Source organism: Oceanihabitans sediminis, assembly GCF_003337215.1.
GTDB classification, from domain to species: domain Bacteria; phylum Bacteroidota; class Bacteroidia; order Flavobacteriales; family Flavobacteriaceae; genus Oceanihabitans; species Oceanihabitans sediminis.
In genome coordinates this window covers 519,042-576,712 of sequence record NZ_QPIG01000001.1, presented here as the reverse complement: position 1 = coordinate 576,712, position 57,671 = coordinate 519,042, and the positions used below count along the sequence as shown (strand labels likewise).

General features: G+C 32.7%; 55 protein-coding genes and 2 tRNA genes (2 of these 57 cut by a window edge). 27 read left to right on the top strand and 30 right to left on the bottom strand.

Going from position 1 to position 57,671, the window contains the following annotated elements; all coding sequences use genetic code 11:
- On the bottom strand, window positions 1-678 hold the 5' portion of the coding sequence (recA, locus tag DU428_RS02585) for a recombinase RecA (RefSeq protein ID WP_072347947.1). 330 nt of this gene lie to the left of the window's left edge; 678 of the gene's 1,008 nt are visible here — the first part of the coding sequence; the start codon lies at window positions 676-678; its stop codon lies off the left edge, out of view.
- A 269-nt stretch (window positions 679-947) separates the two neighbouring features.
- On the opposite strand from recA, the gene trhO reads away from it, so the two are divergent.
- The 15 genes from trhO to DU428_RS02510 all read left to right on the top strand — a co-directional run bounded on the left by trhO (window position 948) and on the right by DU428_RS02510 (window position 18,228).
- A complete protein-coding gene (gene trhO / locus DU428_RS02580) occupies window positions 948-2,018 on the top strand; it encodes an oxygen-dependent tRNA uridine(34) hydroxylase TrhO (protein WP_072347948.1) in 1,071 nt (356 codons plus the stop codon).
- Window positions 2,019-3,023, top strand: coding sequence for a radical SAM protein (locus DU428_RS02575; protein ID WP_072347949.1), 1,005 nt, complete (start codon window positions 2,019-2,021; stop codon window positions 3,021-3,023).
- Between the two features lie 334 nt (window positions 3,024-3,357).
- Window positions 3,358-4,551, top strand: coding sequence for a PSP1 domain-containing protein (locus DU428_RS02570; protein ID WP_072347950.1), 1,194 nt, complete (start codon window positions 3,358-3,360; stop codon window positions 4,549-4,551).
- On the top strand, window positions 4,541-5,029 hold the full coding sequence (locus DU428_RS02565; RefSeq protein ID WP_072347951.1) for a gliding motility lipoprotein GldH: 489 nt from the start codon (window positions 4,541-4,543) through the stop codon (window positions 5,027-5,029). Before DU428_RS02570 ends, DU428_RS02565 begins: the two co-directional genes overlap by 11 nt.
- Before the next feature lie 26 nt (window positions 5,030-5,055).
- Window positions 5,056-7,404: a penicillin-binding protein 1A gene (locus DU428_RS02560; RefSeq protein WP_072347952.1), complete on the top strand. Its 2,349-nt coding sequence runs from the start codon at window positions 5,056-5,058 to the stop codon at window positions 7,402-7,404.
- Between the two features lie 564 nt (window positions 7,405-7,968).
- On the top strand, window positions 7,969-8,421 hold the full coding sequence (locus DU428_RS02555; protein ID WP_113965732.1) for a hypothetical protein: 453 nt from the start codon (window positions 7,969-7,971) through the stop codon (window positions 8,419-8,421).
- A gap of 132 nt (window positions 8,422-8,553) precedes the next feature.
- Window positions 8,554-9,171, top strand: coding sequence for a DUF6705 family protein (locus tag DU428_RS02550; protein WP_123796483.1), 618 nt, complete (start codon window positions 8,554-8,556; stop codon window positions 9,169-9,171).
- Between the two features lie 790 nt (window positions 9,172-9,961).
- Window positions 9,962-10,534 carry a hypothetical protein gene (locus tag DU428_RS02545; protein WP_072347958.1) on the top strand — a complete coding sequence of 191 codons (573 nt, stop codon included), beginning with the start codon at window positions 9,962-9,964 and terminating at the stop codon, window positions 10,532-10,534.
- Window positions 10,535-10,546: 12 nt separating this feature from the next.
- Complete coding sequence (locus tag DU428_RS02540) at window positions 10,547-10,837, top strand: DUF805 domain-containing protein (RefSeq protein ID WP_072347960.1); 291 nt, start codon at window positions 10,547-10,549, stop codon at window positions 10,835-10,837.
- A gap of 424 nt (window positions 10,838-11,261) precedes the next feature.
- A complete protein-coding gene (locus DU428_RS02535) occupies window positions 11,262-11,897 on the top strand; it encodes a glycoside hydrolase family 19 protein (protein WP_072347962.1) in 636 nt (211 codons plus the stop codon).
- An 846-nt stretch (window positions 11,898-12,743) separates the two neighbouring features.
- Window positions 12,744-13,094 (top strand): hypothetical protein, encoded by a 351-nt coding sequence (locus tag DU428_RS02530; RefSeq protein ID WP_113965730.1) that lies wholly within the window; start codon window positions 12,744-12,746, stop codon window positions 13,092-13,094.
- A gap of 54 nt (window positions 13,095-13,148) precedes the next feature.
- Entirely contained in the window at window positions 13,149-13,904 is a 756-nt protein-coding gene (locus DU428_RS02525; RefSeq protein WP_072347966.1) for a GLPGLI family protein, read from the top strand.
- A 57-nt stretch (window positions 13,905-13,961) separates the two neighbouring features.
- Complete coding sequence (locus DU428_RS02520; RefSeq protein WP_113965729.1) at window positions 13,962-16,643, top strand: carboxypeptidase-like regulatory domain-containing protein; 2,682 nt, start codon at window positions 13,962-13,964, stop codon at window positions 16,641-16,643.
- 114 nt (window positions 16,644-16,757) lie between these two features.
- Entirely contained in the window at window positions 16,758-17,459 is a 702-nt protein-coding gene (locus DU428_RS02515) for a CoA transferase subunit A (RefSeq protein ID WP_113965728.1), read from the top strand.
- Between the two features lie 115 nt (window positions 17,460-17,574).
- A complete protein-coding gene (locus DU428_RS02510; protein ID WP_072348874.1) occupies window positions 17,575-18,228 on the top strand; it encodes a CoA transferase subunit B in 654 nt (217 codons plus the stop codon).
- 290 nt (window positions 18,229-18,518) lie between these two features.
- Here DU428_RS02510 and DU428_RS02505 read toward each other — a convergent pair whose 3' ends face one another.
- The 13 genes from DU428_RS02505 to hemA form a co-directional block, all read right to left on the bottom strand.
- Entirely contained in the window at window positions 18,519-20,210 is a 1,692-nt protein-coding gene (locus tag DU428_RS02505; RefSeq protein ID WP_113965727.1) for an ABC transporter ATP-binding protein, read from the bottom strand.
- A gap of 79 nt (window positions 20,211-20,289) precedes the next feature.
- Window positions 20,290-21,003, bottom strand: a complete 714-nt coding sequence (locus DU428_RS02500) for a 3'-5' exonuclease (protein ID WP_072347972.1) — start codon at window positions 21,001-21,003, stop codon at window positions 20,290-20,292.
- Window positions 21,004-21,034: 31 nt separating this feature from the next.
- Window positions 21,035-22,195 (bottom strand): serine hydrolase domain-containing protein, encoded by a 1,161-nt coding sequence (locus DU428_RS02495; RefSeq protein ID WP_072347974.1) that lies wholly within the window; start codon window positions 22,193-22,195, stop codon window positions 21,035-21,037.
- Between the two features lie 79 nt (window positions 22,196-22,274).
- The gene (locus DU428_RS02490; RefSeq protein ID WP_072347976.1) at window positions 22,275-22,805 is read right to left on the bottom strand and encodes a methylated-DNA--[protein]-cysteine S-methyltransferase; all 531 of its coding nucleotides are present in this window, start codon (window positions 22,803-22,805) and stop codon (window positions 22,275-22,277) included.
- Window positions 22,805-23,890 carry a CNNM domain-containing protein gene (locus DU428_RS02485; protein WP_072347978.1) on the bottom strand — a complete coding sequence of 362 codons (1,086 nt, stop codon included), beginning with the start codon at window positions 23,888-23,890 and terminating at the stop codon, window positions 22,805-22,807. Before DU428_RS02485 ends, DU428_RS02490 begins: the two co-directional genes overlap by 1 nt.
- Window positions 23,891-23,910: 20 nt before the next feature.
- Complete coding sequence (hemB, locus tag DU428_RS02480; RefSeq protein WP_113965896.1) at window positions 23,911-24,900, bottom strand: porphobilinogen synthase; 990 nt, start codon at window positions 24,898-24,900, stop codon at window positions 23,911-23,913.
- A gap of 5 nt (window positions 24,901-24,905) precedes the next feature.
- Entirely contained in the window at window positions 24,906-25,295 is a 390-nt protein-coding gene (locus tag DU428_RS02475; RefSeq protein ID WP_072347980.1) for a YchJ family protein, read from the bottom strand.
- Window position 25,296: 1 nt separating this feature from the next.
- Window positions 25,297-26,199: an oxygen-dependent coproporphyrinogen oxidase gene (gene hemF, locus DU428_RS02470; RefSeq protein WP_072347982.1), complete on the bottom strand. Its 903-nt coding sequence runs from the start codon at window positions 26,197-26,199 to the stop codon at window positions 25,297-25,299.
- A 25-nt stretch (window positions 26,200-26,224) separates the two neighbouring features.
- The gene (locus tag DU428_RS02465) at window positions 26,225-26,764 is read right to left on the bottom strand and encodes a GNAT family N-acetyltransferase (RefSeq protein WP_072347984.1); all 540 of its coding nucleotides are present in this window, start codon (window positions 26,762-26,764) and stop codon (window positions 26,225-26,227) included.
- 10 nt (window positions 26,765-26,774) lie between these two features.
- A complete protein-coding gene (locus DU428_RS02460) occupies window positions 26,775-27,530 on the bottom strand; it encodes an EI24 domain-containing protein (RefSeq protein WP_072348878.1) in 756 nt (251 codons plus the stop codon).
- 178 nt (window positions 27,531-27,708) lie between these two features.
- Complete coding sequence (gene hemE / locus DU428_RS02455) at window positions 27,709-28,734, bottom strand: uroporphyrinogen decarboxylase (protein WP_072347986.1); 1,026 nt, start codon at window positions 28,732-28,734, stop codon at window positions 27,709-27,711.
- 78 nt (window positions 28,735-28,812) lie between these two features.
- Window positions 28,813-30,402, bottom strand: a complete 1,590-nt coding sequence (gene hemC / locus DU428_RS02450) for a hydroxymethylbilane synthase (RefSeq protein ID WP_072347988.1) — start codon at window positions 30,400-30,402, stop codon at window positions 28,813-28,815.
- Window positions 30,395-31,657 carry a glutamyl-tRNA reductase gene (gene hemA / locus DU428_RS02445; RefSeq protein ID WP_113965726.1) on the bottom strand — a complete coding sequence of 421 codons (1,263 nt, stop codon included), beginning with the start codon at window positions 31,655-31,657 and terminating at the stop codon, window positions 30,395-30,397. The genes hemC and hemA overlap by 8 nt, the downstream gene beginning before the upstream one ends.
- A 208-nt stretch (window positions 31,658-31,865) precedes the next feature.
- Here hemA and DU428_RS02440 point away from each other — a divergent pair, with 208 nt between their 5' ends.
- From DU428_RS02440 to DU428_RS02420, 5 genes are all read left to right on the top strand, one after another.
- Window positions 31,866-32,750, top strand: coding sequence for an AraC family transcriptional regulator (locus DU428_RS02440; protein WP_072347992.1), 885 nt, complete (start codon window positions 31,866-31,868; stop codon window positions 32,748-32,750).
- Between the two features lie 14 nt (window positions 32,751-32,764).
- Entirely contained in the window at window positions 32,765-33,796 is a 1,032-nt protein-coding gene (gene hemH, locus DU428_RS02435) for a ferrochelatase (RefSeq protein WP_072347994.1), read from the top strand.
- Window positions 33,797-33,802: 6 nt separating this feature from the next.
- Window positions 33,803-34,351, top strand: coding sequence for a CopD family protein (locus DU428_RS02430; protein ID WP_072347996.1), 549 nt, complete (start codon window positions 33,803-33,805; stop codon window positions 34,349-34,351).
- 158 nt (window positions 34,352-34,509) lie between these two features.
- A complete protein-coding gene (locus tag DU428_RS02425; RefSeq protein ID WP_072347998.1) occupies window positions 34,510-35,961 on the top strand; it encodes a sensor histidine kinase in 1,452 nt (483 codons plus the stop codon).
- 47 nt (window positions 35,962-36,008) lie between these two features.
- Window positions 36,009-36,791, top strand: a complete 783-nt coding sequence (locus tag DU428_RS02420) for an enoyl-CoA hydratase/isomerase family protein (protein ID WP_072348000.1) — start codon at window positions 36,009-36,011, stop codon at window positions 36,789-36,791.
- A gap of 82 nt (window positions 36,792-36,873) precedes the next feature.
- Here DU428_RS02420 and DU428_RS02415 read toward each other — a convergent pair whose 3' ends face one another.
- The 5 genes from DU428_RS02415 to DU428_RS02395 form a co-directional block, all read right to left on the bottom strand.
- On the bottom strand, window positions 36,874-39,024 hold the full coding sequence (locus DU428_RS02415) for a S46 family peptidase (protein WP_072348880.1): 2,151 nt from the start codon (window positions 39,022-39,024) through the stop codon (window positions 36,874-36,876).
- Window positions 39,025-39,103: 79 nt separating this feature from the next.
- The gene (locus DU428_RS02410) at window positions 39,104-39,760 is read right to left on the bottom strand and encodes an HD domain-containing protein (protein WP_072348001.1); all 657 of its coding nucleotides are present in this window, start codon (window positions 39,758-39,760) and stop codon (window positions 39,104-39,106) included.
- Between the two features lie 6 nt (window positions 39,761-39,766).
- Window positions 39,767-40,753 carry an acyl-ACP desaturase gene (locus tag DU428_RS02405; protein ID WP_072348003.1) on the bottom strand — a complete coding sequence of 329 codons (987 nt, stop codon included), beginning with the start codon at window positions 40,751-40,753 and terminating at the stop codon, window positions 39,767-39,769.
- 6 nt (window positions 40,754-40,759) lie between these two features.
- Complete coding sequence (locus DU428_RS02400) at window positions 40,760-41,497, bottom strand: lysophospholipid acyltransferase family protein (RefSeq protein WP_072348005.1); 738 nt, start codon at window positions 41,495-41,497, stop codon at window positions 40,760-40,762.
- Window positions 41,498-41,587: 90 nt separating this feature from the next.
- Window positions 41,588-41,998 carry a BrxA/BrxB family bacilliredoxin gene (locus tag DU428_RS02395; protein WP_072348007.1) on the bottom strand — a complete coding sequence of 137 codons (411 nt, stop codon included), beginning with the start codon at window positions 41,996-41,998 and terminating at the stop codon, window positions 41,588-41,590.
- A gap of 277 nt (window positions 41,999-42,275) precedes the next feature.
- On the opposite strand from DU428_RS02395, the gene DU428_RS02390 reads away from it, so the two are divergent.
- Window positions 42,276-43,046, top strand: a complete 771-nt coding sequence (locus tag DU428_RS02390; protein ID WP_113965725.1) for a TerB family tellurite resistance protein — start codon at window positions 42,276-42,278, stop codon at window positions 43,044-43,046.
- On the opposite strand, the gene DU428_RS02385 is transcribed toward DU428_RS02390, so the two are convergent.
- Genes DU428_RS02385 through DU428_RS02360 form a run of 6 tightly spaced genes read right to left on the bottom strand, consistent with a single transcriptional unit; the run spans window position 43,043 to window position 48,417 of the window.
- Window positions 43,043-44,203, bottom strand: coding sequence for a metal ABC transporter permease (locus DU428_RS02385; protein WP_113965724.1), 1,161 nt, complete (start codon window positions 44,201-44,203; stop codon window positions 43,043-43,045). The two genes, DU428_RS02390 and DU428_RS02385, sit on opposite strands and share 4 nt — an antisense overlap.
- Window positions 44,196-45,323 (bottom strand): metal ABC transporter permease, encoded by a 1,128-nt coding sequence (locus DU428_RS02380; RefSeq protein WP_113965723.1) that lies wholly within the window; start codon window positions 45,321-45,323, stop codon window positions 44,196-44,198. The genes DU428_RS02385 and DU428_RS02380 overlap by 8 nt, the downstream gene beginning before the upstream one ends.
- Window positions 45,323-46,057 carry a metal ABC transporter ATP-binding protein gene (locus DU428_RS02375; RefSeq protein ID WP_113965722.1) on the bottom strand — a complete coding sequence of 245 codons (735 nt, stop codon included), beginning with the start codon at window positions 46,055-46,057 and terminating at the stop codon, window positions 45,323-45,325. The genes DU428_RS02380 and DU428_RS02375 overlap by 1 nt, the downstream gene beginning before the upstream one ends.
- On the bottom strand, window positions 46,057-46,968 hold the full coding sequence (locus DU428_RS02370) for a metal ABC transporter solute-binding protein, Zn/Mn family (protein ID WP_113965721.1): 912 nt from the start codon (window positions 46,966-46,968) through the stop codon (window positions 46,057-46,059). The genes DU428_RS02375 and DU428_RS02370 overlap by 1 nt, the downstream gene beginning before the upstream one ends.
- Window positions 46,965-47,771, bottom strand: coding sequence for a transporter (locus tag DU428_RS02365; RefSeq protein WP_113965720.1), 807 nt, complete (start codon window positions 47,769-47,771; stop codon window positions 46,965-46,967). Before DU428_RS02365 ends, DU428_RS02370 begins: the two co-directional genes overlap by 4 nt.
- A complete protein-coding gene (locus DU428_RS02360; protein ID WP_113965719.1) occupies window positions 47,758-48,417 on the bottom strand; it encodes a metal-dependent transcriptional regulator in 660 nt (219 codons plus the stop codon). The genes DU428_RS02365 and DU428_RS02360 overlap by 14 nt, the downstream gene beginning before the upstream one ends.
- A gap of 131 nt (window positions 48,418-48,548) precedes the next feature.
- On the opposite strand from DU428_RS02360, the gene DU428_RS02355 reads away from it, so the two are divergent.
- A complete protein-coding gene (locus DU428_RS02355; protein WP_072348021.1) occupies window positions 48,549-48,974 on the top strand; it encodes a hypothetical protein in 426 nt (141 codons plus the stop codon).
- 183 nt (window positions 48,975-49,157) lie between these two features.
- On the opposite strand, the gene feoB is transcribed toward DU428_RS02355, so the two are convergent.
- The 3 genes from feoB to DU428_RS02335 form a co-directional block, all read right to left on the bottom strand.
- Window positions 49,158-51,257 carry a ferrous iron transport protein B gene (gene feoB / locus DU428_RS02345; RefSeq protein ID WP_072348023.1) on the bottom strand — a complete coding sequence of 700 codons (2,100 nt, stop codon included), beginning with the start codon at window positions 51,255-51,257 and terminating at the stop codon, window positions 49,158-49,160.
- On the bottom strand, window positions 51,250-51,486 hold the full coding sequence (locus DU428_RS02340) for a FeoA family protein (protein ID WP_113965717.1): 237 nt from the start codon (window positions 51,484-51,486) through the stop codon (window positions 51,250-51,252). The genes feoB and DU428_RS02340 overlap by 8 nt, the downstream gene beginning before the upstream one ends.
- A gap of 74 nt (window positions 51,487-51,560) precedes the next feature.
- A complete protein-coding gene (locus DU428_RS02335) occupies window positions 51,561-52,232 on the bottom strand; it encodes an SCO family protein (RefSeq protein WP_113965716.1) in 672 nt (223 codons plus the stop codon).
- 108 nt (window positions 52,233-52,340) lie between these two features.
- Between DU428_RS02335 and DU428_RS02330 the strand changes: the two genes are divergently transcribed.
- From DU428_RS02330 to DU428_RS02310, 5 genes are all read left to right on the top strand, one after another.
- Window positions 52,341-54,281, top strand: a complete 1,941-nt coding sequence (locus tag DU428_RS02330) for a M1 family aminopeptidase (RefSeq protein ID WP_113965715.1) — start codon at window positions 52,341-52,343, stop codon at window positions 54,279-54,281.
- 73 nt (window positions 54,282-54,354) lie between these two features.
- On the top strand, window positions 54,355-55,695 hold the full coding sequence (gene rseP / locus DU428_RS02325; protein WP_072348031.1) for an RIP metalloprotease RseP: 1,341 nt from the start codon (window positions 54,355-54,357) through the stop codon (window positions 55,693-55,695).
- Window positions 55,696-55,771: 76 nt separating this feature from the next.
- Window positions 55,772-55,845 (top strand) — tRNA-Asn (locus DU428_RS02320).
- A gap of 230 nt (window positions 55,846-56,075) precedes the next feature.
- Window positions 56,076-56,210: an Arm DNA-binding domain-containing protein gene (locus DU428_RS02315; RefSeq protein WP_317047492.1), complete on the top strand. Its 135-nt coding sequence runs from the start codon at window positions 56,076-56,078 to the stop codon at window positions 56,208-56,210.
- A gap of 210 nt (window positions 56,211-56,420) precedes the next feature.
- A tRNA-Lys gene (locus tag DU428_RS02310) sits at window positions 56,421-56,493 on the top strand.
- 90 nt (window positions 56,494-56,583) lie between these two features.
- Here the strand turns inward: DU428_RS02310 and DU428_RS02305 are convergent.
- On the bottom strand, window positions 56,584-57,456 hold the full coding sequence (locus DU428_RS02305; RefSeq protein ID WP_113965714.1) for a hypothetical protein: 873 nt from the start codon (window positions 57,454-57,456) through the stop codon (window positions 56,584-56,586).
- Window positions 57,457-57,510: 54 nt separating this feature from the next.
- A protein-coding gene (locus tag DU428_RS02300) for a DUF6557 family protein (protein ID WP_113965713.1) crosses the window boundary here: on the bottom strand, window positions 57,511-57,671 show its 3' end. It continues 247 nt past the right edge of the window; the window shows 161 of its 408 coding nt (coding positions 248-408); the start codon falls outside the window, past its right edge — the gene reads right to left on this strand; it ends in the stop codon at window positions 57,511-57,513.

Below are 57,671 nucleotides of genomic sequence, written 5' to 3'. Positions count from 1 at the left end.
ATCTAATCGTACAGAAGCATAGAATTTTAATGCGTTACCTCCAGTAGTTGTTTCTGGGTTTCCAAACATAACACCAATCTTATCTCTTAATTGGTTAATAAAGATAACGGTACAGTTTGTTTTGCTAATAGAAGCAGTTAATTTTCTTAGTGCTTGCGACATTAAACGTGCATGAAGTCCCATTTTAGAGTCTCCCATTTCACCTTCAATCTCACTCTTTGGAGTTAATGCAGCAACCGAATCGACTACAACAATATCAATTGCACCAGAACGAATTAAATTATCTGCAATTTCAAGTGCTTGCTCCCCATTGTCTGGTTGTGATATAATTAAGTTATCTATATCTACGCCAAGTTTTTCAGCATAAAATCTATCAAAAGCATGCTCTGCATCAATAAATGCTGCAATACCTCCAGATTTTTGTGCTTCGGCAATAGCATGTAAAGTTAAAGTTGTTTTACCAGAAGATTCTGGACCATAAATTTCTATAACTCTTCCTCTTGGGTAACCACCAACACCTAATGCAATGTCTAAACCTAAAGATCCAGAAGAAATAGCTTCTACATCTACAATGGCCTGGTCACTCATTTTCATTACTGTTCCTTTTCCGTAAGCCTTATCTAATTTGTCTAAAGTTAGTTTAAGGGCTTTTAATTTTGCATCTTTTTCGCTACTCATCTGTGTATATAAATTTAATTGGTGTAAGAGGTGCTAAAATAACACTTCTTTTGTCATATTACAATACAATAACAACTTTTAAAAAATTTAAAAGCAGTCTTTTTGTAGCTAATCTGTTACTAGTTATTTAAATGAAAATAAAGTCCTAATTTTTTTTCCAATCAGGCATTTCTTGTCAATCATTTTTAAAAATGTACCTTTGCAGCTTAAAACATGGAGGTTTTTACCAAAATGTTCAAATATTTTTTTAACCTTAAAACTAGTATAGCATGCAACTGTACAACACCTTAAGCGCAAAAGAAAGAGCTGCGTTAATCGAAGAAGCAGGAAAAGACCGATTAACACTTTCTTTTTATCAGTACGCTAAAATTGAAAATCCTCAAGAATTTAGAGATCATTTATTTTTAACTTGGAATGCATTAGACGTTCTAGGAAGAATTTATGTAGCTCATGAAGGTATTAACGGACAATTATCTCTTCCGGCAGATCAATTTGAAGCCTTCAAAAACCATTTAGACACTATAGATTTTTTAAAAGGAATTCGTTTGAATATTGCTATTGAGCAAGACAATATGTCCTTTTTAAAACTGAAAGTAAAAGTGCGACCAAAAATTGTTGCAGACGGTTTAAACGACGAAACTTTTGATGTAAGAAACAAAGGAATTCACGTAGGAGCAGAGCAGTTTAATGAGCTTATTGAAGATGAAAATACGGTTTTGGTAGATATGAGAAATCACTACGAAAGCGAAATAGGTCATTTTAAAAATGCAGTTACTCCAGATGTAGATACTTTTAGAGAGTCTTTAGACATTATTGAAGCCGATTTAAGAGAGTATAAAGAGGATAAAAAACTTGTAATGTATTGTACAGGTGGAATACGTTGTGAAAAAGCTTCAGCTTATTTTAAGCACAAAGGTTTTAAAAATGTATACCAATTAGAAGGCGGAATTATCGAGTATACACGTCAGGTAAACGACAAAGGTTTAGACAATAAATTCATTGGAAAAAACTTTGTATTTGACGAAAGAAGAGCAGAAAAAATTAGTGATGATGTCATTGCACAATGTCACCAATGTGGTAGCCCGTTTGATATTCATACAAACTGTGCAAATGATGCTTGTCATTTATTATTCATTCAGTGTGATGCTTGTAAAGAAGAAATGAATAACTGTTGTTCTACAAATTGTAAAGAAATTCATGCTTTACCATACGAAGAGCAAAAAGCATTACGTAAAGGGCAAAAAAACAGTAACGATATATTTAAAAAAGGAAGAGCAGATCACTTACCATACAAAAAAGATTTGCGAAACATTTTTGAAACACTAGCTCAAAAAAAGTAAATGAATATTTACAAGCTATTACAGTTAAATAGAAAAATCAAAAGTCACAGAATTAAATTTTTTGGTCTTTGGTTGCTTCATAAGTTTAATAAACGATATTTAGCAGTAAATCTAGATCCTGTAATGGCTTGTAATTTACGTTGTAAGATGTGTTATTTTACAGATGCGGATTATGTAAAAACACTAAAAGGGCAATTTAAACCAGAAGAGTTAGAACAGGTAGCTAAAACTATTTTTAAACGAGCTTTAAAACTACAAATTGGCTGTGGTACAGAACCTACTTTATATAAAAACTTACCAGAAATAGTAAAATTAGGCAAGCAGTACGGGGTTCCTTATATCTCTTTAACTACCAATGCAAATTTATTAAACGAAGAGAGTATAGAGGCGCTTTTAAAGGCTGGACTTAATGAATTTACCATTTCTTTGCACGGGGTAACCAAAGAAAGCTATGAAGGCTTTATGAATAAAGCTAGTTATAAGAAATTCCATAATGCATTTAATGCTTTTCAAAAGCTAAAGAGTAAGTATAAGTTTGAGGTTCGAATTAATTACACTTTTAATAAGGATAATTTTTATGAATTATCAGAGCTCTTCAAGCATTTTAATGGAGAGAGTTTCGACCTCCTTCAAATTAGACCTATCAGAAAAATAGGAAACACAGAATACAATGATTTTGATTTGGAGTCTTTACGCGAAGATTACCCGAAAGTTATACAAGAAATAAGAGCAAATTGTAAGGCTAATAATATTACGCTATTGGCTTCTATTGAAATTCCAAAAAAATCAGATATCAATAGTTCTAGTTTGATTTTCGACTACACCTTCTGCTATGTTTCTCCTAATAATTTATGGAAAAACGGATTTGATTGGAAAAACGAAACATTCAATCAATATTCAAAAAGAATAGGGTGGAGTAAGCAATTGTTCTCTAATATTTTTAAATCTGAAAAGGAGTTAAAATCTCTTTCCAATAGATTAAATTACGAAGTAGAGTTTAATTAAAATCTTTATACTTTTAAAACGTTAAATATCCACATTTCTTCAGATTTGTTCGTCTTTACTAATGGCATTAAAATTAATAATTCTAAGGTGTTGTTTTTGATTAAATAGCTGGTTGTTAATTGTTTGTATGTATAATGTGTGCGTGTATTTTTAAAAATATAGTTTTATAAAATCACCGCCTTATTAACTTAATAAATAATATTATCTTTACACTTCAAAGTTTTGCTTTGAATTGTGGTTTCAGCTAAGGTGTAACGCCTTAAAAATGAAACTATTTTTATTAATCTTCTTCTGGAAAAAAATATGTTTTTTCAGAATCAATATATACTACTTTATGGCTTGTGGAACTTGTTCAACAGGAAAAGATGGCCAACCAAAAGGCTGCAAAAATAACGGAACATGTGGAACAGATAGTTGTAATAAACTTACTGTTTTTGATTGGTTAGCAAATATGTCACTCCCAAATGGCGAAAAACCATTTGATTGGGTGGAGGTTCGTTTTAAAAACGGACGAAAAGAATACTATAAAAACACTGAAAACTTAACTTTAGCAATAGGCGATGTGGTTGCAACACAGGCGCAATCTGGCCATGATATTGGTATGGTTACTCTTACCGGAGAATTGGTTAGAGTACAAATGAAACGTAAAAAAGTTTCAGATAAGAAAGAAGGTGCTTTAAAAATTTACCGAAAAGCCTCACAAAAAGATATAGATATTTGGTCGGATGCTCGTGATAGAGAAGAGGCAATGAAGGTTAAAGCTAGACAGTTTGCAATAGACTTAAAATTGCAAATGAAAATTTCGGATATTGAATTTCAAGGAGATGCAAGTAAGGCAACATTCTATTATACAGCAGAAGAGCGCGTAGATTTTAGAGAACTTATTAAGCTTTTTGCAAGAGAGTTTAGAACTAGAATTGAAATGAAGCAAGTAGGTTTTAGACAAGAAGCTGCAAGACTTGGTGGAATAGGATCTTGTGGCCGTGAGCTTTGTTGCTCTACTTGGTTAACAGATTTTCGTTCGGTAAGCACCTCTGCTGCTCGTTATCAACAACTTTCCCTAAACCCGCAAAAACTTGCCGGGCAATGTGGTAAACTAAAATGTTGTTTAAATTACGAGTTAGATAGCTACTTAGATGCATTAAAATCTATCCCAAAACCAGAAATAAAACTATACACCGAAAAAGGTACTGCAGTTTGTCAAAAAACCGATATTTTTAAAGGGCATTTATGGTATGCTTATGAAGGGGAATGGATGAACTGGCATAAGATCACTAAAGATCAAGCAAATGAAATTATTGCTTTAAACAAGAAAAAGCAAAAAATTGCTAGTCTTGAAGAATATGCTTCAGAACTTATAGAAGATACTAAATCGGCTTTTGAAAACGTTGTTGGTCAAGATAGTTTAACGCGTTTTGATAATCCAAAAGGAAATAACAAACGTAAATCCAATAAGAACAGAAACAATAGAAACAAGAAAAATAACAAGAGAAGAAAACCTCAAAACAAAAATAATAATGCGAAATAGTATTTCTCTATTACTTTTAGGTCTTACTTTTTTCTTTGTTTCCTGCGATTCTACTGGAGTTTTTGATGTATATCAAAGTCTTCCAGATACTTGGAGTAAAGACCATGTGGTTGCCTTTAAAGTAGCAGCTCCAGACACAACAAACAAGTATAATATGTTTGTAAACTTGCGAAATAACCAAGACTACAAATACAACAACTTGTTTATTATAGTTGAAATAAATTTTCCTCACGGAAAAACAATAAAAGATACTTTAGAGTACAAGATGGCAAAGCCTAATGGCGAATTTTTAGGCACTGGCTTTTCTAGTATTAAAGAGAATAAATTGTGGTATAAAGAAGATTTTATTTTCACAGAAATGGGTGAATACCAAATAAATATTGAGCAAGCTATGCGTGAAAATGGCAAAGTACACGGCGTTAAAGATTTAGAAGGTATTACAGATGTTGGTTTACGAATTGAAAAACAAATGAATTAATCTTTAGCTACTTAAGGCACTTATTTATGGCAAAAAAACAAGAAAAAACACAAGACTTTAGTAAATATATTCGTTTATTTTGGATCCTTTTTCTAGGAGGCTTTATGGTAGTAATCTTCTTATTTCTACTAGCTTCATGGGGTGTTTTTGGTCCACTTCCAGATCATACCGTTTTAGAAAATCCTAAAACCAATTTAGCTACTGAAATTATTTCTTCAGACGGAAAAACATTAGGAAAATTCTATTTTAACGATAACAGAACACCTGTAAGCTATGACGAATTACCACAGCATCTCGTAGATGCGTTAGTTGCTACAGAAGATGCTAGGTACTACGATCACTCAGGAGTAGATGCAAGAGGAACCTTAAGAGCCATTTTTAAATTAGGAAAAGGCGGAGGTGCAAGTACTATTTCACAACAATTAGCCAAACAATTATTTCATGGTGAGGGTTCTAAAAATATTGTAGAAAGAATTTCTCAGAAAGCAAAAGAGTGGATTATTGCTACTAAACTAGAAAGACAATATACCAAAGAAGAAATTATAGCACAATACTTCAATATCTACGATTTTGGAAATAATGCAGATGGAATTCGTTCTGCTTCCCGTATTTATTTCGGAAAAGAACCAATCGAATTAGATGTAAAAGAATCTGCTATGTTGGTAGGAATGTTTAAAAACTCTTCCTTATATAATCCAAGGCCAGAGCGTAACCCTGTTGGTGTAAAAAACAGACGTAATGTGGTTTTAGCGCAAATGGAGAAATATGGATATATAGATGAAAAACTTAAAGATTCTCTACAGAAATTAGATTTAGGTTTACGCTATTCACCAGAGTCACACCGTGAAGGTACAGCAACCTATTTTAGAGAATATCTTCGTGCTTTTATGAAAGATTGGACAAACGATGAAGCAAATAGAAAGCCAGATGGTTCAAAATATAATATTAATAGTGACGGGTTAAAAGTGTATACTACTATCGATTCTAGAATGCAATTACATGCAGAAGAAGCGGTAGCAAGACATATGCCTAGACTGCAAGCTGAGTTTTTTCATCAAAACACACCAGATAGAAATCCAACAGCACCATTTCTAGATTTAGATAAAAATCAAATAGATGCCTTAATGAAGCGTTCTATGAGGCAAAGTGAACGATGGAGGCATATGAAATACGATCTTAGAAAGAGTGAAAAGGAGATTATCGCTTCGTTTGAAAAGCCTACAAAAATGAGTGTTTTCGCTTGGAAAGACGGTAAGCCAAGTGAAATTGATACCATCATGAAGCCATTAGATTCTATGCGTTATTATAAGCATTTCTTACACCCAGGAATGATGAGTATGGATCCAGAAACTGGTCATGTAAAAGCATGGGTTGGTGGTATGAACTATAGACACTTTCAGTTTGATCACGTAAAACAAAGTAAGCGTCAAGTAGGTTCTACTTTTAAACCATTTGTTTATGCAACAGCAATAGATCAGTTGCACCTTTCTCCTTGTGACGAATTACCAAACACCCAAATAACTATTGAAGCTAATAAGTTTGGAAATCCAGAACCATGGACACCTAAAAACTCTGATAACAAATACGGTGGAACGCGAACATTAAAAAATGCTTTAGCAAACTCTATTAATACCATTACAGCAAGGTTAATGGATAAGGTTGGCCCACAACCAGTAGTAGATTTAGTGAAAAAATTAGGGGTAGAATCCGAAATATTAGCAGTGCCATCTATTGGTTTAGGTACTTCAGATATTAGTGTATACGAAATGGTGGGAGCCTATGCTACCTTTGCAAATCAAGGAGTATACACCAAACCAGTAATGGTAACTCATATTGAAGATAAAAACGGAACCATTTTATACCAATTTACGCCAGAATCTAGAGATGTGTTAAGTGAAGAAGTAGCCTATGTAACGGTTAATTTAATGCAAGGAGTTACACAATCTGGATCGGGAAGTAGACTAAGAGGAAAAGGTCGAGATAAATGGCGAGCAGATTACAGAGAAATAATTACTGGCTACCCTTATGAGTTTACCAATCCAATTGCAGGAAAAACAGGAACCACACAGAACCAAAGTGATGGTTGGTTTATGGGTATGGTGCCTAATTTAGTAACCGGTGTATGGGTTGGAGCAGAAGATAGAGCAACACACTTTGCCTCTATTACTTATGGCCAAGGAGCAGCTATGGCATTACCAATTTGGGGTATGTATATGAAGAGCTGTTATGAAGATGAGACTCTTAACATTTCTAAAGGAGATTTTAAAAAGCCCGAAAATCTTACTATAGAAGTGAATTGTGAAAACTATAATCCTAATCAAGGAGGAGATTCTGAAAATTCTGATGAAGATATACCAGAAGAATTAGACTTCTAAGAATTTGTGATACAAGAATAATATAATTGGAAACGTAATGTTCGTTTTCATGTAAGACCTTGGTCTCAACAGCTCAAAAGTTAACAGAAATTGGTTTTTTATAAAGGAAAAACCGAAAGTTTCAAGAAAAATATAGTTGAAAGCCATTCTGAAAAAGAATGGCTTTTTTTATCATAAGTATTTTAATATCAAAACATAAAGTATCAAGTTGTAGGAAAAGTTTTCTAGAAAAACACATTGAAATTGTTTTTTTTTTTTTAGGTTTGACTTGTTTGAGGTAAAAATTTAAATCTTAGCCGATTAAAAATTTGCTAAAGACACCAAGATTAATCTATAACTAGTACTAGTTTTTTTTCTATTTCTGCTTCGGCAGCAATTTATTCTTAAGAGATTTATTAGAGTACTAAAATTTATATACAGGGGGAAATTCAAATAGGGTTAAAAATAGATGGCTACCCATTTAGAGTTCGTAGAGAAATAACAGTCCTTATTGCATATAATTACTCTACTGGTGTGCTAAACGAAAATATTAGTTACTGGTATTATACACATTAAGTTTATATTATGAAGACAAGTAACATATTTTTATTATGCATATTTTTTGTTTTTGCATGTAAATCACACGCTCCATTTACAAATCTAAAAGAAAAACAGGAATCAATAGCTTTAATAAAAAATAAAATAAATTTAACTAATGAGGAATTTTATTTATTAAAAAAAGAGGATTCTATTTTATTTGAAATCTCTAAATCTATTAAAAAAAATATCAGAATTTCGCTTATAAAAAGACGGATAGATTCCTTTAACCTTAATTCTTATACAAAGGATGAATTTTTACAAATGCTAAAAGTTGATAGAATAGGAAATGGTTGGGAAATTGAGCTTGATAGAGATGGAAAACTAAGGAATTATCATAAAATAGAAAACTATAAAGAAGCTGAAGGGTTTTTAAAAAAAGTTGATAGTGCTTTTTCCAAAGATAATAAAGTGAAAATGGACACATTAAGAAACAAATAAATACTGCCTATAACCAAATATATAAATAACTGCAGTTAAGAACTATAGTGTTTCATAGGTAAGAAATAAATTTAAATCCGTGTTTGTATGTGTTACGGTAGAAAGAGAACCGTGCAACTAAACAAAATCATTATGAAACAATTCTTTTTTATCACTATAACATTAATTACTTTTTTTTCTTGTAAAGCGCAAACATTTCCACTATATGATACTCCTAACGATTTTGATGTAGATAATGCCTACTATAAGGATATAGATGGTGATTTAACAAAATTAATAGGAACTTGGCAATATACTAATGGTAATGAATCACTCAAACTTATAATTAAAAAGAAAGAACAAGATACTGTAAATGCTAGAAATATTTTATACAAAGAAGATGTCTTATACGGAGAATATTTGTACATAGATTCCAATGGAACAGAAATTGTTAATACATTAAGTCTTATTGATACATTTTCTAACATTTATCAGCATTCGCTTTATGGTAATTATATCATATCTAAAAATCATTTACCAAGTTGCAATGAATGTACTGAAAGTGAACGTCGTGTGAAAATTTCTATAGAAGATCATTTGCGCAATTATTTCGATTATGAAATGGAAATAAGACATATTCCTGCTCAATCTGGTAATTCTGAACAAATAAAAATTAAAATAAAATTATCTGATATGTCTATAGTGCTTGAGGGTCAACCAGATGATGATAGAATACCAACTCACCAAGAAATAATTTTAACCAAACAATAAAAAACCAACCACAACCAAGCACATATAAAAGCAATTAAGAGCTAAATTTAAACTTTAGCTCTTTTTTGCTATAAGAATAAAAACCTAGTTTTTCACCCAATAAAAAGGCAACAAGCTTAAATAAAAATAAGCAAAACCATTCTTCTCTAAATGGTATTTTGCTTAAAACCCCTTTTTTTACGGGAAAACCGTAATGGGTTTTGTAAGAAATTGGCTCTTTTCGATGAAATGCAAAAAAACAAGATTAAAAGTAGAGTGATTTGTTTTTTTTTTTTTTTTTTTTAGGTTTGACTTGTTTGAGGCAAAAATTTAAATCTTAGCCCATTAAAAATTTGCTAAAGACACCAAGATTAATCTATAACTAGTACTAGTTTTTTCAACATTTCTGCTTCGGCAGCAATTTACTCTTAAGAGATTTATTAGTGTACTAAAAAATAATAACGGCTTGTTATTTTAATACACATCGGCTATACATTTTTCGGCTAAAAAATTCGGCTAAATTTTTACTAACCAACCAGTACAAAACTACATACTGGTTTAAAATTTTAGAATTTATGAAAAAACAGCTATATATAAATCATTTAAAACACTTAGCCTTACTCTTAGTGTTTTCTATAGTTATGGGTAATTAAATTTAATAGAACAGTTAAGAAAATAACAAACGTGAGACTAACCATCTTGCAACCAGAAAGTAATCTGAAGTAAAATATGATTTAAAATTACAACTATTTAAATACAAATAACAACCAATTAGCCTTAGAAAAAGAAAAGGCACTCAAAAATTAAAAAAATGACAAAATTTAGATTAAGTATTCTAGTTACAGCTACATTATTACTTATAAGTATAATTACCACTTCTTGTTCAAATGAAAATATTAGTGATGAAAAAATTACAAATGAAATTAAAACAACTGGCACTATGTTTTTTGAGCAAAATTCTAATAATTTTTCTACTGCAAAAAACAATAATCATACGAATAAATATCAAGAACTTAATATTGAGTTCTCTTTTATTTCTGACGATCCACTTCCTGACTTTAATAATGACGAAGAATTAACTAATTATTTTCAAAATAATATAGACCAACTCAACGGCTCATTTATCTACTCTATTAATAACGAGATTTTATATGAATCAATTGTTATTAATGGGATCGAAAATGCACTTCCGAATACTAATGATAATTATACGCAACAATTATATAGAGGATGTGATTACGAAAGTATTAGACAATGTACCAGAGATTCTATTGACAATATGGGCACAATAAGTAAATTAGTTTGTATTGCAGCTGGATTTGCTTGCGTGGCTGAAGAGTTCGCAAACTGTGCTTATACAAATTGTGGAGGTCCACAGTTATAAATTTAACGTTTTATGAAATATTACATTAATGCCTTTAAAAAGGCTACAGACATTCAAAGTAAGGCTTCAATTAAAGAGTTTTGGTATTTTATGTTAATTAACATAATAATCTCAATTTTCATTGGTGTTTTGAAGGCTGCATTTGGGTTAAATCATATTGGAACTATATACAATATAATTATAATAATTCCATTTACCACTTTAGGGTTTAGAAGGCTAAACGAAGTTGGTCTTTCAAAATGGCTATTTTTAATTCCATTTGTGAACTTAATTCTAGCTGGGTTACCCAAAGAAAAAAAATAAAAGCCCATAACAATATATATATAAAACACCTAAAAAGAGCTATACTCAAGTTTCGCTCTTTTCTGCTATTTTTGTCTTTAAACCGAAAATCAGTTCATATAAATCTGCTATATTTCATATACAAATACATTATTAGTGCATGCCAAAAGGAAGAACTAAACCAGCTAGAAGCAATAACCACAACGGAAATGTCTTATAAAGTTATTTCACTTAACGAAATAGAAAAATTAAAACCTGTCATAATACTAACCAAGACGACCCATGCCAAACCTCTGGTACAAATATTCTAGATGGACAACCTATAGCAGGTATTGGTGGCGATTGTGCGCCAAATGAAGAAACTGGTGTTAAGCCACCTACAGAACCACAAGAAGAAGATGATTGTAATACCTCTAAAGAGGATTTAAAGAAAATTTTTCCTAATATGTCTGATAATAATGCGTCTACACTAGAAGCTGTAATTAATGATAAAGGAAAAGATTTTGGGATTGATACAAAAGAGAAATTACAACATTTTTTATCACAGGCAGGTCATGAAGTTGGAGGTTTTGCTAATGGTTTTGGTGTTGAGGAAAGTACTAATTATACAACTAAGTCACGATTATTGAAAATTTTCCCTAAATATTACTCTGAAACTGACACAGTAAATAAAAAGAATCCAGATATATACGTTAGTAATCCATCTGGTCATGCAAATTATGTATACTGTTGTCGAATGGGAAATGGAGATGTGGTAAGTGGAGATGGCTATAAGTATAGAGGAAGAGGTATATTTCAATTAACAGGAAGAAGTAATTACACTAATTTTCAAACTTGGTATAACAACAAATATGATCCAGATAAAGATTTTGTTTCTAGTCCTGAATTATTAAAAGACAATGATACAATTGCAATATTAAGTGCTCTTTGGTTTTACAAAACTAGTGTAATAGATAAAATCACAATAAATACAAATACAACTGTAAAAACAGTAACAAAAAAAGTTAATGGTGGAAAAAATGGTTTAACTGATAGAAAAGAAATTTTCGAAAAAGCAAAAGACTCAATATCTTGTTTATAATATAAATATATAAAATATACTAAAAATGGAAAATAATAAAATTATTCATAATTGCTTTATTTATACTATTCTCAAATAGCTGTAAAGCACAACAAGCACAACCAAACATAGCAACAGAAATTATTGGTACTTGGGTTGCAGAAGATGATCCAAATGTAAAATGGGTATTTAATACAAATAACCAGTGTTTAGATTATTATAATAATGTTTTAGAGGACACCTATAGCTATACTATTTCACATCAATGCGATTCAGAAACAGATGTGAATACTTGGTTTTTGAAAATGATTGATTTAGAGGATTTAAGCCATAGATGTTATGAGCTTTATGGTGCTAATTTCGAAAACAACAACACTCTTTCTATAAGAGATATGATAAGCGGTAAAATATTCGTATATAATAAAAACTAACCACAACCAAGCACATATAAGAGCAATTAAGAGCTAAATTTAAACTTTAGCTCTTTTTTGCTATAAGAATAAAAACCTAGTTTTTCACCCAATAAAAAGGCAACAAGCTTAAATAAAAATAAGCAAAACCATTCTTCTCCAAATGACTTTTTGCTTAAAAACAGCCCGTTTTTTACGGTTTTCCCGTAAATAACAACTTGTAGGAAAAGTTTTCTAAAAATACTTGTGAGAACCGTTTTTTTTTTTTTTTATGTTCGCGGAGTATTCCAGTTATTTTAAGTACTAAGAAGCCTTAAATTAATAAGAGTACAGTTGCAACACCAATAACTTGCGCAAGTTTATTTTTACAATTAGCTTCTTAAAAATGCTTCTAGCTTCTTAATTTATAATAACCAACCAGTACTTAAACTATAAACTGGTTTAAAATTTTAGAATTATGAAAAATTTATTTTTTGTTTTAGCTTTTATGCTAATGGGAACAACGATTGCGCGTTCATCAATTAATGATGAAAAAGTAGTGATTCAAATAGAAACTACAGATCTATCAGAAACTACAGATCTATCAGAAAAGATTAATACAAATGTGAGCTTTAATTCTTTTTCAGATTTTGAGAATTTTGATGTTGATCAAATTTTTAATAAAAAGGATTGTACTGTTTCTGTATCAGTCACTGTAAGTTTAGGAATTGTTTCAGTTACTTTGACGGCAGAAAACATACCTTGCAGTGAGGTTAGTGCTACTATAAAGAGATTGTATGCAGAAGCCAAACAAGCATTATCCGCTTAATTAACCCTAAATAATCTACCTTAAATTAATTTAAGGTAGATTTTTTATATATAAATGAAAAAACATATAATTATTCTCTTTTTAATAGTACCTATAAACTTTCTGTTTTCTCAAGAAATTAACTTTACTGGTAAAATTGAATATAAAATGACTGTAGCAATTAATAGACCTATTGAATATAAGTCTGAACTGTTTTTTAATAACACACATTCATTATTTGTGTATACAGAAGTTCTCCAGGAAAATGTAGAGGAAATAGATGACTCTAATAATCTAAACTTTAATATAATTTTAAAAGATTCTTTAGCTAAAGAGATATTCATAAACAAATCTAATGATTCTTTATATGAAAAGCATAAAAACCTTATAAGTAAAAACTCCTATTATTCTGTTGAGAGAGTTCCAAAAATAAAATGGAACATTACTAACCAAACAAAGAAAATTAAAGACATTGAATGTTATTTAGCAAAAACTACTTTTAGAGGAAGGAACTATTTAGTTTGGTTTGCACCTTCATTAGTTAATCCAGTTGGGCCATGGAAATTTAACGGCTTGCCAGGAATAATTCTAGAAGCTTATGACGATAAAAGGGAAGTAACCTTTTATGTAAATAGAATTACAATACCCTATCACTTTACTAATAAACCGTTAAATCAAGAACTAAGCGTTTTGAGTCTAAACGAGCACCTGCATATTATGAATAATATAGACAGTGAAATAGGAAAGAAAATTCAGTCTAAATTTGGAAGAGGTATCCAGGTAAAAGTAGAAACCAAAATTAGTACGATTGAATTAAATTTTAATGACTAAAATAAGTTGGTTAAATTTTTCTAAAAGCATCACTCTAAAAGAAATAATTATATATAAATGTGGAAAAGAAACAAAATAAGATTTAACTTTTTCCTTCTTATAATAACAGTATTCATATTTCAAGGCGTTTGTTTTTCACAAACAACAATTTATGGCTCCATAAAAGACAACTCCAACAACTTATATTCGGTTAGTGTGATACTTAAAGATAGCTTGTCTCATGCAATTATAGCTTATACATATTCAGACAATAAAGGTAATTACACCATTAAAACAAACGATAAAGGTAAATATAATTTAGTGTTTTCTGCTCTAGGTTATGCTTCTAAAACGGTTCCTATAATTTTAAATGCTACTAAAAATGAAATTCAAATAGATGTAGTTTTAAAAGAAAAATTAGAAAGTTTAGACGAAGTTATTATTCAAGCCGATTTGCCTATTTCAATAAAAAAAGACACTATTGCATTTAAAACTAAGTATTTTACTACTGGAACAGAGCAAACAGTCGAGGAGTTGCTAAAAAGAATTCCAGGCATTCAAATAGATAGTGATGGAGCAATAAAAGTAGGCAATCAAGAAATTGAAAAACTAATGGTAGATGGCGATGACCTTTTTGAAAAAGGGTACAAAATACTATCTAAAAACATGCCTGCCTATCCAATTGAAGAAGTTGAGGTGCTTAATAATTACTCTAATAATAGGTTATTAAAAGGTGTTGAAGAAAGTGATAAAGTAGCTTTAAACTTAAAACTAAACGAAAAATCTAAACGCATTTGGTTTGGTAATATAGAAACCAGTATTGGCAATGACAACTTCTATCAATTTAAAGGTAATTTGATGAATTTTGGTAAAAAAAATAAATATTACTTTTTTACCAACCTTAATTCTATTGGTTATAATGCTATTGGAGATATACAAAACTTAATTCGCCCATTTCGTTTAAACCAGCCTGCAAGTATTGGAGATAATCAAAGTGTAAATTCCTTGTTAAATTTGTCTGCAAGCAACCTTAATTTTAAACAAAGCAGAACCAATTTTAATAATGCAGAACTGGTATCGCTTAACGCTATTTTTAATCCTACAGAGAAACTGAAAATAAAAACACTAGGCTTTTTTAATTGGGATGAAACCGATTTTTATAGAAACTCCATTAATTTTGTTGCTGTAGATAATATAAATTATACAAATACAGAAGATTATCACCTTCAAAATAAAAAGCGAATAGCCTTTGGAAAATTAGATTTTATCTACAATATTTCTAAAACCAAAATGCTAGAAGCTACAACCAAATACAATAATGGCAATTTTAATGATTCTTCTAATTTGGTTTTTAATGGTAATACAACTATTGAAAATTTACAACACCAAAACACACTTTTAGACCAGAAAATTAGTTACACAAATAAATTTAAAGACAAAACAGTTTTTCTTTTAACAGGCCGGTTTATAGATGAAAAAACACCTCAACATTATAGCATTAATCAGTTTTACTATCCAGTTTTGTTTCCTGCATTAAGTACAGCAAATAATGTAAGTGAGCAAAATATTAATCATATGCAATTTACAGGTATAAATGCGCACTTACTAGACCGAAAAGAAAACGGGCATTTATTAGAAATACAATTGGGTAATGAGTTTAGAAAAGATAAATTAGCAACAACATTTTCAATATTAGAAGATGATTTGGTTTTAGAGCAACCAAATAATTATAAAAACCAAACATCCTATCAAGTTAACAACTTGTATTTTAAAAGTAAATACCGCTTAAAAATAAATTCTTTTGAGGTTATAGGTAAGGTAGATGTTCATCAGCTTTTTAATAGTCTAGAAAATAATAATAAAGCTAGTAATCAAAATCCATTTTTCATCAATCCTAGTTTAGGACTTGATTGGAAAATTAACGAAAAAAATAAAATCACTACCTCTTATTCTTACAATACAACAAATGCAAAAATATTAGATGTATTTAGCAATTTTGCTTTTACTGGCTATAGATCGTTTACTAAAGGTACAGGAGGTTTTAATCAACTACATGTTTCAAGTGCAGTCCTTAATTATCAACTTGGTAATTGGAGCGATCGTTTTTTTGCAAATACATTTATATTGTATAGTAAAGATCATGATTTCTTTTCAACCAACACAATACTAAGCCAAAACCATACCCAATCTGAAAAAATAGTAATTAAAAACAAAGAGTTTATAACGGTTAATTCTAACCTAGATTATTATTTTAAGTTTATTTCTTCTAACTTAAAACTAGATGTAGCTTTTACAAAAAGTGAATTTAAAAACAGTGTGAATAATCAAGATTTACGGCACGTAAACTCTAATAGTTATAATTATGGTTTAGAATTGCGTTCTGGTTTTAAAGGTGTTTTTAACTACCATATTGGTACAAAATGGACAAACACAGAAATAGAAACTACCATAAACAATTCGTTTACAAATAATGTGAGTTTTTTAGATTTATCTTTTGTTTTTAATAATAATTTAGATTTTAAATTACAAACAGAACGCTATTATTTTGGTAATTTACAAGCTGATAAAAACTATTATTTTTTAGATTTGGATGCAAGCTATAAACTCATAGAAAACAAATTAACATTAGGACTTACAGGAAAAAACCTGTTTAACACCAAAAGCTTTAAAAGCTTTTCAATAAGTGATATTGGGTCATCAACAACAGAATATAGATTGCTACCAAGGTTTATACTTTTAAAATTAGAATATAGATTTTAGCATAAATATTCCATTAAAAAAAATCTCCCTAATAGTCACACATAATTAAAAAGCCATTCTTTTCAGAATGGTTTTTTATTTCGTATTTTTCAGTTCCAATAAAAACAATTCAAAATGATTAATAAAAAAGTACATTCAGTTCAAGAAGCATTGCAAGGAGTTCAAGATAATATGACCTTCATGTTTGGTGGTTTTGGGCTTTCTGGTATTCCTGAAAATTCTATTGCAGAATTAGTGAAAATGAATACCAAAGGCTTAACCTGTATTTCTAATAATGCTGGAGTAGATAATTTTGGCTTAGGCTTATTATTGCATCAAAATCAAATTAAAAAAATGATTTCATCGTATGTTGGTGAAAACGCAGAATTTGAACGCCAAATGCTTTCTGGCGAGCTGGAAGTAGAACTTATTCCGCAAGGAACCCTAGCAGAACGCTGTAGAGCAGCACAAGCAGGTTTTCCGGCAATTTATACTCCTGCTGGTTATGGTACAGAAGTAGCAGATGGAAAAGAAACTAGAGAGTTTGATGGCAAAATGTATGTGCTTGAACATGCTTTTAAAGCAGATTTTGCTTTTGTAAAAGCTTGGAAAGGGGATGCAGCTGGAAACCTAATCTTTAAAGGAACGGCAAGAAATTTTAACCCTAATATGTGCGGAGCAGCTAAAATAACAGTTGCCGAAGTAGAAGAATTAGTGCCTGTAGGAACATTAGACCCTAATCAAATTCATATTCCAGGAATATTTGTGCAACGCATCTTTCAAGGAGAAAAATATGAAAAACGAATAGAACAACTTACAGTAAGAAAAAGAGAATAGAAAGTTATTGTTCCTGCGAGCCTGTTTGCAACAGGCAGGGCGGGAATCTACTTGTAATAATAAAGTTTCAATTAAAAAGATTCCTGCTTTCGCAGGAATGACAAAAACTAAGAAAATGTTAGATAAAACAGGAATTGCAAAACGAATAGCTAAAGAGGTACAAGACGGTTATTATGTGAACCTTGGTATTGGTATTCCAACTTTAGTAGCAAATTACGTTAGAGAAGATATAGAGGTAGAGTTTCAAAGTGAAAATGGTGTGCTAGGAATGGGGCCATTTCCTTTTGAAGGAGAAGAAGATGCAGATATTATAAACGCAGGAAAACAAACCATTACCACGCTTCCAGGAGCAAGTTTTTTCGATTCGGCTATGAGTTTCTCTATGATTAGAGGAAAACATGTGGATCTTACCATTCTAGGAGCCATGGAAGTTGCTGAAAATGGTGATATTGCCAACTGGAAAATTCCAGGTAAAATGGTAAAAGGAATGGGAGGCGCAATGGATTTGGTTGCAAGTGCAGAAAATATCATTGTAGCTATGATGCATACTAATAGAGCAGGGGAGTCTAAATTACTTAAAAGATGTAGCTTGCCATTAACCGGTGTAGGTTGTGTAAAGAAAATTGTTACTAACCTAGCCGTTTTAGAAGTTACCAAAGAAGGTTTTAAACTTCTAGAAAGAGCTCCAGGAGTTTCCGTTGAAGAAATTAAGAAAGCAACAGAGGGAAACCTTATTGTAGAAGGGGAGATTCCGGAAATGATTTTATAGAAATGATTAATTTTAACGATAAATTAAGTGTACTTGGATGGCTTAAATGTTAAAATTTTGTGCCTTTTATCGAAATTCGATGCTTTTTAGCTGTTTTTTATTAAATAAATTTTCATATTAGTAGCACCTAACTAACCAACCAAATATTTAATTTAATCTGTTAAAGATTAAAACCAATTTTTTTAAGAATGATGAATACAGATTTATTTTTTTTAAGATTATTTAAAAAAGTAAAGAATACTTTTAAGTTTATTGGAAGTATTATGTATTTAACCAAAAAAGTATTCATGCTATAACCCTTTTGGGATAGCATGAATAAGTTTTTTGGTGTATTCTTTTTTCGGATTGTTGTAAATCTCATCCGCATCTGCTAATTCTTCAATTTTACCAGCATTCATTACTAGTAATTGATCTGCCATATATTTTACAACAGCTAAATCGTGCGAAATAAATATATAGGTAAAACCAAAGTCTGCTTTAAGCTCATTTAGTAAATTTAAAACCTGTGCCTGTACAGAAATATCTAAAGCAGAAACCGATTCATCACAAATAATTAATTTCGGTTGTAGAGCTATCGTTCTTGCTATTCCTATACGCTGCCTTTGCCCGCCAGAAAACTCATGTGGATATCTATCGTAGCTATCTGCTCCTAAACCAACTCTATTTAAAATTTCTAAAACCTTTTCTTTTCTTTCTTTATCCGAAGAAAAAAGTTTGTGCACCTTCATTGGTTCTAGGATAGCATTTCCTACCGTTAGTCTTGGGTTTAATGAAGCATAAGGATCTTGAAATATAATTTGAATTTCTTTCCTTAATTCTCGCATTTTCTGCTTTAAAACTTTTGTAATATCTTCTCCTTTATAAATAATGCTTCCGGCAGTAGCCTTGTCTAATTGTAAAATAGCTTTTCCTAGTGTAGATTTTCCGCATCCAGATTCTCCTACCAATCCTAAAGTTTCTCCTTCATATAATTTAAAACTCACATTGTTTACAGCTTTAAATCCTTCGGTTTTATGAAACAAGCCAGAAGTGTTAAAATATTCCTTTTCTAGGTTTATAATTTCTAATAAAGGGGCTTTACTGTAAATGGTTTTGTGATGTTTTTCTCGGTCTGCTTCTGTAATAATTTCTTTAGATGTTGTATCCTGCAGATAATCCTGAATAGTTGGTAGGGTTTTAAGTCTGTAATCTAAGGATGGCCTCGAGCTAATTAAGGCTTTAGTATAATTATTCTTAGGCTTAGTAAAAACTTCTTGTAGGTCGCCTTGCTCCACAACTTCGCCTTTATACATCACTAAAACACGATGGGCAATTTCAGAAATTAAAGACAGGTCATGCGTTATAAACAAAATGCTCATATTGTTTTTTGCCTGAAGCTCTTTTAAGAGCTGTATTATTTCCTTTTGTACCGTAACATCTAATGCGGTTGTAGGCTCGTCTGCGATAAGTATTTCGGGCTCACAAGCAATCGCCATTGCAATCATAACACGCTGCATTTGTCCGCCAGAAATTTCGTGAGGATATTTATTATAAGTCGTTTCTGGAATTGGGAGTTTTACTTGTTCAAAAAGAGAAATTACTTTTGCTTTTGCCTCGGTTTTACTAATGTTTTTATGTTGTAAGATAACTTCTGAAACTTGTTTTCCGCAAGTCATAGAAGGATTTAAAGAACTCATTGGTTCTTGAAAAATCACCGATATTTTATTGCCTCTTATTTCCTGAAAAGCTTTAGAATCTAGTGTTGTTAAGTCTTCGCCTTTAAACAAAATACTTCCTGAAGTAATTTCAGATATTTTCTTTGGAAGTAATCCAAGAATAGCCATAGTAGAAACTGATTTTCCTGAACCAGATTCTCCTACAATACCTAATATTTCGTTTTGTTGTAGCTGATAGGAAATATTGTGAATTATTTCTTTTTCTTCAGAATTATTAAAGAAAGAAATAGAAAGATTTTCTACAGAAAGAATATTGTTTTTAGACATAGATCACGGTGCAACTTACAGCCGAAAATTAACGATAAAAAAAGAATTATGGTTTATTAAAAGACTTTAATTTTCCTTTCTAAATATGAATAATCTCATTGTCATGAAGTATATCATCCCCACGAAGCCTTAAGAAAACCTGTGCTACAGCTATGGTGTCCTTTTCGCAGTAGGTAATAATTCTATCAATTTCTTTTTCTTCGTAATACACTCTATACACCTCGCTACCATCAATATCATCTTTTGGTGATGGAATTCCTAACACATTTGTTAGTAGTTTTAGGGAAGTAAAGTTTTTGTAGTCTCCAAACTTCCATAGTTCTAAAGTATCTAGGTGCGGTACTTCCCAAGGTTTTTTTCCAAATAGATTTAGTTTGTATGGTAATTCTATATGGTGAATAATCATACGTCTAGCTATATAGGGAAAATCAAACTCCTTGCCGTTATGTGCACAAAGTAAGTGCTGTGACTGACTAAAATAGGTATCGATTAGGTTTTTGAAGTCTTTTAAGATTTTTTCTTCTTCACCATAAAAAGATGTCACTCTAAAATTTCGAATATCTCCTTGGTTTTTAAAATACCCAACAGAAATACACACAATTTTACCAAATTCTGCCCAAATTCCAGCTCGGTCATAGAAGTCTTCAGCGGTAAATTCGTCTTTTCTTTGATATTGTGTTTTATGCTCCCAAAGCGCTTGTTTGGTTTCGTCTAAATCTGAAAAATATTGGGTTTCAGGAACCGTTTCAATATCTAAAAATAATATGTTTTCAAGATGTAATTTAGAAATCATGATTACTTTCCGCGAAAGCGATTTTTTAAAGTTAATTTTTATCTAATGCAAGCATCTTATAGGCTTCTTCAATATAGGTGGAAATATCTTCTGAAAATGTTGCTACCTCATTTTTAGGTCCTTTAGAATGTCCTAAACGAACAATAATGATATTGTCTGTTGGCTCTACAATAACATACTGACCTAGATGCCCTCGCATCATAAAAAAGTTTTTATCCTCTATCTTTTTTAGCCACCAGCCATAACCATACTCCGGACTTTCAGGAAACCTAGGGGTAATAGATTTTGCTACAAAAGCAGAATCTAATAACTGCTTTCCTTGCCATTTACCATGGTCTTTATATAGCTTTCCAAAACGAGCAAAATCTCTAGCGTTACTAGCAATACAGCAGTATGCCTTTACTAGGTCGTTTTCTTCACTATCTACTTGCCAGTAGGCTTGGTTTTCGGTTCCTAAAGGCTTCCAAAAGCTTTCTGTTAAGTAATCGTATATTTTTTTACCGGTAGCCTTTTCTATTACCATTGCAAGTAATTGTGTGTCGCCACTTGCATATTTAAACGCTTTTCCTGGTTCGTCTACTACTTTTAACCCTAAAATTACTTTAGCTAAATCATCATCAAAATATGCGCGAGTGGTTATAGATAAAGGGGAGTAGTAGGCCTCATCCCAATTGGTTCCTGATGCCATACTAGACAAATCTCCAACCGTCATTTTTGCTGCTAAACCTTCGCTAAATTCTGGATAGAAGTCGCTAACAGCTTGGTCTAAGCTTTTAATATGTCCATCCATAATAGCTTTTCCTAAAAGTGCAGATACATAAGATTTTGCTATAGAAAAAGAATTGGTTTTTGAATCCTTATCAAAGCCATCATAATAGTTTTCAAACCAAATACTATCATTTTTTATGATTAGGTATGCTATGGTTCCGTTTTGCTTATTGATGCCTTTTAGAGCTTTTGTTTCCTTAACTGCATTATAATTGGAATGATTAGGCCAGGCAAAAGGAGTTCCTACTTTTAGAGTTTTATTGTCAAAGGATTTATAATCTTCTAAAAAAGCTGTGGTATGTCCTTTGGCGTAAATAGTTCGCACTGCTTTTATAAGATAGTCTGTATCTGTAATATAAAGTACTGCAATGGTTAGTACTAAAAGAGCAGCAAGGACTTTGAATAGTTTTTTAAATATTTTCATGAAGCGCTATTTATAAGAATATTAAATATAGGAAATATTTTACGATAATAGAACTCTTTGTGTTTCTTCAAAACAGAAATTAGAACAAACTTTGCTGTTTATATGGACTTTCATGTTCTAATAGCCATTGTTTGCGTTGTAATCCGCCAGCGTAACCTGTTAGGGAGTCATCGCTTCCTATTACTCTATGGCAAGGAACAACAATCCAAAGTGGGTTTTTACCATTGGCATTGGCAACTGCGCGAATAGCTTTTACGTCTCCTAGTTTCTTGGCTAGTTTAAGATAGGTGGTAGTTTTTCCGAATGGGATGTTTTCTAATGCTTTCCAAACACGTTTTTGGAAATCTGTTCCTTGTGCATTTGTTTTAAAACGGAAAGTTTTTCGGGAGCCTTTAAAATATTCCTGGAGTTGAAGGACACAGTCCTCCAACTCTAAGGGAATAATATCTGTAGTTTTTATGGTGGATTCCTGATTTTTCAGGAATTCCTTTTTGTTAGTTTCTTCTTCGAAGTGTTCTATTTGATTTAAAACCGTAATGGATGCAATACCGTCACTATCTCCAAGTATTTTGGTGTAACCTAGTGGCGTATTTATAATGCATTCTACCACTAATCTTCCGTCTTAAAATCTTCTAATAAACCGAGGCGTTTCGCTCTAGCTTCCCAACTTTTTCTAGCTAAAAGTTGCAGGTTTGCTACATCGTCACTTTCATCCATGATTTCTAAACCTAGAAGGGTTTCAATTACGTCTTCCATGGTTACCAAACCACTTACAGATCCGTATTCATCTACAACAAGCGCCATGTGGTTTTTGCTTTCAATTAACTGTTCGAATAAACGTGGAATTGGTAAGCCTCTGTTAATAATAATGATATTTCTTTTAATTTCTGAAAGTAATTTATCGCCATTACCAAAGGCCATTTCTTTAAATACTTCGTCTTTTAAAACAAGTCCTGTTATATTGTCTGGGTCCTTTGTGTAAACCGGTATTCTAGAGAATTTTATGTTGGCATTTTTTCTGAAGAAACTCTCTACTGTTTGATTTTCATCTTCAATAGTCATCACCGTTCTAGGGGTCATAACATCTTTGGCAAGAATCTCTTTAAACGTAAGCATGTTCTTGATGACTTTACTTTCTGCTTCATGAAAAACACCTTCTTCTTCCGCTAAATTTGTCATAGCACGAAAATCCTCTCTACTTAATACACTTCCGTGTGGGCTACCTCCAATAAGTTTTGTGGTAAGTTTTAGTAGCCATAAAATACCGGTGTACTTTAATGGGAAAATTAAAATGTTTAGGGTTGTAGCAGTAAAAGCCGCAAGTTTTTTCCAATAAGAAGCACCAATTGTTTTTGGAATAATTTCAGAAACTACCAATATAAGTAAAGTCATAATTGCCGAAATAATTCCTACGGTATTTATACCAAAAACTTCTATTTTAAAAGGAAGTTTTTCAGCTTCAATACCAACCATCATAGCACCCAAAGTATGGGCAATGGTGTTAAGGGTAAGAATGGCAATTAATGGTTGGTCTACATCTGCTTTTAGGGCTTCTAGCTTGAAAGCATAGTCTTTTTTCTCTTGCTTTTTAATATTTATGAATGTGGAAGTAACGCTTAGTAGTACAGCTTCCAAAATGGAACATAGAAATGAAAAGAAAATAGAAATGGTGGCCCAAAGTATTAGTGCAGTCATAGATTAAATTTTTTATGAAATTACGAAATTAATTTTACAACATCTTTTGCAAAATAACTTGCAATGATATCTGCTCCTGCTCGTTTAATGGCAGTAACTTGCTCCATCATTACCGCATCATGGTCTAACCAGCCTTTCTCTGCTGCAGCTTTAAGCATAGAATATTCTCCAGAAACTTGATAAACTGCAACCGGAACATCTACTTCGTTTTTAATTTCTCTAACAATATCTAAATAGCATAAACCTGGCTTAACCATTACGATATCTGCACCTTCGTCAATATCCATTTCTGTTTCACGAATTGCTTCAAAACGGTTAGCGTAATCCATTTGATAAGATTTTTTGTCTTTCGGAATTTCTTTAGCATCTACTGGAGCAGAATCTAAAGCATCACGGAAAGGGCCGTAGAAAGCAGAAGCATATTTTGCAGAATAACTCATGATTCCGGTATCTACATAACCATCTTCTTCTAAAGCTTCACGAATAGATAAAATACGACCATCCATCATGTCGCTAGGTGCAACAATATCTGCACCAGCTTCTGCATGAGAAACACTCATTTCGGTTAAAACATCTACTGTATCGTCGTTTATTACTTTACCACCTTCTATAATTCCGTCATGCCCATAAATAGAATAAGGGTCTAACGCAACATCTGTCATGACTAACATTTCAGGACAAGCATTTTTAACGGCTTTAATAGCACGTTGCATTAATCCGTTTGGATTGATAGCTTCTGTTCCTTTATTGTCTTTTAAATTGTCTGGAACTTTTACAAAAAGTAGCACCGATTTTAAGCCTAGTTTCCAAAGTTCTTTCACTTCCTTTTCTAGTAAATCTAAACTATAACGGTAGTAGTTTGGCATAGAGGCAATTTCTTCTTTTACGCCTTTTCCTTCCACAACAAAAAGTGGTACAACAAAATCGTTTGGAGAAATAATAGTTTCTCTTACTAAGCTTCTAATAGCTTCGTTTGCTCTTAATCTTCTATTTCTTTTTAATGGATACATAATTTTTATTTTTTGGCATAACCTAGGTAATACCATTTGTCATTTTCTTTTATAAAAGCTGATTTTTCATGAATAAGGTCTACGTTTCCGTTTTCATAAAAATAAGCATTAAATGTTACTGTTCCTTCTGTGTCGTTTTTTAATCCCTTGCTAGTTTCTTGTACTTCTAGTTTTATCCAATTTACAGATTTTGCCCATTTTACAATAGCTTTTTTCTCTGAAGTAGGCCTAGTAGAACGATGGTGTGTTAACATTAAATAATCACCATTTGCCAAAACAAAGGCACTATATCTTGAGCGCATAAGCTGCTCTGCTGTTTCTGTTTTTCCTTCGTTTAAATGTAAAACCTCACAACATTCTTTATAGGTTTTATTATTTCCGCAGTAACAATTCATATTACACCCAATCTACAGGGTTTTGCAATACTTTGATTAGTTTTTCTTCTTCGCTTCCAGCCTCTGGGTGATGATCGTAAACCCATTGAACATGTGGTGGTAAGCTCATTAAGATACTTTCAATTCTTCCGTTTGTTTTTAAACCGAAAAGTGTTCCTTTATCGTGTACTAAATTGAATTCTACATAGCGGCCACGTCTTATTTCCTGCCAATCGCGTTGCTCTTTGGTATAAGGTAGGTCTTTTCTTTTTTCTACAATTGGAACATAGGCTTCTAGAAAACTGTCACCTACTTCGGTAACAAAATCATACCAGTTTTGCATGCTCATTTCTTCTGAAGCTTTGCAATAATCGAAGAATAAACCTCCTACACCACGGCCTTCGTTTCTATGGGAATTATAGAAGTACTCGTCGCAGCGTTTTTTATAATTAGTGTAGAATTCTGGGTGGTGTTTATCGCAGGCCGTTTTACAAGTTTGGTGAAAATGTGTAGCATCCTCCTCAAACAGATAATAAGGCGTTAAATCTTGTCCGCCACCAAACCATTGGTCTACAATTTCTCCTTTTTTATTATACATTTCAAAGTAGCGCCAATTAGCATGTACTGTTGGAACCATTGGATTTTTAGGATGTAAAACCAAACTTAGTCCACACGCAAAAAAATCGGCATCTTCTACGCCAAAATAGTTTTGCATAGAATCTGGTAGTTTCCCGTGAACAGCAGAAATATTTACGCCTCCTTTTTCAAAAACATTTCCGTTTTCAATAACACGAGTTCTTCCGCCACCACCTTCTGGTCTTTTCCAGTGGTCTTGTTGAAATGTAGCTTTACCATCTACAGCTTCTAGTTTTGCTGTAATGCTATCTTGTAAATCTTGTATGTATTGATAAAATCTGTCTTTCATTTTTTTGTTTTAAAGCTATAAGGTTTTATGCCTTATAGGTTAATTTATATAACTCCAAGTCTAAAGGACTTTCGCCTGTTGGAGTAAATTCCTTCTTCAAAGTTTTTACCCATTCAAAGCCATTGTTTTTTGCTACTTCAATGCTAGATGTATTGTCTTTATAAACTAAAATTTGCAATGTTTTTAAATCTAACTGCTTAAAAGCATATTCTGATAATAGTTGTACAGCTTGGGTAATTATTTTTTTTCCTTTAAAAGTTTCGTCAATGCAATAGCCAAATTCTCCTTGTTTTTTATCCCAGTCTAATTCTCTAATAAAAACCAAGCCCACCAAAACATTCGTTTCTTTTTCTTTAATGGGAAATATAAACTCCTCTTTATTCTGAAATTTTAATATTTGCTTTTCAGTAAATAGCTTAGATAAAGTTGGTGTTAAGTTTTCTGCTAGGGTAATTGGAAAATATCGTTTCAATCTATCTTGGTTTGAAACAACAAATTCACAGATTTCCCAAGCATCTTTTTCTTGGATTTTATTGATATAAAACTGGTTAAACTCTAGTATCATTCCGTTTTAATTATTGAACTAGATGGTTGTTTTCGTTATTCATTAATTTTACGGTGTTTATAGAGGCTGCTGTAACCGACATTGGTAAAACTAAAATAATCCCTACAACTGGAATTAATAAAAATAGCATAAATACGATACCGTTACCTATGGCTGTACCTCTGTTTTTTCTAATAAATTGAATGCTTTCTCTGTAAGAGAAATGGCGTTCTAAGGTATAATCCATATTACCGAAACCTGCATAATATGCTTGCATTAAGAATAATAATGCGGTTGAAAAGATATTTACTACAGGAATAAATTTGAGTAGTAATAATGGTATGGTAAACAGAAGTTCTTTAGTTAGGTTTCTAATATTTATTCGAATTCCGCGCCAAAGTTGTTCTGAAAATGTTGTATTACGATGAGAGTGGTTTGCTGTACCTTTAAAATGAGCTTCTATTTTTTCTGAAACTGGACTCATAAACGGAGCAGAAAGAGCCATGATTATATGTTTGTATAGGATTAATCCGATAACTAAAACGGCAATTCCGCCAACTACTGTAGAAATGTGTGCAAAAGTTTCTTTACCCCATTCCCAAATCCATAATTTGGCAATAAATCCTCCTAATTCATCTGAAAAACCATAGGCAGAAATACCTATTACTGCTGCGGTTACTAAGCTTATAATTATTGGTATAAAAAAGAATTTCCACAGTTTTAATTTGGTGATTAATGCGAAACTCTGTGTGTAAGCTGTTATACCTTTAAGTATATTTTTAACCATAGTCTTTGTTTTAAAACCAAGCCTTGCGTTAGCGATTGAGGCATTTGTTGAAGCTCTTTTATTTGCCACTAAAAGCAAATAAAAAGCGACTGCCGAAAGCGCGACCTACTTTTTAAGCAAGCTGTTTCAATTTAAACAGAAAGTTGCTTTAAAAAAGTAGGTAACGCCCACAACAAATTTATGCTTTATACTCCTTAACGGCGTCTATAAATGCTTTTGCGTTTTCTAGAGGAATATTAGGTAAAATTCCGTGTCCTAGATTAACGATATATTTGTCTTTACCAAAATCATTTATCATTTGGTGAACCATTTTCTTGATTTCTGCTGGTGGAGAAAACAGTCGAGTAGGGTCGAAGTTTCCTTGAAGTGTGATGTTTCCGCCGGTTAGATAACGTGCGTTTTTAGCAGAACATGTCCAGTCTACTCCTAGCGCTGAAGCACCAGATTTTGCCATAGTATCTAGGGCAAACCAACAACCTTTACCAAAAGCGATAACCGGAGTTTCGTCTTTTAAAGCATCGATAATTTGTTGGATATATTGCCAAGAAAATTCCTGATAATCTACCGGAGAAAGCATTCCTCCCCAAGAATCGAAAACTTGAACAGCATTAACACCTGCTTTTACTTTTTCTTTTAAGTAAGCAATCGTAGTGTCTGTAATTTTTTGTAATAATTGGTGTGCAGCAACAGGGTTTGTAAAGCAAAATTCTTTAGCCTTATCAAAATTCTTGCTTCCTTGTCCTTGTACACAGTAGCAAAGGATCGTCCATGGAGAACCAGCAAAACCAATTAAAGGAACTTCATCATTAAGTTTTTCTTTGGTTTGTTTTATTGCTTGGTAAACGTAATCAAGAGCCTCTTTTACATCTGGAACTATTACAGAATCTACATCTTTTTGTGTGCGAATAGGGTTAGGTAGATATGGACCAAAGTTAGGTTTCATTTGTACCTCGATATTCATTGCCTGTGGAATTACTAAGATATCTGAAAATAAAATAGCAGCATCCATACCATATCTTCTGATAGGTTGCACGGTGATTTCACTGGCTAATTCTGGAGTTCTGCAACGGGTAAAGAAATCGTATTTTTGTTTGATTTCCATAAATTCAGGAAGGTATCTTCCTGCTTGACGCATCATCCAAACTGGAGGACGCTCTACCGTTTCTCCTTTTAATGCTCTTAAAAATAAATCGTTTTTTATCATGACTTGTTTTATTTGTTATTTCTAAACAATCTTTTTTTGTGGTATAATTAACCTAAATGAAATTGCTTGAAATTACGTTTATTGTTTTGCATAATGCTCGTTAACCAGCTCAATAACACTTTCTACTGTTGGGATTTTTGAAATGCGCACGTCTGCAAAATGTTTGCTAGCTTCGTGAGCAGTAGTTTCCCCGATACAGAATGCTATCATTCCTTCTTTTGCAATATTTTCTTGCTTGAAACTTTGTACTGTTGATGGGCTGTAAAACATAACACCTTCAACTGTGTCTTTTAATTTTATAGGATCTAGTTTGGTTTCGTAAGCAATTACTTCGTTAACCTCTATGTTGTTTTCTGCTAAAACTGTTGGCAATGTATCTAAGTGTAAATTGCTACAGAAATAAGTAACTTCTGTTCCTTCTAAGTATTCAATTAGATATGCTGCAAGTTTTTTTGCATTTGGTTCTGCGTGATTTACTTTACCTATTCGTTTTTCTACTAAACGTTTGGTTCTTCTACCAACACAGTAAATGTTTTCGAATTGTAATTCTGCAGGAGAATAATTTTGAAGTAGTGCTTCTACGGTATTCTGACTAGTAATGATTACGTTTTTAATAGGCTTTCTAACCACTTGTGGTTTTAATCTATTAATATTAATCTTTATAAAATCGGAACTTTCAACTAAAAGGTTTTGGTTTACCAGAAGACGTTGTCTTTCGGTAAGCGATTTTGTAGAATATACTTTTGATAATTTTTCGGCACGTGTTAAACTATCCATTAAACGCTTTCCTCCACGTTCAATAATATAATCGGCACTGTATTTTGCAATATTATGGTGTTCACCAAGTTTTTCAACTCGCTTCACTTCGATTTTCTTTTGTCCGTCTTGGCTTAAAAGAACCGCTTCAAAGGTTACTTCTTCATCTTTTATAAATGCCAAAGCACCAATAGGAGCCGTACAACCACCTTCTAATCGGTTTAAGAATTCACGTTCTATACTAGTACAGATTTCTGTTTCCTCGTGATTGATTTCTTTACAGATTGCTAAGATTTCTTCGTCTTCCTCTAAGGCAGTAATCATGATAGCACCTTGAGCAGGAGCAGGAATCATCCAATCTAAATTGATAGCGTTTTCTGGTCTTTTACCAATTCTTCCTAAACCAGCTGCTGCAAAAATAGTAGCATTCCAGTGTTCGTTATCCTCTAGTTTCTGTAAACGTAAATTTACATTTCCACGAATATCCTCAATGGTATGTGTAGGGAAACGGTTAAGCCATTGTGCTTTTCTTCTTAAACTACCGGTTGCAATAACCGCGTGTTTAGAACTCAAAAACTCTTCGTTTTGTTTAAAAACTAAAGTGTCTCTTACGTTTCCACGCTTAATAACTGCAGCTTGAACAATACCTTCTGGTAAATCAGTTGGTACATCTTTAGAGCTGTGTACTGCAATATCAATATCGTAATTAAGCATAGCAATATCTAGTGTTTTAGTGAAAACACCGGTGATTCCTAGCTTGTAAAGAGGCTTATTTAAAACTAAATCTCCTGTAGATTTTACAGGAACGATTTCTGTTTTATGACCTAAGTCTTCAAGTTGTTTTTTAACTACATTAGCTTGATATAAGGCAAGTTCGCTATCGCGAGTACCAATTCGAATAATTTTAGACATTTTTTGAGGATGTTTCTAATTGAAACACTTTTTTTATGAGTTCTAGACTGTCGTCTGTAGAAATTGCATCATCTCTTAGGTGATGAGCAAAGTGGTTTGTAATTTTTTGTATGATATTATTACTAATAATTTCAGCCTGAGCTTCGTTGAAATCGTTTAGTTTTTTACGTTGTGTTTCTAGTTCCGCATTTTTGAAATCGGTTAATTTCAATTTTAAAGCTTTAATGGTAGGAGCGAATTTTCTAGTTTCTAACCAAGCATTAAATTCTGCTTTAACTTCCTCTATAATTTGTTCTGCAAGAGGAATTTGTTGTTTGCGTTTTTCTAGTGTATCATCTGTAATTTTAGAAAGATGATCTAGGTGAACTAAAGTTACGTTATCTAATTCTGTAACGTTTTCGTTTACGTTTTTAGGAATAGATAAATCTAAAATTAATAAAGGTTTATTAGCCTGAATAATATGCTTGTCTACTGTAGGCTGTTGTGCCCCAGTAGCAACAATTAATATATCTGATGCTTGAATTTCTTCTTGCAAATTCGCGTAATCTTTTACAATTAAGTTGAATTTACCAGCAACAGCTTCGGCTTTACCTTTTGTTCTATTAATTAATGTGATTTGATCATTTTTGGTGTGTTTCACCAAGTTTTCACATGTATTTCTTCCAATTTTCCCTGTTCCAAAAAGTAAAATTTCTTTGTCTGAAACATTTTCTACTTCATTTAAAATATATTGCACAGAAGCAAAGGAAACAGAAGTTGCTCCAGAAGAAATATTGGTTTCGGTTTTAATACGTTTACTAGCTTGAATAACTGCATTTAATAAACGCTCTAGAAAATGATTTAAAAGGCCGTTTTTCTTAGAAACAATTGCAGCAGATTTAAGCTGACCAATAATTTCGAAATCTCCTAAAATCTGACTATCTAATCCAGAACCAACACGAAAAACATGTGAAATAGCTTCTTTGTTTTTTAATACAAATGCTACTTCTTGAAATTCTTCAACCGTTCCTTTTGTGTTATCACAAAGTAATTTGATAAGTTGAAAAGGATGTTGTGCAAAACCGTAGATTTCGGTTCTGTTACAAGTAGAAGTTACTATAAGGCTTTCTACACCTTCTTTTTTTGCTTGTTCAAGCAATGTAAGTTTTGCTTCAGCATCTAAGCTAAAGTGCCCACGAATCTCGGCATCTGCTTTTTTGTAGCTTAAGCCTATCGCGTAAAATGAACTTCCTTTTGAAATATTGTATTGCTCCATTACCTGACTTGGATATTACCGAGCAAAAATAGAACGCTTATGTGGATAAAAGTAACGGTAAAAGAACTATTAGTGTCGTTTCTGGTTTTTTAACGATATTTTTTATTATTATATGATAAATATCCTATTTTTGTAGCCGTAACAGCACTTTTGAATCTTGTTGTTTAGAATTAGTCTAAATAGTTTACCACGAATACAAACAAAATATATGATAAAAAATGACGCTAGAGGTACTTTTGAAGAAACAAAAGTAGATGATGGTTTTTTTGTATTAACCTTTCAAAATGAAAACAAAGAAACAGTTACTGTAGAGCGAGATATAGACAGTAGTTTTATTCAATTTCATTTTTGTGTTAAGGGTTCTAGTGCCTTTCAGTTTAATAATGGCGGCTATACTCTAAATATTAAAGAGGAAACTTCTCTTTTACTTTATAATCCGCAAAGAGATTTGCCTATTCATTTAAATGTGAATCCTAATTCTTGGTTGGTTTCTTTAATTATTTCTATTAAAAAATTCCATAGTTTATTTAGTCAAGAGGCAGATTATATAACTTTTCTAAGTGCAGATAATGTAGATAAGAAATATTATAAAGACGGAAAGATTCTACCTTCTATGTCTATTGTTTTAAACCAATTGATACATTATAACTTAAATCAATCTATTAAAAATCTATATTTTAAAGGAAAGGCCTTTGAACTTTTAAGTTTGTATTTTAATAGAAATGAAGATGCAGATGTAGAGCAGTGTCCGTTTTTGGTGGATGAAACCAATGTTATTAAAATTAGAAGAGCAAAAGATATTATTATTTCTAGAATGGCAGAACCGCCAAGCTTACAGGAGTTGGCAGATGAAATTGATTTGAGCTTAAAGAAGTTAAAAGAAGGTTTTAAGCAGATTTACGGTGATTCTGTTTTTAGCTTCTTATTAGATTATAAAATGGAAGTTGCTAGGAAATATTTAGAATCTGGAGATTATAATGTAAATGAAGTAGGGCTTAAAGTAGGATATAGTACTGCTAGCCATTTTATAGCAGCATTTAAAAAGAAATATGGTACGACGCCAAAAAAATATTTAATGTCAGTATCTTCGTAGACTTAATTTATACTATGAGTAAAGGAATTTTATTAGTAAATCTAGGTTCGCCAGACAGTCCGGAACCTAATGATGTGAAAAAGTATTTAGATGAATTCTTGATGGATGAGCGCGTTATAGATATTCCGTTTGTTGCAAGAAACCTTTTAGTTAGAGGGATTATTTTAAATACAAGACCAAAACAATCTGCAGCAGCTTACAAGAAAATCTGGTGGGAAGAAGGATCTCCTTTAATTGTAATTTCTGAACGCTTACAGAAGAAAATGCAAGATAAAACAGATATTCCTGTTGGCTTAGCCATGCGTTACGGAAGTATGAGCATTAAAAAAGGGATGCAAGAATTAGTAGATAAGGGAGTAGATGAAATTTTGCTTTTTCCTTTATATCCACAATTTGCTATGGCAACCACCGAGACTATTTTAGTTCTTGCTGAAGAATTACAGAAAAAGCATTTTCCAAATGTAACTATCACATCTGTTCCAGCTTTTTATAACAAGCCAGATTATATTGAAGTATTAGCAAATAGTATTGCTAAACATTTAGAGGGGGTAGATTACGACCACTTATTGTTTTCTTATCATGGTGTTCCGGAAAGACATATTAGAAAAAGAGATGTGACAAAATCACATTGTAAAATAGATAAGAGTTGTTGTGTAACTCCAAGTAAAGCACATGAGTTTTGCTACAGACATCAATGTTTAGAGGTTACCCGATTGGTTGCTGAAAAATTAAAATTTCAAGAAGACACCTATTCCTCATCTTTTCAATCTAGGTTAGGTTTTGATCCATGGTTACAGCCTTATACAGATAGAACTATCGAAAGATTAGGGAAACAAGGAGTTAAAAATTTAGCCATCGTAACTCCTGCTTTTGTTAGTGACTGTTTAGAAACTTTAGAAGAAATAGCTATGGAAGGTCAGGAAATTTTCCACGAAATGGGAGGAAAGGACTTTACTACCATTCCGTGTTTAAACGATGATCAAGAATGGGTTGATTTACTTGCGAAATGGGTAAACCATTGGGCGAAAAATGGTTCTTTAGCATAATTTGAAATGGAGTATTATAACTACATAAAATCTCTGCACCTCATTTTTGTGATTACTTGGTTTGCAGGTTTGTTTTATATTCCAAGACTTTTTGTTTATCAAATAGAAGCCTCTCATAAACCTTCTCCAGATAAAGAGATTTTAGGAAAGCAACTAGGTTTAATGGCGAAACGTTTATGGACTATTATAACCTGGCCATCGGCAACTTTAGCTATAATTTTTGCTGTTTGGTTGCTTATTTTACAGCCTGTTTGGTTGCAACAAGCTTGGATGCATGTAAAATTGTTTTTTGTAGGCTTATTAATAATATATCATTTAAAAACCCATCAATTTTATAAAGAATTACAAAATGGAATAGTTACTAAAACGTCCAATTTTATGCGTATTTGGAATGAAGGAGCAACCTTTATTCTATTTGCTGTGGTTTTTCTTGTAATTTTAAAAAGTGCTTTTAATTGGATTTTTGGTGTTGTAGGTATCTTCGTTTTAGGAATACTTTTAACGCTAGGCTTTAAGCTTTATAAAAATATACGTAGTAAAAACCCAGACGCATAACCTTTATAATTATACTATAACTAAATTTCAAACTCTTTAAAAAGCTATAAGGAGTTTGAAATTTGTGTTTTTGAGAAATATCCAAATAGTATTTGGTGTGATTATTGCTATATTTATGGGCTTACAAATATTAATTCTTTTGTGAAACCTAGTTGTCTATGAAGCTAAAAAAACTCTCTTTACGTTTACGTATTTTCCTTGCCATGATTTTCCTGGTATTGGTAGCTTCTATTTTAATTACGATGGTTTCGGTGTTTCAATACAAGGAAGAGACAGAAGATTATCATAAACAACGATTAGAGCGTAAAGAAACAGCTGTTAAAAGACATATTAGTTTTGTAATTCAAGAAACGTCTTTTGAGGTTAAAACAGAGAAAATCCCTTTTATATTCAGAGAGGAGATATATAAAATTGCAACTACGCATGATTTACCGCTAATTATTTATGATTTAGATGGGCAGCTTTTAAAATCCTCCAAAGCAAGTTTAACACAAGATTCTATTCAATCCTGTTTAAATTCTCATGTTTTAAATGCTTTAGTAAATACTGTAGAGCATAGGTTTGTAGAAAAAAGAAAAGTGGGAGAGGAGACTTATCAATCATCTTATACCTACATCACCGATCAAAAGTCTAAGCCTATTGCTATTCTAAATTTACCATTATTAGAAAACGATGATTTTTTGGCAAAGGAACTTAATGAGTTTTTAGAACGAATTGCTTTAGCCTACTTATTTATGTTGCTAACGGCAATCATTTTGGCCTATATTCTTTCTAAATATATCACAAGATCCTTAAAGACAATTAGTGATAAAATTAACGAAACACGATTAGAAAGAAGAAACCAGAAGATTGAAATAGAATCTGCAACAGTCGAGATTGCTACGCTTGTAGAGTCTTACAATAGTATGATTGATGAGTTGGAAGAGAGTGCTGTTAAATTAGCTACTAGTGAACGTGAGCAGGCTTGGAGAGAGATGGCAAAGCAGGTGGCTCATGAGATTAAAAACCCTCTAACCCCTATGCGTTTAAGTGTGCAGAGTTTTCAGCGAAAGTTTGACCCTACCGATGAAAACATTCATCAAAAAGTAGATGAATACAGTAAAACCTTGATTCAGCAAATAGATATAATGAGTTCAATTGCTTCGGCATTCTCAAACTTTGCCAAGATGCCGGCACAGAAAAATGAAATGTTGAACGTGGTGGAAATTGTAAATCTGTCCTTAGATATTTTTAATGAAGATTATATTGATTTCTCTTCAAACAAAGAAGAGATAATTGCTAAGTTCGATAGAACTCAATTAATTCGCGTAGTCACTAATTTAATTAAAAATGGTATACAATCTATACCTAAGGATAGAACCCCAAAAATTATTGTTAGAGTTTTAGAAGATGGTGAAGATGTCAAAATAACCGTTTCAGATAATGGAATTGGGATAAGCGAAGAAAATCAACTAAAGATATTTGAGCCAAAATTTACAACTAAATCTAGCGGAATGGGCCTAGGTTTAGCAATGGTTAAAAATATTATGGAAACTTATAACGGAAGTATTACCTTTACAACAGAAATGGGATCAGGTACCATTTTTACTGTTACTTTTCCAAAAGAATAATAAATTAGTTATTTCTGTTTAAGCAGAAAAACATCAAATATATAATTATGTCATACAATAACATTTTATCAACTACCAACAGCGGTATTACTACGATTACCATTAATAGACCTAGTAAACTAAACGCATTAAATAAGGAAACTATTCAAGAATTGCACGAAGCTTTTAAGGCAGCAGATCAAGATGCTGCTACTAAAGTTATTATTGTAACAGGAAGCGGTGAAAAAGCATTTGTTGCAGGAGCAGATATAAGTGAATTTGCAAACTTTAGTGTAGAAAACGGAGGAAAGTTAGCCGCAAAAGGACAAGAGTTATTATTTGATTTTGTTGAAAATTTAAAAACTCCAGTAATTGCAGCAGTTAATGGTTTTGCGCTTGGAGGTGGATTAGAGTTAGCAATGGCTTGTCATTTTAGAGTTGCTAGTGATAATGCGAAAATGGGATTACCAGAAGTTTCGCTCGGAGTTATTCCAGGATATGGTGGTACTCAACGTTTACCACAATTAGTAGGAAAAGGTCGTGCTATGGAAATGGTAATGACTGCAGGAATGATTGATGCTGCTACAGCAAAAGACTACGGATTAGTAAATCACGTAACTACTTTAGAGGAGTTAATGCCTTTAGCTGAAAAACTTGCAGGTAAAATCATGCGTAATTCTTCAGTAGCTATAGGAAAAGCTATTAAAGCAATTAATGCTAACTATAAAGATGGTAAAAACGGTTATAAAGTAGAAATCAAGCAATTTGGAAAATGCTTTGGAACCGAAGATTTTAAAGAAGGAACTACTGCGTTTTTAGAAAAAAGAAAAGCAAATTTCCCAGGAAAGTAAAATACTATAGAACTATTATAAATGAAAAAACTCCAGTGCAACACTGGAGTTTTTTTTATTTGTAAACGTATTAGCTGTTAGCTTATTTTGTGATGATAGTTAACTCATCTACAATATGTTTTGCATCAGCATATTTGTCAATTAGCCAAAGTACATATCTAATATCTACGTTGATAGTACGTTGTAATTTTGAATCGAAAATTACATCTCCAGCCATAGCTTCAATGTTTCCATCGAATGCTAAACCAATTAACTCACCTTTTCCGTTGATAACAGGAGAACCAGAGTTTCCACCAGTAATATCATTATCTGTTAAGAAGTTGATAGATAATTCTCCTTTCTCATTAGCATAACGACCAAAGTCTTTAGTAGGGTCTACGTTTAACATCTTTTCAGACATGTCAAACTCATGATCGTTTGGCTTGTACTTTTTAAGCATTCCTTTAAAAGTAGTGTAATTGTTAATGCTAGCATCGTTTCTGCTATCTGCAGGTAAAGCTCTCACTTTCCCGTAAGATAAACGTAAAGTAGAGTTCGCATCTGGGTACTGAATTTTAGTTAATCCAGACTCACGTAAACCTTGAACTAATAATCTAAAAGAAGCTTGGAAATCGTTTTCAGCTTGTGCTAAACTTTCCGGCTGCTCTCTGTATTTGTCTAATAATTGCGTAGATAATTCTAATAAAGGATCGCTTTCTAAAATAGCCATATCAGGGTATTGTAAAAATGCTTCAACACCTTCTTTAGAAGTAAACATACTTAAGTTGAAAATAGCTTTTGTGTAGCTTGTGAAATCATTGTTGTTTTTCTTTCCGATTTCTTCAACAATTGCAGGTAAAGAGTAGTTAGCTTTAGAAGCTAATAACCCAAGTTGTTTAGCTAATACTTCTTCTTCTAATGGTAAGTGGAAGTCTTTGTAAGAGTTCTCTACCATAGACTGTAATCTTGGAAGTAAGTTTGCGCGTTCTGCTTCGTTAGCAGATGCATATTGTTTTAAAGCGCCACCAAGTCTGTATGGTAAAATAGCAAACTTGCTAGAACGTAACATTCCTAAAAGGTAGTTGCTTTGTTTCGCTTTTTCGTTTGTTAAGCTATAGTAGTTATTGATGTTCTCAATAACTTTTCCATATTTCTCTCTATTTGCTTTTTTCTTAGCCCATTTCGCAAATTTAGCTTCCGTTTTGCTCTTTTTTTCTACTGTTTTGTGCTCGGTTAAAGCTTCAATCATACCGCCTCTATTTTTCCAATAGTTAGCAATACTTGCATAAGAAGAAGCATACATTAAGTTGATAGATTCATCTTGCTCCATGTACTTCTTCATTACATCCATGCTTAATTTAGAACCTTCTACCCAAGCAGGATAAGCGTATTTTACGTTTTGTTCAACACCTTGAGCAGGCATCCAACGGTTTGTTCTTCCAGGGTAACCTAGAATCATAGCAAAATCATTTTCTTTTACACCGTCTATATTAACAGGTAGGTGGTATTTTGCTTTTAATGGAACGTTGTTAGTTGAGTAGTCTGCAGGGTTTCCTTCTGCATCAGCATATACTCTAAATAAAGAGAAATCTCCTGTGTGTCTTGGCCATTCCCAGTTATCTGTGTCTCCACCAAATTTCCCAATGCTTTCAGAAGGAGTTCCTACTAAACGAACATCTTTATAATCTTCGTAAACAAAGTAGTAATATTCATTTCCTTGGTAGAAAGAACGAACAGAAACAGTGTATTTTCCACCTTCGTTGTTTTCTTGTTCAATTTTAGCTATTTCTTTGTTTATGGCAGCTTCGCGTTCTTTTTCGCTCATTCCGTCATTTACTTGAGATAAAATACGCTTAGAAACGTCGTCCATTCTAACAAAGAATCGAACATATAAACTTTCTGGTTTTAGTTCTTCTTCTAAAGAACCTGCCCAATATCCATTTTTTAAATGATTTTGTTCTGCAGTAGATAATTCTGCAATAGCATCATATCCACAGTGGTGATTTGTAAGTACTAATCCGTTTTCTGAAATGATACTTGCAGTACAACCACCATTAAACTGTACGATAGCATCTTTTAAACTATGATTGTTAATGCTGTAGATTTCTTCAGCTGTAAGCTGTAAACCCATTTTTTGCATATCACGATGGTTTAATCGTTCAATATGCATTAAAAACCACATACCTTCATTTGCCGTTATTGTAGACGAAAATGCAAACAAAAAGGCAAAAAGTGCAAGTGTTAATTTTTTCATGTTATTTTGTTTTAGAATTAATTTATAAAAATACTGAAATATTTCAATGCTAATAAGCTGTATACTTGTTAAAGTTATGTTACTTTTTCCCATGCCACTCGGCGTAAAACTGCTCTAGGAAGCCTTCCATATATTGGTGTCTGTCTTCTGCAATTTGCTTTCCGGTTTTGGTATTCATTTTATTTTTTAAAAGTAATAGCTTTTCGTAAAAATGATTAATGGTAGGAGCTGTTGATTTTTTATATGCTTCTTTGCTCATATTTAGATTAGGAGCAATTTCAGGATTGTAGAGTTCTCGGTTTTTAAAGCCTCCATAATTGAAGCATCTAGCAATACCTATTGCGCCAATAGCATCTAGTCGGTCTGCATCTTGTACAACTTCTAGTTCTTTTGAAGTAAAATTAATTTCGCCTTCTAAAGATTTATTAAACGACATATTTGCTATAATATTCACAATATGCTCTATGGTTTCAGCATCAAGATCTTGTTCTTTTAGAAAGTTATGGGCAACTTTTGGCCCGATAGACTCATCTCCGTTGTGAAACTTGCTATCGGCAATATCATGCAGTAAAGCGGCTAATGAAACAATAAATACATCTACATCCTCTCCCTTGGAAATTAGTAAGGCGTTATTATACACACGCTCTATATGAAACCAATCGTGTCCGCCTTCGGCGTTTTTCAGGCTATCTTTTACAAACAGCTTTGTGGTTTCAATGATAGATTGTTTATTCATAAATATTTACAGTTTGGCTGGTTCCACCCAATTAAATTGTACTGAAGTTTCTGGAACTTTCATGCGTTCAGCTATACGAATCATTCTAGCAGGAAGCTTCATAATATAGTCTCTAGCTTTTTCTGCATCGTCTGTTAGATTAGATATTTTGTCAATTTCCCAACGTTTTATAAGCTTCTGTAAAATCTCTACATAATCGGCTGAGGTGTAAACGCCAATACGTTGTGCAGTATTTGAAAACTCTTCAAAAGCGCTTCCTATTTTATTACCAGATTCTCTTAAAAACAGAGCAGGCATGGTAATTTTTTGTTTCATCATGTGCTGGAATGCAAGCATCATTTCGCTTGGGTCTACTGTAAAAATTCTTTCAACAAACTCACAGTAAGCGTGATGGTGTCTCATTTCGTCACCCGAAATGATTTTACACATTTTAGAAAGTTGTTTATTTCCTTTTTGTCTAGCAATTTTAGCAACTCTATTGTGAGAAACATAAGTAGCTAACTCTTGAAAACTAGTGTATAAAAAGTTTTTGTAAGGATCTCTGTCTGTACCAATATCAAAACCATCAGCAATAAGGTGTTGCGTTGTTTTTTCAATAGCATTCATGTTTACGCGACCAGAAAGGTAAAGGTATTTGTTAAGTACATCCCCGTGTCTGTTCTCTTCAGCAGTCCAATGTCTAACCCATTTAGACCATCCGTTTCTACCTACTTGATCTATTCCTTCTACATCCATTAGCCAAGATTCGTATGTTGGTAATGCTTCTTCTGTAATCATGTCGCCTACTAAAACCACCCAGAAATCATAAGGTAATTCTTTAGCTAGTTCTCGTATTTCTGTTACTTCTTCAAAAAACTCTTCTCCTTCACTATTAGGTAAAAAATCTGAAGGTTGCCAAATGGTATCAATAGGAATTAAATATTTCTGAATTAAGGAATCTATGTCTTTTTCTAAGTAAGACATAACTTCTAATCTTATGTTTCTTGTTGACATTGCTTTTTAGTTTTTAATACTATTCTTAATAGTAGTTTCTATATGTTGTAATAGTTGTTCTTGTGTTTCAAAATCACTTTTTCTTACAGGTTTGTGTGCTGTAAAAGTTAAGTGATGACCTATTCCCATAGGGAATTTACCGTATTCCAAATTTTTCCAGGAATTGTTTATGGTAACAGGTACAATTACTGCACTTGGGATATTGTTTATTAGTGTTTCTAATCCTTTCGTGTGAAAAGGTTTGGGTTTTCCGTCGCGACTTCTCGTTCCTTCTGGGAAAATAACTGCAGCTCGTTTATTAGTTTCAATATAATCTGCAAATTTTCTAATTGCAATAAGTGCTTTTCTAGCATTCTTTCTATCTATAAGAACGGAGCCTCCAACACGTAAATTGTATGAAACACTAGGTATTCCTTTTCCTAATTCTTTTTTACTCACAAACTTTACATGATGCTTTCTAAAATACCATAATAGCGGTGGGATGTCAGACATACTTTGATGATTGGCAACAATAATAACTGGGTTTGAAGTGTCTAATGGGTAGTTATTATAAAACGAATGTCTAGATCCTAAAAGATTTATACAACGCATCAAGCAAAACTGTAATGCATCCACGCTTTTCTTGTGAACATTATAGCCGAAAACATTAAAACAAAACCATTGTATTGGGTGAAATATCAATAGCGATAATCCGAAGAATAAAAAATAAATACAGGTTAATGGGTAAGCTAAAAGTTTTCTCATTTTCTTTCTTAAATACGTTTTCTCAAAAATAGAAAAAACCACGATATTACCGTGGTTTTTAACTTGTGTTTATCTATTTAAATAAATATACTAGCAATGCTCATTATAAGCATCAATAAGATTTTCAGCAATCATTTCTGCTGGTCTTCCTTCAATATGATGACGCTCTAGCATGTGTACTAATTCACCGTCTTTAAATAAAGCCATACAAGGTGAACTTGGAGGGAAAGGAACCATATATTCACGTGCTTTATCTGTAGCTTCTTTATCTACACCTGCAAAAACGGTTACTGTATGGTCAGGTCTTTTTGCATTTTGTAAACTAGCTTTAGCTCCTGGTCTAGCATTAGCTGCTGCACAACCACAAACCGAGTTTACTACAACTAAAGTTGTTCCTTCTTTTGCAATAGCAGCATCTACATCTGCAACTGTATGTAATTCTTCAAAACCTACGTTAGTTAAGTCTTCACGCATTGGTTTTACTAATTCTGCTGGATACATATCTTGTAATTTTTATGTTTAATAATTAATTATGTACAAAGTTAAGCAAAAATTGTGCTAAAGTGATATTGGCGTTACCTTATAACACTTATGGTGTCATAAGGTCAGGCTATCCGTTATATCTTTTGCTGTGCAAAAGGATGCCACTACTATCCTTAACGCGGAAAATCCGTTTTGCAAACAACCTATTTTTTATAATTTTAGATTTGGTTTCTGTAACAAAAGGAAGAAAATTGTAACCTACAAATAGTATATTTGACGATTAAATAAAAAAAGTATGAGTTTCGGAAAATGGATTGGAGCTTCTTTAGGTTGGTCTTTTGGCGGACCAATAGGAGCGATTATAGGTTTGGCACTTGGTAGTATGGTAGATTCTTTTTCTTCTGGAAAAGAAGAATATACTAGTGGAAGAACGCAACAGGGTAGAAGACCTAATTATAGAACCCAACAACAACGTCGTGCTCAAACCACATCGGGAGACTTTGAAGTGAGTTTACTTATTCTTGCATCGGTAGTGATAAAAGCAGATGGTAAACAAGACCAACGTGAATTAGATTACGTGCGTCAGCAGTTTGTTAGCATGTACGGAAAAGAAAGAGCAAACAATGCTTTTAGACTTTTTAAAAATATAAGTAGCCAAAAAATTCCATTACGTCAAGTTTGTTTACAAATACAACAAATGATGGATCATGCTTCTCGTTTGCAATTAATGCATTTCCTTTTCGGAATTGCTAAAGCAGACGGTATGGTTACTGCAGATGAAGAAAAAACAATTTATACCATTGCAGGGTATTTAGGAATAAGCTCTCGTGATTACGAAAGCATCAAATCTATGTTTTATAATAGTAGTGATAACGCTTATAAAATTTTAGAAATTCCAAAATCAGCTACCGTAGAAGAGATTAAGAAAGCCTATAGAAATATGGCTAAAAAATACCATCCAGACAAGGTGCTTCATCTAGGGAAAGAACATCAAAAAGGTGCAGAGGAAAAGTTCCGTCAGGTTCAAGAAGCTTATGAGCAGTTGCAAAAAGAGCGAGGGTTTTAACCTCTGAATAAAAAGAAATCTTCTTTCATATCTTCTATCTGCGTATCTTCATTGGTTATAATATAATCGATAGCCTTAGAAGTAAAGGTGTTCCCCTTTTTGGTGAGTGAAACAATATCATTACTAATAGTAATCATATTATTTTTAAGGGCTAAATCTAAAACTGTTTTTGCTCTTACTTTTTGCCAGTTTATATGTTCTTGTAAGTGGTTTACGTGTCGTTCTCTTTTTTCTGTGTGATTTTTTAAATGCAGTAAAAAAGTAAGTAAAGACACTTCTGTTCGTTGCTGTTTTTCTCTATACATTACCGCGATAACCCCTTTACTCGGAGCAAATAAATACACGATTAAAAATAACAATCCTAACATGGTCGTTATAGACCCTGCGATAGAAGCATCTAGCCAATGTGCAAACCAATATCCGGAAATAGCGCTTAATGCCCCAAAACCAATTGCTAGCCCCAACATTTTCTTTAAATCTGTTGTAAGTAAATAAGCGGTTGCAGCAGGAGCAATCATAAGAGCAACTACTAAAATAGCTCCAACAGCATCAAAAGCACCAACGGTAGTTACAGATGAAACCGACATTAGTCCGTAATGAATTATCGCTGGTGAAAAGCCTAAAGAAGCAGCAAGTCCTTTATCAAAAGTGCTAACTTTTAGTTCTTTGAAAAAGGCTAGAAGTAGGGTGATAGTAACAAGTAAAATACTTCCAATAATCCATAAGGATTTAGGCCCAACGTCCACACCAGAAATTTCTAATCTATCAAAAGGAGCAAAGGCTAATTCCCCTAGTAAAACCGCATCCACATCTAAATGTATATCGTTTGCATTTTTAGCAATCATAATAACTCCGATACTAAACATTGCTGGAAACACTAACCCTATAGCAGTATCTTCTTTTACTAATCCTGTTTTTTGAATATACTCTACCAGAACCACGGTTATAATTCCGGTAAGAGCAGCAAGAACTATTAGTAGTGGCGAGTTGAGGTCTTGTGTGATAAAAAAACCAATTACAATTCCTGGTAAAATAGAATGACTAATAGCATCACTAATCATAGCCATTTTTCTAAGTACTAAAAAAGTACCAGGAATAGCACAAGCTATAGCCACCAAGCTAGCAATAAGTTGTATTTCTATTTGCGCACTATTCATTGCTTGTAGATTGTTGGTTGTATAAATTTTCGGCAGTATTAAAGCCTTCTTCTGTTAAACTCCACATGTTACCGTCTAAGGTGACATAATTTTTCTTTACTAATTTTTGAAGAGTTCCTCTTGTGTATCCTTGGAAGTTATTCAAGATTTTAATGGTATGCGGATGTGATATGTCTTCATGAGTTTCTGCAATATGATACATAAAAGCTAGTGTTTTATGAAGTTCTAAATCACGTCTGTTTTTTATAAATCGGATTTGTTTAAAAAGCAATCCGCGACTTGGTGAAAAAACAAAAGAAAACACCACAACAGTTGCAGCTACTAAAACGATTATTGGTCCGGTAGAAAGATTGTTTTGGCTTGCGCTTATGGCGGTTCCTAGTACTCCTGAAAATGCTCCAAATATAGCAGCCAGAAAAACCATTATACCTAAACTGTTTGTCCATTGTCTAGCGGCAGCAGCCGGCGCTAAAAGCATGGCGCTCATAAGTACAACGCCAACAGTTTGTAAGCCTAAAACAATTGCTAACACAATAAATGTGGTAATTAGAACATCTATAAATTTGGTGTTGAAGCCTAAGGTTTTGGTGTAGTCTGCATCAAATAATAGAATTTTAAATTCTTTCCAGAAAAGAAGTAAAACAAATAAACAAACTACTGTTACTCCAGCCATAAGCCAAACATCACTTTCTACTAAAGTTGCTGCCTGGCCAAATAAATATTTATCTAATCCAGCTTGATTGGCGTTTGGTTGCTTTTGAATGAAAGTTAGTAATAACATACCAAATCCAAAAAACAAGGATAAGATTAGGCCAAGGGCTGTGTCGCTTTTTAAATGTGTTTTTGTAATGATTCCACGGATCCAAAATGTTCCTATGAGTCCGCTGACTAAAGCGCCAAGAAGCAAAATATTACTGTCTTTTGCTCCGGTAATTAAAAAAGCAATGGCTATTCCTGGTAGGGCAGCATGAGAAATAGCATCACCAAGTAAACTTTGTTTTCTTAGTACAGCAAAACTACCAAGCATTCCTGTAACAGCACCAAGAATCGCTGTTCCTAGTGTGATGGTTCGCAGGGTATAATCGCTAAAGACTAATGAAAAATATTCTTGAATATCCATTATTTCTGAATGCTTACCTTATAATTAATTCCGTAGGTTTTTGTTAGGTTATTATCGTTAAAGATGTCTTTTACAGGTCCTGTGGCAATCTTCTTTACATTTAAAAAGGTTACCCAATCAAAATATTCAGGAACGGTTTGTAAATCGTGATGTACAACTATAACGGTTTTACCTGCTTTTCGTAATTCTTTTAAAATATTAATAATAGCAATTTCTGTTGTTGCATCTACACCTTGAAATGGTTCGTCCATAAAGTAGATAGAAGCGTTTTGTGCCAAAGCTCTTGCTAAGAATATTCGCTGTTGTTGCCCGCCTGAAAGTTGACTAATTTGTCGGTTTTTGAAAGCAAGCATCCCAACTTTTTCTAATGCCTCTAATGCTGCTTTTTTCTCTTTTTGTTTCGGACGTTTGATCCATCCTAAACTTCCGTAAGTTCCCATCATGACAACATCTAAGGCTGTGGTTGGAAAATCCCAATCTACACTTCCTTTTTGGGGAACATAAGCAACTAGTTTACGTTGTTTGTCATAAGGATTTCCGTAGATTGTAACACTTCCTGCAATAGGTTTTAATATTCCTAAAATAGCTTTTATAAGTGTAGATTTCCCTGCGCCGTTTGGCCCAACAATAGCCATAAGAACACCTTCAGGGATTTCTAAATCGATATCCCAAAGCACTGGTTTGTAGTTGTAAGCTACGGTTAAATCGTCAACTTTTACGGCTATATTATCCATTATTTAAGTGCGTTAATTATTGTGTTTACATTGTGTTGAAACATACCAATATAAGTACCCTCAACTGTTCCTGCGTCTCCAAGCGCATCAGAATATAGTGTTCCGCCAATGGCTACATTATGGCCTTTAGAGTTGACTGCTGCTTGTAATGCTTCAATCGTACGTTTTGGTACAGAGCTTTCAATAAACATTGCTTTTACGTTTCTTTCAATTATAAAAGTAGCTAACTTTTGAACATCTTGAACCCCTGCTTCTGTTGCTGTTGATAGGCCTTGAAGGCCTACAACTTCAAATCCGTAGTTTTTTCCAAAGTAATTAAAAGCATCATGTGCTGTTACTAAAATACGTTTCTCCTTTGGAAGTGTATCAATAATTGTTTCTATATTTTTCTGAAGGCTACCTAATTTTGCTAGATATAGCTTTTCGTTTTCTTTATAATTTGCAGTGTTTTTAGGGTCTTTTTCAGCTAAAACTTTAGAAACTTTTGTAGCAAATTGTTTGAAATATTCAATGTTAAACCAAACGTGTGGATCGTAATTGGAAGCAAAATATTCTGAGCCAATCAAGGTGTTTTTGTCAATTCCTTCTGCTAATGCAATAGGTGTTTTGCTGCTGTTTCCCATTTTTTCAAAAACCTCTATCAGCTTTCCTTCTAAATGTAAACCGTTGTAAAAAATGATATCGGCATTTACTAGTTTAGTTACATCTCCTTCGCTGGCTTTATATAGGTGAGGATCTACACCGCTTCCCATTAATCCTTCAACATTTACTAAATCGCCACCAATATTGTTTACCAAATCTGTAATCATGGTGGTGGTGGTAACTACGTTTAGTTTTCCGTTATCTTTTTCTACTGTTTTACAGCTAAATAATAGACTTATAATCCCGATTATAATTATGTTATTTTTCATGTTTTATTTGTTTTACTGGGTATTCTGAAACTAGCTCCAATACTTAATAAAATATCTTGTCCTTTGGTTATACTAGTACCAACAGAACAATCTAATTGAAAATTATTGGATATTAGGTATGTTATGCCTGTGTTCCAAAAATGGTTTGCCTTATTTTTTTCAGGAAAATCACCAAATAGTTCTATGTATGTGTCAATTTTGTCTGTAATACTTTGGCTATAGGCTATTGAATAAATATAAGAGGCTTTGGCAGAATCGTCTTGCCAAGAGGCTCCAAGGTTATAAGCAAAGCTTGATTTCTCGCTAATAGTATGTGAAAACGAAAATATTAAATCTACACCGGTTGTCTTTGGTTTATAGTCTTCACTTGCGGTAAATGGAAGGTATAAATGACCTAAGACCCCAATTTCTGGGAGGAGTCCATTTTCTTTTGCTATTCCTGTTTTAAAACCCAACAGTAGGGGCGATAAACCACTAGAAATTTCAATTTGATGCTTATTTTCTATTTTTTCTTCAGATACATCCCAACCTAAACGTAATTCCAGATTGTCAAGCAATCCGTAGCGGACTAAAGTTGTGTTGTAGGTGTGTTTTTTAAACTTTATGTTGTGTTGTTCATTGGACTCGTAAAATGCACCTGTTTCAATTTGAATAAATCCTTTTTGTATTGGAGTTGCTGACTCTGTAGCATCTGGCCTATCGGTTATAAGAGGCTCAACTTTAGTTTCTTGAGCAAAAGATGGAGTTGATAATGAGCTTACAAATACACCTATTGATAATATCCTTAATTTATTGAATTTCATTAACGTATATGATTTTTGTAAAATCTTCATTTAATAATATCGTGTTGCTATTAATGTTTATTTGTGTCATCTTGTTTTTAGAAAACTGTTTGCTAACAAATATTTTGTTGCCATATTTCAATCCGTTTTGTGCACAAAAGTCGAAGAATTCTTTATCGTCACTCATTAATCTAGAAATGATATAACTTTTACCTTCTTTTGTTTTCGATAATGTGGTAGAGTTGTCTTTTGTTGTTATTTCTCCATCTGCATTAGGGATAGGATCTCCGTGTGGATCAAACTTTGGGTTTCCTAAATACTCGCTAATTTTATCTGCTAAAAAATCGGAGGTTTCATGCTCTAAAAATTCTGCTTCCCGATGGATTTCGTGAAGGGACATCTCTAGGGTTTTATAAAGAAAAGCCTCCCAAAGTCTATGTTTTCTAATTACTTTTAGAGCTAATTTTTCCCCTTCTTCAGTTAATTCTAAAGCTTTGTACTTTTCGTAATTAATTAGATTTTTGTTTGCTAAGCTTTTTGCCATATCTGTGGCAGCAGCATTAGAGATACCGAGCTTTTTAGCAATGTTTCCGGGTTTGGTATCATTGTCGTCGTGTTTCCCATTTTTGTAAATAGCTTTTACGAAGTTTTCAATTGCTACAGACATATCTAATTGCTTTAATTAAAATTTAAGTATGCTTAAATATTATTCAAATGTAGCTAAAATAATGATTTTTTCAAAAGGTTTTTTAAATTGGCTTGATTTATGTTAGATAGAAGTAACTAAACTTATTTTATATGAAGCCTATTTTATTTTTTGTTGCCATTATTTTTTCTAGTTTTTCCTTCGCTCAGGATACTACTTCGGTAAAAAGGGTAGAAGCTCCTATAATTGTTTCTAAATTATACTTAGGAGAAGCGATGCTCTTTGAAGATCTAGAAGTTAGGTTTGTAGAGGTTGTGGAAGATTCTCGTTGCCCTAAAAATGTGAATTGTATTTGGGCTGGGGAGGTGACTATTTTGGTGGAAGTCTATAGGGATTCTAAAAAAATAGCAGAAAGAAAACTAACTATAAGTCCGACAAACTCTATGGAAAACTTATTAGGAAATATATTTGCTTCAGAAGAAATAAGTATTTCAGGAATTAATATTATGCCTTATCCAGTTGCAGGACAAAAGCCAGCGAAGGAAGATTATTACCTTCAGCTTGAGTATAGAAATTAGTATTTTGATTTAGCTTTAGTGGCAATTATCGCAATCGTGAATTTTTATGCCATTTTTAGGCTTTCTTTTTTTCCAAAAGAATTTTTTTACTAAAAATCCGATAGCGAAAAAAAGAGCTGCAAATGCTAATATGTCTTGTAAAAGGCTATTCATAATACTATAGTCGTAATTTTTAGTAAAACCTTAAATTAATACTTGATAAGCAATTAAGGCAACTACATAAGCAAAAGCACTCATTAAAACTAGTTGTAAAATTGGCCATTTCCAACTATTGGTTTCTTTTTTAACGATGGCTAGTGTACTCATACATTGCATTGCAAATGCATAAAATAATAACAAGGAAATTCCTGAGGCAAAATTAAAAAGAGGTCCGCCAAGAATAGGATTTATTTCACCTGCCATTCTGTTTTTAATGGTTTCTTCTTCATCGCTTCCAACGCTATAAATAGTAGCTAAGGTACCTACAAAAACTTCTCTAGCGGCAAAGGAACTTACAATGGCAATTCCGATTTTCCAATCGTAACCTAGGGGTCTAATAACAGGTTCAATAGCATGTCCTGCAATACCAATAAAAGAATGTTCTAGTTTATGTGATTCTATTTTTTTGTGTAATTCGCTTTCGCTTAAATTTTCTGCAGCATATTGTTCGGTTACGATAGCTTCCGCATTATTAAAGGAATCTCCAGGTCCGTACGAAGCTAAAAACCATAAGATAATAGAAATAGCTAATATGATTTTACCGGCTCCAAATACAAACGATTTTGTTTTTTCAATAACAGTTAAAAAAACGTTTTTAATTAAGGGTAGTTTGTAGTTAGGCATTTCTACTACAAAAAAGCTTTTGCTTTTAAGTCTTAGTACTTTGTTTAAAATCATAGCAGAAACTAAAGCAGCTCCAAAACCTATTAAATAAAGTAGCATTAAGGTTAATGCTTGGTATCCTAGGCCTAGAAAACGACCTTCTGGTATAACTAAGGAAATAATGATTAAATATACCGGAAGTCTCGCAGAGCAAGTTGTAAATGGTGTTACTAAAATGGTGATTAATCGTTCTTTCCAATTTTCGATATTTCTTGTAGCCATAATTGCTGGAATAGCACAGGCAGTACCAGAAATTAATGGAACCACACTTTTTCCGCTTAATCCAAATCGTCTCATTCCGCGATCCATTAAGAAAACCACGCGACTCATATAACCGCTTTCTTCTAAAACAGCAATGAATAAAAATAGAAATGCGATTTGCGGAATAAATATTACAATACCACCAAGTCCCGGAATAATTCCTTCGGAAAGTAAATTGGTAAAGGTTCCTGGAGGAAGGTTGTCTTTTGTCCATTCGCTTAAGGAGGCAAAAGTGCTATCTATAAAATCCATTGGTACAGAAGACCAATCGTAAATAGCTTGAAAAATAGTTAGTAAAACGAAAAAGAAAATTACATAACCCCAAACCTTATGCGTTAAGATTTTGTCTAGTTTAGAGCGTAAATCTTTAGCTTGAGAAGCATCAATGGTTTGTCCTTTTTTAAGGGTGTTATTGATGAATTGGTATCGTTTTATGGTTTCTTTTTGTTGTAATCTTTTAAGATCACTTTTTGATTTTGTTTTGAAACTTGCAATGGCTTCAACCTCTTTCCGGTCTGTTTTTCCGAAGTTTACATCTTGGGTTATAACTAGCCAAAGTTTGTATAAAAGCTGATTTGGAAAGGCTTGGCGTAAACTATCAAAATATTTTGGGTCAATTTCCGAAGCATTTAAACAAGGTTCTACAGATAGTTCTTTGTAGTTTGTTATTAGCTCTTTAAGTTCGTCAATCCCTTCTTTTTTACGAGTGCTTATAAGAGCAATTTTAGTTTTAAGTTCCTTTTCTAAATAATCTATATCTAAAGAAATTCCTTTGTAGCGCATTCTGTCAGCCATATTAATAGCAAGAATACAAGGGATTTCTAAATCTTTAATTTGAGTGAAGAGAAGTAAGTTTCGCTTTAAATTTTCAACATCACTTACTACTACGGCAACATCCGGGAAATCTTTATCGTTTTTGTTTAAAAGTAGCTCAATAACTACATTTTCATCTAAAGAAGAAGCGTTTAAGCTATAAGTTCCTGGTAAATCTATAATATGTGCTTTTACTCCGCGTGGAAGTTTGCAAACCCCTTCTTTCTTTTCTACAGTAATTCCTGGATAGTTACCAACCTTTTGATTTAAACCTGTAAGTGCGTTGAATACAGAGGTTTTTCCGGTATTTGGGTTTCCAATAAGTGCAACGTTTATTTGTTTACTCATGGATTATCTTTTCAATGATTATATGAATTGCAGTTTCTTTTCTAATAGCCAAATGTGTTCCATTAATATTTAGGTACATGGGGTCTTCAAAAGGTGCTACTTGTATAAGCTCTACCATGTTTCCAGGAAGACAACCCATTTCTAGTAATTTTAGCGGAATATGGATAGAAGAAACATCTGTAATGATGCCTTGTTCCCCGCGTTTTAGATGTGCTACTGTTGTCTGCAATGCTTATTTAGATTGATTTTAAAGAAGCAAAAGTAATATAAATGACTTAGCAAAAAAAATTGTAGCTAAATAAACTACTTATATTCTTTCTTTAATTTTTCAATCTCTTCTAATAATCGCTGGATGTCTTCGGTTTTAGTACCGTCATAAAAGCCTCTAATTTGACGTTTTTTGTCTACTAGCATAAAGTTTTCTGTATGAATCATATCGTATTCATCACCGTTACCATCTGTTTTAACAGCAAGGTAGCTTTTTCTAGCAAGCTCGTAAATTTGTTTTTTATCTCCTGTAACTAGATTCCATTTAGCATCGTTTACACCTTTTTCTATAGCGTATTTTTTTAACTGCGCTACACTATCAATCTCCGGAGTAACCGTGTGCGAAAGAAGCATGATATCCCCATCGTTCATGGTTTTTTGTTGTACGATGTGCATATTGTCTGTCATTAACGGACAAATAGTTTGACATGTAGTAAAAAAGAAATCTGCTACATATATCTTGTCCTTATAATCTTCTTGGGTAATGGTTTTTCCGTTCTGATTGATAAGGCTGAAGTCAGCAATTTTATGATATTTTTTTCTGTGTTGGATGGTGCTATCCACCAATTCATAGTTAACCAAAGCTGGTTGGTAAATGGGAAGTGGCTTTTCTACCTTTAAAATATTATAAAAAGTAGTAAGAATGATTACCGATAAAATGCTAAAAACAATAGCGAAGTATTTGTAGTCTTTAAAAAACTCAAGCATGACTTATAAATTTTTGTACAAAATTACAATATATTTCACGGAGCGTCTGTGATATTGGTTACTTTAAAAGTTAAATATTGTAACTTTATTAATTCAAACTTATATAAAATGAAATATTACATTTTACTTTTCTTTCTATTTCCTCTAAGCTTAACTTTTGCTCAAACTTATGAAGATGATTTAAATACTATTGCTGAAGCAGAAATGAAATCGGCTTCCAATAGAATATATAATCAAAGGGTTAATTTTAATACAGGGAATTACGATGTTACTTATCATAAATTAGAATTTACTGTAGATCCTAGTGTGTCTAGTATTTCTGGAGTAGTAACTACACATTTTGTGGCTAAAGAAAATATGAATGAAGTAACCTTTGATTTAACTAACAATATGGTAGTTTCTCAAGTTTTACAAAACGGAAACTCATTGACCTTTTCTCAGAATAGTGATGACGAACTAGTAATCACTCTTTTTCAAACATTAAATCAAGGGGAAACAGGAATTGTAGAAATCACCTATTCTGGAAACCCACTTAGTTCTGGTTTTGGTTCTTTTGCGCAAACAACTCATAATGGCGCACCAATTATTTGGACGCTATCTGAGCCATACGGAGCAAAAGGTTGGTGGCCTTGTAAGCAAGACCTAAATGATAAAATAGACAGTCTTGATGTTTATATTACTACACCAGTTTTTAATGGTGCTAATGAGGAATATATAGCAGTGAGTAATGGGGTGGAGCAAAGTCAAGTAATAAACGGAAATTTTAAAACCACACATTATAAACATGAATTTCCTATTCCTGCCTATTTAGTTGCTATTGCTGCAACAAATTACGAGGTGTATTCGCATACAGTAGATAATAACGGGAACCCTTTTGAAATTGTAAATTATGTTTATCCAGAGAATTTGGCTACAGCTCAAGAAAGTACAGCCATCACTGTAGATATTATGGAATTGTTTTCAACTAAGTTTGAAGAATATCCTTATGCTTCAGAAAAATATGGTCACGCACAGTTTGGTTGGGGTGGTGGAATGGAACATACAACAGTTTCGTTTATGGGAAGCTTCGGAAGAAATTTAATAGCTCACGAACTAGCACACCAATGGTTTGGCAATAAAATAACCTGTGGAAGCTGGAAAGATATTTGGTTAAACGAAGGATTTGCTAATTATTTATCAGGTTTAGTAGTGGAAGATTTTGATGGAGAAGAGAGTTTTAAAAATTGGAGGCAATCTAGTGTCAATCTTATTACTTCGCAGCCAGATGGAGCCGTTTATTTAACCGATGCAGATACTACTAATGTAAACAGAATTTTTAGCAGTAGGTTGAGTTATAATAAAGGTTCTATGGTTTTGCATATGCTTAGAAAAAAACTGGGTGATACAGACTTCTATCAAGGAATGCAAGATTATTTAAGTGATTCAGAATTAGCTTTTGATTATGCTAAAACCCCAGATTATATTGCTAAAATGGAAGCTGCTAGCGGACAAAATTTAACAGAGTTTTTTGACGATTGGATTTACAATGAAGGTTATCCTAGTTATAATATACAATGGGCTTGGTTGGATACAAATCAAATTCAATTGCAGGTCAATCAAACACAAAGCCATCCTTCGGTAGCTTATTTTGAAGCGCCAATTCCCATAAGAATTAATGGTGTTCAAGGAGAGGTTTTAGATATTGTATTAGATAATACTTTTGAAGGCGAGACATTTTTGCAAACTGTAAATTTTGAAATTAGCGAAATATTGTTCGATCCTGAGGTCCATTTAATTTCTAAAAATAATAATGTCACATTAAGTACTAGCAATCTTATTTTAAGTGACAGCATCTTTTTGTATCCCAATCCATCAAAAAACTATTTTAAAATTGAAAAACCAGACGCTTTAAAAATTTATGATTTAAGCATCTATGATGTCTTGGGAAAGATAGTTTTAGAAGCCCCTTATCAAGAGCAAGTAGATGTTCAAACTTTGTCTTCCGGGGTTCATTTTGTGAAATTTTCTACAAATCAAGGCGTTTTATTTAAAAGATTGTTAAAGGATTAAGCTATGGTTTTTCCGCGTTTTTTTTAGAAACTATAAAAGCTTACTTTTGCACGTTATAAAATAAAATCGATACATGACTGTATTTATCATAAAAGCGGCTCAGTTATTCTTGAGCCTTTCTATATTAGTTGTTTTGCATGAATTAGGACATTTTATCCCAGCAAAACTATTTAAAACCAAAGTAGAAAAGTTCTACTTATTCTTTGATGTGAAATTTTCTTTATTCAAGAAAAAAATTGGCGAAACCGTTTATGGTATTGGTTGGTTACCACTTGGAGGTTATGTGAAAATAGCCGGAATGATTGATGAGAGCATGGATAAAGAGCAAATGGCGAAGCCACCACAACCTTGGGAGTTTCGCTCTAAACCATCATGGCAACGATTAATAATCATGTTAGGAGGAGTTTTTATGAACTTCGTTTTAGCATTCTTTTTATATATGATTATTCTGTTTACTTGGGGAACAAATTATGTAGCTAAAGACGATGTGAAATATGGTTACGGTGTAAGTAAAACTTTAGAGAACTACGGATTTCAACAAGGAGATAAAATTATTTCTATAGATGGTCAGCCTGCGGAAGAACTTACCGAAGGAATCGTAAAATATCTAATGTTTAGAGATATTGATAATATTAAGGTAGAACATGAGAATGGTTCTATTGAAGAAATAAAAATTCCGGAAGATATAGGAAAACAATTATTTGAAGCAGGAGATTTACCAGGAATCGAGCCTCGTTCTCCTTTTCAAATTGAAGTAGTAACCGAAGGTTTACCAGCTGCTATTGCAGGTTTACAAGCTAATGATAAGATTATTGGAGTAAACGGTAACCCAGTAGCTTATTCTACGGATTTTACATACCATTTAAAGAATAGTGTGAGTGAAGATATTCTATTAGAGATAGATCGTAATGGTGAGAAGAAAGAATTTACCATAACTCCTACCGAAGACAGAAAAATAGGTATCGAATATTCTAAAACAGATCCGGAGTTTATTAAGTACACGAATAGAGAATACACTTTAGCAGAAAGTATTTCAGGAGGGTTTAGTAAAGGTTACTGGGAGATAAAAGATTATTTAGCGCAGTTTCAATATATCTTTACTAAAAAAGGAGCATCTCAGATAGGAGGTTTTGCTGCTATCGGACAAATGTTCCCTTCAGAGTGGAACTGGCAAGCGTTTTGGTATTTAACCGCATTCCTATCTATTATGCTTGGAGTTTTAAATTTATTACCAATTCCTGCTCTAGATGGAGGTCATGTAATGTTTTTATTATACGAAATGATATCTGGCAGAAAGCCTGGCGACAAGTTTATGGAATACGCGCAATTAGTTGGTTTTGTAATACTTATTGGTCTTGTATTGTATGCTAATGGTAACGATGCATTCAAGGCAATACAGGAGTGGTTAAATTAATTTGAATTTTTTTTTAAAATATATTTGTAATAACTAAAAATTGATATATATTTGCCCTCGCAAACGCGAATAACACTCCTCCTTAGCTCAGTTGGTTAGAGCATCTGACTGTTAATCAGAGGGTCCTTGGTTCGAGCCCAAGAGGAGGAGCAAGTTAGGCAAAGCCTTTACAGAAATGTAGAGGCTTTTTTTGTTTTATACCCTTTTGTTCCTGCATTTGTAGCTCCTTTCAAGTTTTTAGCAATTTTCAAGATATACTTTGTTTTTGTAGGAAAATGAAGTGTTTAAGGTATCCAATTAGGTATCCCATTAAAAAAAGCTAGGTATCCCATTTCAATCTGAAATCTATGCCAATTGTTTAACTAAAAAAACAGTTGGAAATGAAGCAACAAACAATGTCAGTTTTATTCTATTTGAATAAAGCTAAAACGAACCAAAAAGGAGTATGTCCAATTTACTGTAGAATAACATACTTAAAAGAACGAAAACAATTTTCTACAGGAGGAGCAAGTTAGGCAAAGCCTTTACAGAAATGTAGAGGCTTTTGTTTTTTATATTACTTTTTGCTTTTTAGGGCTTAGTTTTTTAAACGATCTTTATTTTGATTAAAATTAAGGTGTGATAAGGGTGAATTTAGTGCTGAAATAGAATTTATTATTGATTATTTCTATTCTTTATTGTTTTTTTAATAAAAGGTTCTATCTTTGCACCCTCAATAACAAATTGACCGGGTAGCTCAGTTGGTAGAGCATCTCCCTTTTAAGGAGAGGGTCCTGGGTTCGAGCCCCAGCCCGGTCACAAAAAACTAGCCTCGATATCATCATGATATCGAGGTTTTTTATTATTACTAGGTTCTTTCGAAATGATTAAACAGTTTGTGATATCCTATTAATAGTATTTTTTAGCAATCTCATCCCATAATTCATCCACATCACTTTGCTTTTGTTCACGATAAAGTCTCTCTCTTATTTCTCTATTCTTTTCTTTTTTAGATGTTTTATTTTTTTTGGGGTTTATGCTCAATTTGTAACGATCAATTATTTCCATTAGTTCAGGAGTTAATAATGTCCTGTCTATGGCTTTACCAGCTTCTTTAATGCGAATCTTTTCGTTATTGTCTAAAATAATCCAAATATCCCCATCCATATATTTGTTATAAGATGGATCTGTAAGGATGCTTTCCATAGTATCTGCAATGCCTTTATGCGTCGATTCTAACATGAGGTCGGAATATCTTATTCCATCAGCAGTTTTATTCCTCTTAACAACCTTATTGTAATCTTCGATCATCCAAACGATGTGTATGTCTTTTAAATCATAGCTTTTATTAGTTAAACTAAAGGACAGATTAATATAGTTTATGGCATCACCAACTTTATCTAAAAAGATGAGGTTGGGTTTATTGGTTTTATCGCTTAATGCAATTTTAGAGGATAATTCACGCGGCATTCCTCTATTAAAATCTGGATGGTCACTTAACGCGTTAAATGACTTAGTTATATCTATAGGATCTGACATATCAAGTGCTTTAATGTCTAGTTTATTCATTCTTTTAGCATAGTTTAACGCTTTTTCAGATTTTAAAACGTCTTTAAAGCCTCGCTCGTAGCCAAATACCTCCCCTTCTATATTAAGTAGCTCCTCTACGACTTCTTTTTTCTTGGTTCCCAAAGCACCCATCATAATAACGGCGGTATTGTTTTTTGGGTAATCTACACCTCCTAGGGTGATACGGTTGTTTGTTTTGTCCGTTTTTTTCATAATTTTATTTTTGTTGGTTAATAATTAATTTTGTTAGTTAATACGCGCACTTACTTACCGTTTGAGTACCTTTTGTATCTCTTCTTCTGAAAAACCTACAAAAGTCATTTCGTAAAGACAATGAACCACAATTTCCTGTACTGAGAAATTATCTAAACTCTCTTGGTAAATATCCATTCCTAACCATTGTGTCCAGGGTGTAAATTCTATGCCTT

What these genes read in the sequence shown, in the direction of transcription:
- trhO (WP_072347948.1), top strand. Translation starts at nt 948, where the DNA reads ATGCAACTGTACAACACCTTAAGCGCAAAAGAAAGAGCTGCGTTAATC.
- DU428_RS02575 (WP_072347949.1), top strand. Translation starts at nt 2,019, where the DNA reads ATGAATATTTACAAGCTATTACAGTTAAATAGAAAAATCAAAAGTCAC.
- DU428_RS02570 (WP_072347950.1), top strand. Translation starts at nt 3,358, where the DNA reads ATGGCTTGTGGAACTTGTTCAACAGGAAAAGATGGCCAACCAAAAGGC.
- DU428_RS02565 (WP_072347951.1), top strand. Translation starts at nt 4,541, where the DNA reads ATGCGAAATAGTATTTCTCTATTACTTTTAGGTCTTACTTTTTTCTTT.
- DU428_RS02560 (WP_072347952.1), top strand. Translation starts at nt 5,056, where the DNA reads ATGGCAAAAAAACAAGAAAAAACACAAGACTTTAGTAAATATATTCGT.
- DU428_RS02555 (WP_113965732.1), top strand. Translation starts at nt 7,969, where the DNA reads ATGAAGACAAGTAACATATTTTTATTATGCATATTTTTTGTTTTTGCA.
- DU428_RS02550 (WP_123796483.1), top strand. Translation starts at nt 8,554, where the DNA reads ATGAAACAATTCTTTTTTATCACTATAACATTAATTACTTTTTTTTCT.
- DU428_RS02545 (WP_072347958.1), top strand. Translation starts at nt 9,962, where the DNA reads ATGACAAAATTTAGATTAAGTATTCTAGTTACAGCTACATTATTACTT.
- DU428_RS02540 (WP_072347960.1), top strand. Translation starts at nt 10,547, where the DNA reads ATGAAATATTACATTAATGCCTTTAAAAAGGCTACAGACATTCAAAGT.
- DU428_RS02535 (WP_072347962.1), top strand. Translation starts at nt 11,262, where the DNA reads ATGTCTGATAATAATGCGTCTACACTAGAAGCTGTAATTAATGATAAA.
- DU428_RS02530 (WP_113965730.1), top strand. Translation starts at nt 12,744, where the DNA reads ATGAAAAATTTATTTTTTGTTTTAGCTTTTATGCTAATGGGAACAACG.
- DU428_RS02525 (WP_072347966.1), top strand. Translation starts at nt 13,149, where the DNA reads ATGAAAAAACATATAATTATTCTCTTTTTAATAGTACCTATAAACTTT.
- DU428_RS02520 (WP_113965729.1), top strand. Translation starts at nt 13,962, where the DNA reads ATGTGGAAAAGAAACAAAATAAGATTTAACTTTTTCCTTCTTATAATA.
- DU428_RS02515 (WP_113965728.1), top strand. Translation starts at nt 16,758, where the DNA reads ATGATTAATAAAAAAGTACATTCAGTTCAAGAAGCATTGCAAGGAGTT.
- DU428_RS02510 (WP_072348874.1), top strand. Translation starts at nt 17,575, where the DNA reads ATGTTAGATAAAACAGGAATTGCAAAACGAATAGCTAAAGAGGTACAA.
- DU428_RS02505 (WP_113965727.1), bottom strand. Translation starts at nt 20,210, where the DNA reads ATGTCTAAAAACAATATTCTTTCTGTAGAAAATCTTTCTATTTCTTTC.
- DU428_RS02500 (WP_072347972.1), bottom strand. Translation starts at nt 21,003, where the DNA reads ATGATTTCTAAATTACATCTTGAAAACATATTATTTTTAGATATTGAA.
- DU428_RS02495 (WP_072347974.1), bottom strand. Translation starts at nt 22,195, where the DNA reads ATGAAAATATTTAAAAAACTATTCAAAGTCCTTGCTGCTCTTTTAGTA.
- DU428_RS02485 (WP_072347978.1), bottom strand. Translation starts at nt 23,890, where the DNA reads ATGACTGCACTAATACTTTGGGCCACCATTTCTATTTTCTTTTCATTT.
- hemB (WP_113965896.1), bottom strand. Translation starts at nt 24,900, where the DNA reads ATGTATCCATTAAAAAGAAATAGAAGATTAAGAGCAAACGAAGCTATT.
- DU428_RS02475 (WP_072347980.1), bottom strand. Translation starts at nt 25,295, where the DNA reads ATGAATTGTTACTGCGGAAATAATAAAACCTATAAAGAATGTTGTGAG.
- hemF (WP_072347982.1), bottom strand. Translation starts at nt 26,199, where the DNA reads ATGAAAGACAGATTTTATCAATACATACAAGATTTACAAGATAGCATT.
- DU428_RS02465 (WP_072347984.1), bottom strand. Translation starts at nt 26,764, where the DNA reads ATGATACTAGAGTTTAACCAGTTTTATATCAATAAAATCCAAGAAAAA.
- DU428_RS02460 (WP_072348878.1), bottom strand. Translation starts at nt 27,530, where the DNA reads ATGGTTAAAAATATACTTAAAGGTATAACAGCTTACACACAGAGTTTC.
- hemE (WP_072347986.1), bottom strand. Translation starts at nt 28,734, where the DNA reads ATGATAAAAAACGATTTATTTTTAAGAGCATTAAAAGGAGAAACGGTA.
- hemC (WP_072347988.1), bottom strand. Translation starts at nt 30,402, where the DNA reads ATGTCTAAAATTATTCGAATTGGTACTCGCGATAGCGAACTTGCCTTA.
- hemA (WP_113965726.1), bottom strand. Translation starts at nt 31,657, where the DNA reads ATGGAGCAATACAATATTTCAAAAGGAAGTTCATTTTACGCGATAGGC.
- DU428_RS02440 (WP_072347992.1), top strand. Translation starts at nt 31,866, where the DNA reads ATGATAAAAAATGACGCTAGAGGTACTTTTGAAGAAACAAAAGTAGAT.
- hemH (WP_072347994.1), top strand. Translation starts at nt 32,765, where the DNA reads ATGAGTAAAGGAATTTTATTAGTAAATCTAGGTTCGCCAGACAGTCCG.
- DU428_RS02430 (WP_072347996.1), top strand. Translation starts at nt 33,803, where the DNA reads ATGGAGTATTATAACTACATAAAATCTCTGCACCTCATTTTTGTGATT.
- DU428_RS02425 (WP_072347998.1), top strand. Translation starts at nt 34,510, where the DNA reads ATGAAGCTAAAAAAACTCTCTTTACGTTTACGTATTTTCCTTGCCATG.
- DU428_RS02420 (WP_072348000.1), top strand. Translation starts at nt 36,009, where the DNA reads ATGTCATACAATAACATTTTATCAACTACCAACAGCGGTATTACTACG.
- DU428_RS02415 (WP_072348880.1), bottom strand. Translation starts at nt 39,024, where the DNA reads ATGAAAAAATTAACACTTGCACTTTTTGCCTTTTTGTTTGCATTTTCG.
- DU428_RS02410 (WP_072348001.1), bottom strand. Translation starts at nt 39,760, where the DNA reads ATGAATAAACAATCTATCATTGAAACCACAAAGCTGTTTGTAAAAGAT.
- DU428_RS02405 (WP_072348003.1), bottom strand. Translation starts at nt 40,753, where the DNA reads ATGTCAACAAGAAACATAAGATTAGAAGTTATGTCTTACTTAGAAAAA.
- DU428_RS02400 (WP_072348005.1), bottom strand. Translation starts at nt 41,497, where the DNA reads ATGAGAAAACTTTTAGCTTACCCATTAACCTGTATTTATTTTTTATTC.
- DU428_RS02395 (WP_072348007.1), bottom strand. Translation starts at nt 41,998, where the DNA reads ATGTATCCAGCAGAATTAGTAAAACCAATGCGTGAAGACTTAACTAAC.
- DU428_RS02390 (WP_113965725.1), top strand. Translation starts at nt 42,276, where the DNA reads ATGAGTTTCGGAAAATGGATTGGAGCTTCTTTAGGTTGGTCTTTTGGC.
- DU428_RS02385 (WP_113965724.1), bottom strand. Translation starts at nt 44,203, where the DNA reads ATGAATAGTGCGCAAATAGAAATACAACTTATTGCTAGCTTGGTGGCT.
- DU428_RS02380 (WP_113965723.1), bottom strand. Translation starts at nt 45,323, where the DNA reads ATGGATATTCAAGAATATTTTTCATTAGTCTTTAGCGATTATACCCTG.
- DU428_RS02375 (WP_113965722.1), bottom strand. Translation starts at nt 46,057, where the DNA reads ATGGATAATATAGCCGTAAAAGTTGACGATTTAACCGTAGCTTACAAC.
- DU428_RS02370 (WP_113965721.1), bottom strand. Translation starts at nt 46,968, where the DNA reads ATGAAAAATAACATAATTATAATCGGGATTATAAGTCTATTATTTAGC.
- DU428_RS02365 (WP_113965720.1), bottom strand. Translation starts at nt 47,771, where the DNA reads ATGAAATTCAATAAATTAAGGATATTATCAATAGGTGTATTTGTAAGC.
- DU428_RS02360 (WP_113965719.1), bottom strand. Translation starts at nt 48,417, where the DNA reads ATGTCTGTAGCAATTGAAAACTTCGTAAAAGCTATTTACAAAAATGGG.
- DU428_RS02355 (WP_072348021.1), top strand. Translation starts at nt 48,549, where the DNA reads ATGAAGCCTATTTTATTTTTTGTTGCCATTATTTTTTCTAGTTTTTCC.
- feoB (WP_072348023.1), bottom strand. Translation starts at nt 51,257, where the DNA reads ATGAGTAAACAAATAAACGTTGCACTTATTGGAAACCCAAATACCGGA.
- DU428_RS02335 (WP_113965716.1), bottom strand. Translation starts at nt 52,232, where the DNA reads ATGCTTGAGTTTTTTAAAGACTACAAATACTTCGCTATTGTTTTTAGC.
- DU428_RS02330 (WP_113965715.1), top strand. Translation starts at nt 52,341, where the DNA reads ATGAAATATTACATTTTACTTTTCTTTCTATTTCCTCTAAGCTTAACT.
- rseP (WP_072348031.1), top strand. Translation starts at nt 54,355, where the DNA reads ATGACTGTATTTATCATAAAAGCGGCTCAGTTATTCTTGAGCCTTTCT.
- DU428_RS02315 (WP_317047492.1), top strand. Translation starts at nt 56,076, where the DNA reads ATGAAGCAACAAACAATGTCAGTTTTATTCTATTTGAATAAAGCTAAA.
- DU428_RS02305 (WP_113965714.1), bottom strand. Translation starts at nt 57,456, where the DNA reads ATGAAAAAAACGGACAAAACAAACAACCGTATCACCCTAGGAGGTGTA.